We start from the raw sequence: 57,032 nt of genomic DNA on the forward strand, positions 1-57,032 counted from the left end.
GCGATTTGGCAAAATGGCGGGCGAACTGCGAAATCTGCAGCAGATAGCAATCCTGCGTATGCGGTGACAGATTGCGGATCTGCATGTCGTTTATCATACGTAACCGAAGCGGGGTCATTGAAGGCTCCTTGGCAAAACAACGAAAACTGCCCGAAGGCAGCAACGTCATTTTGCTCGAAGCCAAGCCTATGAACGCTGCAAATTACGTCTCACCATGGCACGCCAAAGCCGTTACAGTTGCTTCAGCCGCATTCCTCCATCTGACGATGGGCCACTCTTGCCGAGTGTTCTGCCGCGGAGCGGCTTCGTCCAATATGTGTTATCCCGAACTCGGGATAAGACATACTCGCGCGGCGTGATGTCCACGCGCACGTCGTTCCACTCCTCGGTCGGGATTTCGGCGAGCCGCCGCTCCATCAGCGCCTCGCCGGTCGACACGATCTGGATCACCGCGGCATGGCCCTCGGCCAAGTCCCGTTCGATGGAGCGGACCAGGGTCGGCGTCTTCATGCTGGTAAGCAGATGACCAAAGAAACGCTGCTTGGCCGATTCGAAGGCCGAGCGCGCGGCCGACTTCGCCTGACGATTGAGCGTGCCGGTCTCGCCAGTGATGTTGGCGGCCTGCATCGCCGCGTCGAGGTGATTGTGAATGACGCTGAAGGCACCGGCATAGGCGTCGTAGATGCGCCGCTGCTCGTCGGTGAGCTGGTGCTCGACCAGTTCGTATTCGACGCCGTCGTAGGAAAGCGAGCGAGCAGTGTAGAGGCCGAGCGAACGAAGATCGCGGGAGAGCACCTCCATCGCCGCGACTCCGCCCTCCTCGAGGGCCTCGACGAACTCGGCGCGCGTGGCAAAAGGAAAATCCTCGCCGCCCCAGAGCCCGAGGCGCTGGGCGTAGGCGAGATTGTGGACGGTGGTGGCGCCGGTCGCCGAGACATAGACGATGCGGGCATTGGGCAGCGCATGCTGCAGGCGCAAGCCGGCACGGCCCTGCTGCGAAGGCGCAACATCGCCGCGCTCGCCCTTGCCGCCACCGGCATTCTGCATGGCATGGCTCTCGTCGAAAATGATGACGCCGTCGAAGTCGGAGCCCAACCATTGAACAATCTGCCGGACGCGCGAAAGCTTCTCGCCGCGGTCGTCGGACCGCAGCGTAGCGTAGGTTAAAAATAGGACGCCTTCGGCCAAGCGGATCTCACGCCCTTGAGGGAAGCGCGAGAGCGGCGTGATTAGCAGACGCTCCATGCCGAGCGCCGACCAGTCGCGCTGCGCGTCCTCGAGCAGCTTGTCGGACTTCGAGATCCAGACCGCCTTGCGCCGGCCCTGCAGCCAGTTGTCGAGAATGATGCCGCCGGACTGGCGACCCTTGCCGGCGCCTGTCCCGTCGCCGAGCATGAAGCCTCGGCGGAAACGAACGGTGTTCGGCGCGTCGTCTCGGGCGGCCGCGACGAGGTCGAAGGTCTCGTCTACCGTCCAGGCGCCAGCGAGATAGTTACCATGCGCCTCGCCGGCATAGATGACCGTCTCAAGCTGGGCGTCGGACAGAATGCCATCGCTGACGAGGTTTGCCGGCAGCCGTGGCCGATAGCTCGGCTTCGGCGGCGCGACCGAGGCCATCGCGGCCGACTGCACCAGCTTGGTCGGATGCGCCTGCGCACCGTGGATCCGGATCGATTGGAGCCGGTATTCTTCGTAGATGGCGTCGCTGAGGCGCGCGCCCTCGGGCGGCGCCAAATCGGTCGTCTCATAAGCGAGGTCGACGGCTTCGGGATCGGCGACCGACGCCTTAACCGGCTGTGCAGCGGCGCTCGCGAGATAGCCGCGCACGGTGCGACGCGCCGGCGAGGCTGACACGGGAAGCACACCGGTCGATGCGACGCTCAGACGAGGTGGAACGTGCTCGCCGATCCAGCGGAGCAGTGTCGCAACGTCGGGCGCCATTCCCGGCGACGCCGGGAACGCGCTCGGATCCGCGGCCGGCACCTTGTCGATCACGGTGAGGCGTGTCTCGATCGTGGTGCCATGCTTGGCATAAACCGCCCCGGCGATCGCCGCGGTGAACACCACCCGACCGCGTTCCTGCAAACGGGCGAAGGCGTCGCGCCAGGCTGAGGCTTCGGGTGAGAAGCTTGCGCCAGTGATCGTGACCAGCCGGCCGCCATCGGCGAGACGCGCCAGAGCCGCGGCGACGTGACGGTACGCAGTGTCCGCCATGCGGCCCGAGACGTTCGCCATCGCCGAGAACGGCGGGTTCATCAGCACGACGCTCGGGACGATGGCGGGATCGAGGTGGTCGTCAATTTGGGCCGCGTCGAAGCGCGTGACGGAAATGGCCGGAAAGAGGGAAGAGAGCAACGTGGCCCGGGTCTCGGCCAGTTCGTTCAGCACCAGCCCGCTGCCGGCGATCTCGGCGAGGATGGCGAGCAGCCCCGTGCCTGCGGACGGCTCCAACACTCGATCCGCCGCTGTAATGGCAGCTGCGGTCAACGCAGCTAGGCCGACCGGGAACGGCGTCGAGAATTGCTGGAAAGTCTCGCTTTCGGCAGAGCGGCGAGTGTGGGTCGGCAGAAGCCCCGCGATCTTGTCCAAGGCGGAAAGTCGTGAAGCCGGAGAAGCGGCTTTGCGGAAGAGCGCCTTTCCGTATTTGCGCAGGAACAGGACGGTGGCGGCCTCACAGGCATCGTAGGCCGCTTTCCAATCCCATGCGCCCGTCGCATCGGATGCGCCGAAGGCCACTTCCATCGCGGCGCGCAGAATTTTGGCGTCGATGCGTCGACCATGCTCAAGATGTGCGAGAAGCTGCTCAGCCGCAGCGATGATCACGCTGGCGCCCTCGGGAGCGCGTGCAGGCGAGATCGGGGCGGCCTCGTCGGCCGCGGTCGAGAAAAGGTGGTTCATGAGGGGAGCCTCAAGGAGAGCGGGAGGAGCGAGCCGGCCGGCGCTCTCTCTCGGACCGAACCGGCTCAAATCCATCCCGGCCCCACTCTCACTCTCTGCCTGATGTCTTGAAACTTTGCGGGCAGGACATTACTTTTGCTGCGTCAGGGTCGCTGCGCGCCGCGCAGCAAGAACCGCTTGTGGCGCGAGCCTCAAGAGCTGAACGGCCTGGTTAACAGGCTGCCGCTGACCTGCCCCCGTGCTTTTTGCGCGGGGCGGGTCTCGGCATGCGGTTCACGAGCCCCGACACGACCATCGAACCGCTTCGTCCAATGAAGGAGGATTTGATGGCTCAAATTCTGAAGTTTCCCACCAAGAAGATTGAACCTGTCACCGTTCGCGGCGGGAGTAAGCACCGCATCAGCGTCGAGGTTCGCGACGATGTTCGACCGCGACGCACGCGGTGGAGGGTTCAGTTCGAGATCCAGGAAGCGGCAGGGTTCGCTGCTTTGAAAGGCTTTACCGATCGCGCCGTGGCCCAAGGCTATCGACATCGCTTCCAAGTCAGCAGCACGCGGGCGGTACGGCGGTTCGTGGCGGAAACCTCCGGCCTCGTGGCCGTCGGCCGGATCGCGATCTGGATCGACGGCCTGAAGGTGCAGTCACAGGTCGCTCGCAGCGCATAAAAATTGGCTGGGGCGAAGACCATCGCCCCAGCCAGTTTTTCTACTCAGCAGCGATCATGTGCGACTCGTCCGCTTGATCGGCCGGAGTTTCCTCGTCGTCGCCGGCGAGGAATTCCGGCAGCGCTTCGCTATCGCTTTCAGGCTCCGCGGCGTTGGCGGTCGCAGCCTGGTCGACGTCAACCATTCTGAGGGGTTCGGGCAACCAGCCGGTCTCGGCCAGCAGCCGTTCAGCCTCCTTGGCCATGTCGCCCTTCTTCAGATGGTCGATGAGCTGGGTGGACCGCTCGCCGGCACCCTCGCGCACCGCCTCGAGGATGCGGCGCTTCGGGACCCGGCCGAGATAGTTCTCGACGGTGGGGCGCCAACCGGACGCCACCATGTCGAGGTCGACGGCGAGGGCGATGCGATCGGCATCCGCGATCCGCTGCTCGACGGCGTGCGGGGTGGCGCCGCCGCCGTAGCGGTCGCCCTTCTCGTAGAGCGCGTTGACGCCGAATGAGGCGCAGTGCGCAAAGAGCGCCGCCTGCTCGTCGCCGGCCAATCCGGTGAGCCAATCCCAGAGACCGGCTTTGTCTTTGGGCAGGCGCTCCTCCCATGTCTTGTGGCGCGCGTCGATGGCCTTGGCCGCCCGCGTGTCCTTCAACCCTTGCGCCTGCACCGGGAAACTCGCGCTGCGCACGGAGACCTCCATCGCCGTTCCGTAGGAGGAATAGCGGGAGAACACGTCCAGGCAGAATTTGTGCAGCACCGCCTGGAAAGCGACCGAAGGCGTGGTCGCCAGCTTGTCGCGCAATGCCAAAGTCCGCTCCGCCGTGAGCTCGGTCAGAAGACGGTCCGGCAGCGGCTTCACCGCATCGTCATCCTCGTCCTCGGACTCTGCAACCTGGCCGCCGATGGTGACGACGGCGCGCTGGATAACCGGTGCTGATGGTTCGGCGCCGTCTAGGGCCGCGGCATCGGGTTCGCCGCCCCTGCCCTGCTCTGGCTCGGTCACGGGCACTTCGTCCTCGGGCCGGACGTAGCCGCGATCGACCAAGAGCTTGCCTTCGGCGTCGATGCCGACGAACACGCCTGCGCGGGCGATGTCGGCCTGCTGATAGATGACGGGTCGATCGTTGAAGGCGCCGAGAGCCGTCTCAATTTCGCCAAGGCGCTGGTCAATCTCATCGGGAAGCTCATCCACGCCGTCATGCTCGGCTTCGAGCTTGGCATATTCGGTCTCGAGCGCCTCGATGGTTGCCTGTTCTTCGGTGGTGAGATCGGCAAGTACGCCGTCCAGCTCGCGCAGGCCACGAGCATGGCCGTAGGGGAAGTCGATCGCGACCTCAATCCACTTCCAACCTTCGGCGGCGATCGTTTCCGCCTCCGCCTTCAGCTTCTCGGCGACCAGACGGTCGAGCAGAGCGACGTCCTCCAGCCAGCCGCCATCGTCGGACTGGAACAAGTCGCGCAGCACCACACCACCAGCAGCCTCGTAGGTGTCGAGACCGACAAACACGGCGCGCCGGTCGGAGGCGCGTGCCGTCTTCTCCGTCAGCATGCGGCGGATCTGATAGGGTTCCTTCTGCCAAGAGCCGGAGATGGCCTGCCAGACCTGGTCCTGACGAGCATGATCCGCGGTGACGGTGAAGGCCATCAACTGTTCGAGCGAGATGCCGTCCTCGCCATAGATGTCGAGCAGCGCCGGCGAGACTGCGGCCAGGCGCAAGCGCTGTTTCACCACGTTGATTGACGTGAAGAAAGCCGCGGCGATGTCCTCCTCGGACTGCCCCTTCTGGCGCAAAGCCAGGAATGCCCGGAACTGGTCGAGCGGATGCAGCGGCGCGCGCTGAATATTCTCCGCAAGCGAGTCGTCCTCGGCGAGAATGGTGGTTGCCGCATCGCGCACAACGCAAGGCACCGGCGCGGTCTTGGCCAGGCGCTTCTGCTTCACCAGCAGCTCCAGCGCACGGTAGCGCCGGCCGCCGGCCGGGATCTCGAACATGCCGGTCTCGGCGCCTTCGGCGTCGAGGACCGGCCGGACGTTGAGGCTCTGGAGCAAAGTACGCCGGGCGATGTCCTCGGCCAGCTCCTCGATGGAGACGCCGGCCTTCACACGCCGGACGTTCGACTGGCTCAGCACCAGCTTGTTGAAGGGAATGTCGCGCGAGGACGACAGGGTGATCTTTTGAACAGCAGCAGCCATAAGTGATACTCCGCGACGGGCGACCCAAAGTCTCTCTCTGGACCTCCAACCCGTCACGAAGCGCAGCGCCGCCCTCTTCCTCTCCAGGGCATTGCCACAAACCGACGATCAGGAAAAACGGAACAGCACGAAGCCTGAGACACGCCGTTCCGCGTTTCCGGCTTGCCGGGTATCAGGCCGCGCGGTCGAGCAGCTTCTTCGCGCGCGCCTCCATATCGAGTCGTGCGTCCTGATGGGTCTTGCCCCGCGCAACCGCTGTGATGCCTTGCACGAAATCGAACACGCTTTCGGGCTTGCGCCCTTCCTCGGACAGCACCCGTTCGATGATCTTCGCCGTGTCGGTCTTGGAGAAGCCGCGCTTGCGCAGGAACTCGCTGCGGTCGTCGTCCGTGCGGGCCACGATCTTTTCTCGCGCGGCCCTGATGCCATTGACGAAGGGCTTCGGTGAGGAATTGGCAAAGCTGGCCAGCGCCGGCGCCGCCTCGTGGGCAAACCGTGAGGCGGCGTATTTGGAGTGGCGGATGGTGATCTCCTCGAAATCCTCGACGCCCCACAGATTGCGGTTCTGACAGACGGCGCGAAGATAAAAGCTCGCCATCCGAGCGTCTTCGCACCCACCTCGGAATTCCAGCAGTAGAAGCCGCGGAAGTAGAGGTCCGGCGAACCGTCGGGAAGCCGGCCGGCCTCGATGGGGTTGAGGTCGTCGACCAGGAACAGGAAAACATCGCGATCGGACGCATAGAGCGTCGTCGTATCCTGGGTGATGTCGACGCTCGGGTTATAGACGCCCGTGGACCATTCCAGGACGCCCGGAATCTTCCAGCGCGTGTCGCCCGTACCATTGCCGGCGATACGCTGAACGGCCGCTACGAGTTCGTGGTCAAATATGCGCCCGTAGGTAGGACCGGTGACAGCGCGTAGCTCGACTCGACCGTCTTCGATCTCGAGCGTCTTCATCTGCTCGATGGAATGGGAGGTCAAGCCGTATTGCAGGTTGATGCCAGCGAGCGGCGCCGGAAGCTGACGGAGGTAGGCCGCCGGCGCTCCGACCAGGCTGGCAAGTTGGCCGAAGCTCCAGTGAGTTGGCGCGATCGGCGTGTCGGAATCGGGCAGCACCAGAGCCAGGCGCTCGGCATCGTCGCGGCTGGCCTCAACCCGGATCGCAGCGCTCTCGACCGTTCGGGTCCGGCTTCGCTCGCTCCGTCCACGCACCGCGGCATAGAGGTCCGACAGGGAGAGATAGCGCTCGTCTGCCGGCCGCGAGAACCACTCCGACGATACTCGGCCGACGCGCTCGCCGCGGGTCACGTCCACCTTGTAGCCGCCAACGTGGTTGCGGCCAGCGCTCAGAACTTCGACTTGGGTCATGGGTCATCTCCACGACAGGTGCCGGAGGCCTCTCCTCCGTTCTCCAACCCGTCATGGCGAAGCCCGTCCGCCCTCTTACTCTAAAGGGGGCGTTGCGGGGTGTCCCCGCGAGATGGGGTCGGCCGAGACCTTGGCTCGGCCGCAGGGGAAGGCTTTCCCCGCCTATGCTTCCAGATCGCGATTCAATAGCTTCCAATCGGCGGACTGTTGATTTCCAACTTGCCGAAGGTCGTTCAGCGGGGGCTTTGCTACAAAGTCCTAAGTCACGCAGGCTGCGCTGCCAGAGTTGTCGCGAACACGGTCATCAGCCCGATACCGAGAGCCACGCCGCCCGCAATTAACTGCAGCACGCGATTGGCCCAGGTCAGCGTGCGCGCCGATATCACCAGCGGTATCGCGATCGCGGTCGACAGCGCGGCCATCCCGATCATCGAGCCTACACCAAATAGCAGCATATAGAGCAGGCCCTCCCGACTGTTCGCGACCTGCGACACGGCGAGCACGAGCAATGCGGCCGAACCGGCCATGCCGTGCATAAGACCGACAATTAGCGTTCGCCAGCGGAAGCCATGTGCATGCTCGTGGGCGCCCAGGTTGTGTGGTCCAGTCTCGTTGGCGTGCGCATGAAGGTGCAGATGTGATGCGCCGTTCGGGTGTCGATGCTGGTGAAAGTGAACGCGATCGCACCACAGTCGCCATAGTACGTGACCTCCCAGGATCATCAACATGATCCCGACCGCGGTCTCTAGCCGGACCGAGAGATGCTGTGGGATCGCTTGGCCGAGCAGCAAGGCGGCACCTGCAAATAAGAACAGAGTGACCGTGTGACCGAGCCCCCATGTCAGTCCGTGCTTGACGATCTCTGCGGCATTGCTGCGGCGCGCCGCAATCGCTGATACGGCTGCGACATGATCGGCCTCCAGCGCGTGCTGCATACCCAGCAAGAACCCCAGCCCCAAGATGGCGATCATTGTACCAGCCTATCCGTTACGACGCGAAGACCCGCTCCTTGACGTGCTGGACCTGGTGCCTGATCCAGCCGTACCACGTATCGAGGCCCTCTCCGCTCCTGGCCGATACCTGCAATATTTCGATACTTGGGTTGACCTGCCGCGCATAGGCGACAGCCTTGTCGACGTCGAAATCGAGATGCGGCAACAAGTCAGTCTTGTTCAGGATCATGAGGTTCGCGGACTGGAACATATGCGGGTACTTAAGTGGCTTGTCCTCTCCCTCCGTCACGGAGAGAATGACCACCCTCGCGTGCTCGCCAAGGTCAAACATCGCCGGGCAAACGAGATTTCCGACGTTCTCGATCATCACGATCGCTCCTGCCGGCGGCTGCAATTCTGAAAGCCCGCGCGCGACCATGTCGGCTTCAAGATGACAGCCGGTTCCGGTGTTCACCTGCACGGCCGGCGCTCCCGCCCGCCGAATCCGTTCTCCGTCATTGGCTGTAGCTTGATCCCCCTCGATCACGAACAGATCGGTCTCGTGGTGCAAGTCGCGGATGGTCCGCTCCAAGAGCGTCGTCTTGCCCGCGCCCGGCGAACTCACCAGATTTAGGGCCAGAATCTCACGCCCAGCAAACCAGGCCCTGTTTCTTGCCGCGAGCGCCTCGTTCTTGGCGAGAACCCGTGCTTCTATTTCAACGACGGTGGCGCTGGCGTGTGGGCCGTGATCATGCGCATGCTGCTGATGATGATCGTGACCATGGTGATGGTGACCATGGTCGTGTTCATGGTGATGGGTGTGGTCGGCCTCATGGGCGTCCGGATGTCCATGGTCATGCGAATGCGCGTGAGCCACACCATCCGAATGGACGTGAAAATGTTCGTGCCCATGTTCGGCGGCCTCGGCCTGGTCAAGGCTGCTCGTCTGACCGGTCTGCATATTGAGAACCGTCGCGCCCGACTTGGCGCCACAACCACAATGCCCGCACATCAAGCAGCCTCCTCTTCGATTTCCATACTTCTGATACGCAGTTCCTCGCCCTGGAGACGAGTGAACTGCCGTGATCCGCAGGGACAGGGCGTAAACAGGCTTTCCTGATCGAATTCTGATCGGCAGGCCGCGCAATGGGCTCGTCCTGCAATTCGCCTGATATCAAGGACCGCGCCTTCAAGAGGCGAGCCCTTGGCCACCGTCTCGAAGCAAAACGCGACCGCCTCACCCATCACACCGGAGAGCTCGCCGATATCGACAGTGATGCGGCACACCCTCCGTCCCTTGGCGGCATCGCTGACGATGGCAACGATGTTGCGCGTAATACCGAGTTCGTGCATGGGCCCTCTCAGCAGATCCGGGGCAATTGTTCGCCGACAAGCATGTCGACAATCCGATGGCCTCCCAAAGTCGTTCGCATGGTGACGCGATTTTCTTTTTCCGCCCCGATTCGTCCGACTACAGCTGCATCGACGCCCAGCGGATGGCTACGCATCGCCGCGAGCGCCGCTTCGGTTTCGTTCGGCGGGACAACGACGACGATCTTGCCCTCATTGGCAAGGTAGAGCGGATCCAAGCCTAGGATTTCGCAGAAGGCCTTCACTTCCTCACGGATGGGCGTCACGCCTTCGTCGATCTCGATCGAGACCTGTGATCCCTCCGCAATCTCGTTAAGAACGGTTGCAATGCCGCCGCGGGTCGCATCCCGAATAAAGCGCGTACCTGGTGCTGCCGCCAGGATGGAGGCAATCAATTCGTGCAGACACGCGCAATCGCTTGCAATCGGCGTTTCGAGCGCCATGTCGCCGCGCGCGCACAGGATTGCGGCACCATGATCGCCAAGGAGCCCATTCACGAGCACGGCATCGCCTACGCATGCCTTGTCCACACCGAGTACGACTGAGGCAGGAATCGTCCCGACACCGCTCGTCGTGACGAACATCTTGTCACATGCGCCTCGCGGCACAACCTTTGTGTCGCCTGTAGCGATCCGCACACCGGCCTGCATCGCGGTTTGCGCCATGGAGCGCGCGACCTTCCTTAAGAGATCGATCGGAACTCCCTCCTCAATGATAACCGCACAGGACAGGAACATCGGCACTGCCCCCCCGACGGCGAGATCGTTCACTGTCCCGCAAACCGCAAGCTTGCCGATGTCCCCGCCGGGAAAGAACAACGGATCCACGACGAAAGAATCGGTCGTGAAGGCGAGCCGGTCGCCATATCCTTGCAACATCGCAAGCTCGAAACGCGCTTGGTCTTCGAGCGGCTCGGCGGAATGCTCGTCGAACGCTGCCAGAAACACGTCATCGATCAGGTCCTTCATTGCCTTGCCACCACCCCCATGGGCAAGCGTCACGGCACTGACGTTGACCTTCCCGCGCCTACGGGCCTTGACGAAGGGAATGATATTCATACGACCTCCGCCTGGTGTTTCTGACCGCCATATTGATAGTACGCTGCACAGGCGCCCTCCGAGGAAACCATCAGCGCTCCAAGTGGCGTTTCGGGGGTGCAGGATGTTCCGAATACCTTGCACTGCCACGGTTTAATGGCGCCCTTTAACACTTCGCCACACTGGCACGATTTCGGGTCGGCTATTCTGACGTTCGGAATCGCGAATTTCCGCTCCGCGTCGAAATGCGCGTAGGCCTCGCGCAGCCTGACGCCGGAATGGTCGATCGAGCCTAGTCCCCGCCATTCAAAGAATTCGCGCAGCTCGTAGACATGGGACACAGCATGCAACGCGGCATTGTTGCCCTCGTCCGGCACGATGCGAGCATACTGGTTCTCGACCTCAGCCCGGCCCTCCCTGATCTGCTTGAGGAGCATCCAGATCGACTGCAGGATGTCGAGCGGCTCGAAGCCGGCAACCACCATCGGCTTCCGGTAGAAGTTCGCGATGAATTCGTAAGGGGCGGTGCCGATCACCATCGATACGTGGCCTGGCCCCAGAAAGCCGTCAAGCTGCAGGCCGGGGCTGTCGAGGATGGCCTTGATGGTCGGAACGATCGTGATGTGATTGCAGAAGACCGAGAAGTTTCGGATGCCCTCGCTTTCGGCCTGCAGGATCGTCAACGCGGTCGAAGGCATCGTCGTCTCAAATCCGAGGCCAAAGAACACAATCTCGCGCTCCGGATTGCGCTGCGCCAATGCGAGCGCATCCATCGGCGAATAGACCATGCGCACATCGGCGCCATCGGCCTTGGCCTGCAGCAGGCTCTTCTTCGAGCCAGGGACACGCATGGCGTCCCCAAACGTGGTGAAAATCACGTTCGGACTCTCGGCGATCGCCACGCAATCGTCGACCCGTCCCATTGGCAGTACGCAGACCGGGCAACCGGGACCGTGGACCAACTCGATCTGTTTAGGCAGCATGCCCTCCAAGCCATAACGGAAGATGGAATGCGTGTGGCCGCCGCAAACCTCCATGAGGTAAAGCGGCCGATCCGGCGGAAGTGCCATGCTCGAGATCAACGCCTCGATCTCGCTGATCAGCACGCGCGCTTTCTCGCCGTCGCGAAACTCGTCCACGTACTTCATGCGGCGGCCCCCTTGGTTTGCGCGGATCCCCGGTCGTCCGCAAGCAGCGTATGAACGAGATCCCAGAGAATGTGATAGGCGGTCACATGGCACTCCTGCGTGCGATGGATCGAGGTCGTGGGAACCACCAGACAGTAGTCGACACTACCCGATGTTTTCATCTTGCCGCCGTCGCCGCCGGCAAGCCCGATGGTCACGATGCCCATTTCCCTGGCTTTCGCAAACGCAGCCATCAGGTTTGAGGAATTGCCACTGGTCGAGATACCGATCAGCGCGTCGCCGCCCCTTCCCTGCGCAAGGATCTGGCGGACGAAGACATGCTCGAAGCCAAGATCGTTGCCGACCGCCGAAATCATAGCGAGATCGGCGACGAGATTGGTTGCTGCGAGCGCGGGCCGTCCCGCCGTGATCGGATGGACGAACTCCACGGCCACATGAGATGCATCGCAGCTTGAGCCACCATTGCCCATGGAAAACAGCCGACCGCCGTTCCGATAGACATCAGCCACCGCTTTGGCTGCGGCCACCAGCATTTTGGCATTCTCGCCGAAGAAGCGTCCGTTGGTCTCCCGCGAGTCGCGGGCCTTCTCTTCGACTGAGAGCATCAGGGCGGCATCGAGCCGATCTGGGTCCTGCTGCCCGCCATGCAAGAACGGATAGAGCGCCTTGAGATCGCTATTTCCGGACATGACACTACCCTCCTGCTTGGGCTGCCGAGCGCTTCATCGCCTCGATTTCAGCCTGGGCCTCACCGAGTTCTGTAAGAATCTTCAAAGTTTGCGCGGCTTCTTCTTCGTCGATACGGCTCATCGCGAAACCGACATGCACGAGCACCCAGTCGCCGACGCAAGCCTTGACCGGATGGTCGTCGCTGACGATGCAGGCAATATTGACCTGACGCTTGACACCGCTGATATCGACGGTTGCAAGCTTCCGCGTCTCGTCGTCGATCCTTATGATCCGCCCGGGAATGCCGAGACACATGGTTTGTTTCCTTCCCTGGTGTTTTTGTTCGATTCGATCAGATGCGCGGCGGCGATGGCCGCTTGGCCGAGCGCAAGTCCTGCGTCGTTCGCGGGAACCTGAGCCTGCGACAGCACCCCGAAGTGGTCTCGCTCCAGCCGGCGCGCAACCTCTTCGAAGAGAATTCGGTTCTGGAAGCAGCCGCCGGTCAGCGCGGCCGTCGCGAACTTCCGCTCGGTCCCATCTGAACCGCCAGCAAGCTTGCGCGTCATGGCGACGATGGCTTTCGACAGGCCCTTGTGGAACCGTGTCGCGATCACCGAAGCTGGTGTCTTCAGGATCAAGTCGCCCAGCACCGCGTGCCACATCGCGAGCGGCTCGATATAAGGTGGACCCGAGCCGCGCAGATTCGGAATCGTCAGTGGATACGCCAGCGCCTCGTCTTCGTTCAAAAGCAGATCCTCATCGACCAGCGCTTCGAGCCGCGCGGCGGCCTCTCCTTCGTAAGATTGGATGTCGCGGCAAACGCCGATGGCCGCCGCCACCGCGTCGAACAACCGGCCGCAGGACGATGCAAGCGGCGCATTGATCCCGTTCCTGACCATCGCATCCAACATGTTACGCGGCTTGGCCTCCAGATACGCGTACACCTCAAGCTCTCTGAAATTCATCGTAAACTCGGACCAATTCATCTCAGCCATTAGATGAGCGTAGAGATTGCGCCATGGCTCGCGCGCAGCTTGAGCTCCCCCGAGCATTGCAACGGGCTTAAAGGTACCAAGGCGCTCGTATCCGCAGTAGTCCGCAAGCAGGAACTCACCACCCCAAAGGGCACCATCATCACCCCACCCCAAGCCATCAAGGACGATTCCCAGTACGGGCGGCGCACCAAGCGGATATCGATTTTCGGCGAGGCAGGAGGCGACGTGTGCGTGGTGATGTTGAATCTCGATCAAGGGTACTGCACTGTCGACTGCCGCCGCACGACCGAGCTTCGAGGACAGATATTCCGGGTGCATGTCGACAACCAGGGCCGTCGGAACATGCTGGAATAGCGAGGCGTAAAGCGAGAGATTTTTCACGTAATCGTCGGAGGTCGAAACATCTTCCAAGTCGCCCTGATGCTGCGAAGGAACAGCGGCTCCATCCTTTATCAGGCAGAATGTCGCCTTTAGCTCGCCCCCCAGTGCAAGCAGATCCGGCGCGGCTTCAAAACCCTGCGGTAGAGGCAGCGTCGCCGGCGCATAGCCTCTGGCCCGACGCAAGAGACGCGGCCTTCCCCTGACGATACGAACCACGGAATCGTCGACGCGATTGGCGATCCTTCGATCGTGCGTCAGGGCGAAGCTTGCTATTCCCCCGAGACGCTCGCGCAGTTCTTCGTCATCTGTCACCTGAGGCTCATTGGACAGATTACCACTGGTCATTACCATCGGGCGATCCATCCGCCGCAGCAGCAAGAGATGCAGCGGCGTGGTCGGCAGCATGAAGCCAAGAGTTTGCAGCCCAGGCGCGACTTCGTCAGGCAGCCGCTCCGACCCGTCCGCGCGCAAGAGCACAATTGGAGCGACCGCGCTCGTCAATTCAGCCGCTTCTTGTTCATCCAAACTGCAGTAACGACGGATGATTGCGGTATCCCGGGCCATCAGCGCGAAGGGCTTGCCATCGCGCCGCTTGAGCTTTCGTAGCTGCGCAACCGTATCGGAACGCGTGGCGTCGCAAGCGATCTGATACCCACCCAGCCCCTTGATCGCGACAATTTCTCCCTTCTGGATCAAGCTGCAGGCCGCGTCCACATCGTCGAGCATAGAAAATTGCTCGAACGTGAAAGGGCGCCCGTCCAGACGGATCAGCTTCGCCCTGGGTCCGCAGACATGACAAGCGACAGGTTCGGCATGGAACCGTCGGTCGGAAGGGTCGCGATATTCACGGGCGCACTCGGCGCACATCGTAAATGGCGCCATGGTGGTCTTTGCACGATCGTACGGAATGCCGTCAACGATGCTCAGGCGCGGCCCGCAATTTGTACAGTTGGTGAAGGGATAGCGGAAGCGACGCGCGAACGGGTCGGTGCTCTCACGCGCGCAGTCCGCGCAAACGGCCGCGTCGGGAGAGACCTCGGTATGCGCGGTACCCTGCTCGCTGTTAGCAATGACGAACTCATCGGGCAGAGCCCCAGCGTAGGGCTGCATTTGGATGGCGTCGATCCGACTCAATGGCGGAGGATCGCTCACGATGCGGTCGATCAGCATCTTGACCACGGCGTGTTCGCCTCTGGCGCGAACCAGCACCCCGTCGCCATCGTTCAAGACTTCGCCACCAAGCCCCAGCTGACGCGCATAGCGCCATACCGTAGGCCGAAAGCCGACCCCCTGGACGCGACCCCGTACCCGGATCTCGACCGCTTCCGCAAGCTCGTCCTGGACGATACGCTCGAGGCTGCTCATGGCCCCTTCTCCCAGAGCAGGATTCGATTGTTACCGCTATCGGCGATCGCGAGCGTTCGACCGGACGATGACGCATCGTAAGGCCAGCATAAGCTGTCGCGACTGGCGACACGCCAACGGTTGTCGCCCTTGTCAGCAAAGCCGTGCTGGGCCGCCAGGCCCGTTGCCGGTCCGTCCATTGCCAGCCCATCGAGGTCAAAGGCGAGCAATCGTGAATTCGCTGTGTCGCAGACCACAAGCTGATCGTCCCACACCGCGAGCCCATAAGGCATGCTCATTGCGCTGGACGAGGGGTCGTAGGTGGATCGATTGTGATCGACACCAAGAAAGTCGTCCTGGCCAAGCACAAGATCACAAGGTTTCCCGCTGCTGGCGGGGAAACGACGCCACACCATGACACGGTTGTTGCCGGCATCCGAAATTGCAAGCGTCCTTCCGTGGCACGCGATGCCGTGCGGCCATCGCATTCCCAGTGCGCTGGCCGCACTCCCTGCATTATCGTCGCGCGTGGTAAAATCCCTTTGACCTAGGACCAAATCGGCCGGCGCGCCATTGGCTGTCGGAATCTCGTTCCACACCAGAACACGGCGATTGCCGGTATCACAGACGATCAGCCTTCGCTGATTGATGGCAACCCCATAACACCAGTTCAGCGTATCATCGCGCGGCGAAGGGTAGCCGCGATTGGCAAGCCCGCCGCTGAAGTCCGCCTGACCGAGAACCACGTCAGCAGGCCGATTTGAGCACAAGGGCAAACCGTACCAGATCAGGATTCGATGATTCCAGGCATCGGCCACCGCCAAGACACCATCCGCGGCGGCAACGCCGGTGGGGAAATTGAGCGTATCGGGACCAACGTCACGCTTGGCGTTCCGGCCTTCGCGCGAGAACTCAGCTTGGCCAATCAAAAAATCGGCCGGCGCTTGGTCGTCGGACGGGCACTGGGTCCATATCAAAAGACGGTGGTGGCCGCTGTCGCAGACGAACAATGGCCCGTTCTCGCTGATAAGACAGACCCCACGCGGACCAAAAAGCGTATGGGCGGAGGGAACGATCGATTGCACAAGCCCGTCCGTAGTGACTTCACCGCCAAGGATCACTTTCGCGCCGCTTGCCGACAAGAATCGGTGCGGCACATGATTATCGTGCGGGATGGCGCGTCGCTGGTTCAGGCGTATGGTCGCGGCAGAGGTGACCATGGCTAAGCTGATATCCTTATCTCGACACTTGACCCAACAATTCTGACGGCGTGCGGTTGCAACTGCACCTCGGGCGCAGTCAGGCATTCGCCACTCGCGAGATCGTACCGGAAGCCATGATAGGGACATGTGATGATGCCGTTCTTCACCTCACCATCATGAATCGGAAATCCCAAGTGCGCACAGGCATTCTCGAAGCAGGTTAGCGACGCGCCGTTACGCGACAAAATGATCTTCCGTCCGCCCAGCTCCATCGAACGGATCGCGCCATCGGGAAAGTCCGACAGAGTCCCTGCTGATATCCAGTTCCCTTCGGCGTTCAGCGCAAAGGGGCTGATGAAGCGAACAGCGCCCTCGGAGACCGCGCCCGCTCCCTTGACTTGAACGACATCGGTAATCTCGGGACAGACGTCCTGAAGCGCCTTCTTCACTCCGGCATGGAAGGTCAAGGTAGAGGCAGGACAGCTGTCGCACGCCCCTTTGAACCGAACCTCGACGGTTGGCGGACGCACGTCGACCAGCTCCACGTCACCGCCATGTGATTTGAGCATCGGCCGGACACTTTCGAGCGCCTGCTCGACACGTTCGTTAAGGCTTGCCTTCAAGACATCGTAACTCCGCAGCACCGCATAGACGACTTCATCTGTAGCTGCGGTTTTCATTGCCGCGAGCGCAGCCGGATCGACCTTCAACGCGCGTATCAGTCGCCGAAAAGCTTCGGCGTTCAGCGCTTCGAGCGCCAGCTTGTAGGCGCCAACGACTGATCGCGGCCCGTCATCCCAGGTCGCAACGATCGACTCCAACCGTTCGATATCGCTGACAAAGCCAGCGAGATTGTTCCGGACTGTTGGTGTCAATTCAAGAGCGTTCATAGTATCTCGCGCGTGCGGCTCATCATTGATAACGCAGGTTCCGGAACAGATAAGGTTGCAATCCTCCGCCGATCGCCGCCGCGACGACGGACGCGCCCCAGATCGGAACACCAATCGTCGCGAGAGCAACGAGGAGGATCGCTGTTATGGCCACTCCAATCGCGATCTGCCGGTAAGCCTTGACCGGCTCGGCAAAGAGCTTTCCGCGAAAGAACAGCAAGATGGAATTCTGCGCCATTGCCCACATGTTCGCCCCCCTCACCCGACGATCGCGAGAACGACAAGACCGAGCAGGACCCCGGCGATCCCCGCCAGCGGCCCGTAGAACGCCCCAAGGAGCGCCGCCAGCTCTCGCCCGAGCACCTTTCCGCCCACAACAATGCCGCCGACAATACCGCCCGCGATTGAGGCGAACACACCCAGGCAAAGGCTCAAGGCAAAGATCACTGGAGATACGGATTCGGCCATTCCTGAAGACTCCTATGGTTGAAAGTTCTCATTGCAGAGGGGAAGCACGATCGAGGGACGCTCCAAGCTCCGTCAGCTCGCACTCGATCTGCATCATCGCTTCGTCAAGCATGCGCGCTCGTTCGAGATCACTATGCTCGGCAAAAATCTCACGCGCCTCCCTGTAGTAGACCAGCGCCATCGAAAGATTCATGCCGTTACCGGTCTCGGAGCTCTCGATATGGCCCGGCAAATTCCACAGGCAATTCGCCTTGTTGGAGATCGTGTTGGCATATTCGAGCGGGGTCGTTTCGCGCGTGCGGACCTTGAGCGCTTCGTCGTATGCCTCGATCGCGCGAAGATTATTTTCGAGCACGTGACTCGACGAGACATACTGCAGGGCATTGCCGAGATTGTTCTGCAGCATGGCGTATTCGACTGGATCATCGACCAGCGTCACGACCTTGAGAGCTTCCTCGAAAGCCTGCACCGCGAGCGCCTCCCGCATCTTGGCGCGCTCGTCGGTCATCGGCATCGAGAGAAAGGCGGTCGCAAGGTTGTTCTGCAGAATCGCATACTCCTTCGGATGAACGTTGCGCGTGAAGGTGCGAAGCGCGCGCTGATAGGCGGCAATCGCATCCGAGATTCGCGCCCGCCCAACACCGGCGAGAGTTTGGAGGCATAGCCCAAGATTCATCTCCGCCTCGGCAACCTCTTCGGCGACGCCGACATCAGCGAGCACGGGAATGACGTCTTCAAAGATGACGCGTGAGCTGTTGAGGGCCTCGGTCCCCTGCTCAGGCATCGCCTGCAGAGCAGTTGCCTTCCGCGCAAGGATACGCGCGCGTAGCAGGCGCCTATCCTGCGTACAAATCGTCAGAGCCTTGTCGTAGAGGGCGATCGCAGAGCCAATCGCATCTGGCGATTTGGGGCGTGACTGCAGCCCCATTGCGATTTCCATGAGCATTTCAGCCCGCTCGACCGGCGTGGCCTCGTCACTGTCCGCAGCTTCTAGAGCTGCACGAACCTGGTCGTCAGTCAGACCCGCGGCCACAGCGTCCCCTCCGGACACGCGCGCCGCTTTACTCAGGGCGCGTCATTGATGCGGATCAAATCTAACAACCAAATTTGGTGACTGTCTACTCCTTATGCGAAGTGTAAACTTCGTTTACACTTCAAACGCCCCAGCGATCATGAGCGCACCGTGCGTGCTCGACCACTCGGCTGCGAATTCGGTGCAAAGATTTTTAAGGGAGCCGCTCTCGCGAAAGAAGTCCGGCGCGTGAACGACCCGGTCGCCGGCCTTGTTGCGCATCTTGAGAAGGTAACCGCCGGCTGCGGAGTGCCGGACGGGGAGGATGCAAAGATCACGGTCCCGTCGCAGAAGAATGACGGATTCGAGACGATCGAAGAAGCGCGTGTAGACATCGCTCGAAAGATACACGGCCCCGTCTTTAATGATGACCGTAGAGGAAGACATCAGTTGCTCGATCCATTCGATAATCGTGTTCGGATGAGCTCCTCGATTCGATCAGCAACTTTTGATGCCGCGCCCGATGCCGGCTCGGACATCGTCAATCCGAGGTCGATGCTTTGCGCCTCGATCAGGAAAACCACGACATCGTCCGGAAACGCGTCGCGAAAAATCGCCTTTCCGGCAAAGAGCGCATGATCCCAGCGAAAGTCATGAAGGTTGAGGCCCGGCGCATAACGCTGCGTCAATTCGCTTCCCGGCACCTCAAAAATGGCCCCGGGCTCTGATCCAGATTGACAGGCATCGATGACGATCAGCGCGCGACATCCACGGGCTGCGAACATCGTCGCCATTCCATCCGTCCCGGCATCGAGCAGGCGCACGGCGCCATCATGATCGAGACCTCGGCGCTTGAGCAACTGCAGAACGGCAAGGCCAGCTCCGTCATCCGAGCGGTTTGGATTTCCACAGGCGACGACAGCTATCATAGCGGAGCCTCGGTGGGATCATCGCCCTTCGTTTCAGGATTGCTCGGTGCGGACAGTCCGTTGCGGGACCTTCAAGCGAAGGTGCGCCATGGTGTTCAGCATGACAGCTTCACGCACGCATGGCGATAGTGTTGATCCAGCCGATCAGATCCGCCAAAGCCTGCAGGACCAGTGGGGTTCGACTGGTACATCCAATTCCGGCAGTTCGCAGTAGCGCCGATGGACCTTGTAGTACATACAGGTCTCGCAAAGTTGGCACACGCCACCGTGTTCGACCGGATAGGGGGTAAACCCGGCGATCAGAAGCTTCGAATTCAGATCGTTTCCGGCCAGCTGAAGCTCGTTCACGAGCTTATGAACGTCCTCATGGCTGTCTGCCCGCGGAAAGATATCCGTCACAAGACCCGAATTGAGCAGGGTGCTGATTTGGGTGCGCAACTCGTGATCGCTTACGGCGGTCATTGGCGCTCGCTTCTGAAAGGGTTCAGTTCAGATTCGCCACAGTCGGCACCACCAGTCCGGTTCGACCGGCACTGAGAGTTCAGGCAAGTCGCACCATTTGCGATGAACAAGGTAGTACATACACTCCAGACAACGCTGCCTGTCCGGTCCATAGGGCTGATCGAGGAAACCACTGATTACCAGCTTTGATTTCAGATCCTTCGGGTCAAGCTGACGCAGCTGCAGCAAGACCTCAGCGAATTCCTTATCGGTCTCGGGAAACGGCTCAACCTGCGTCTTGAGCCCGTTTTCGAGCATATCCGCTATAGCCTTCAGGACAGCCCCGTTGTCGGACGCCATGCGCAACCCGCCTTTCGACGTAATGGTTCATCCAGCTCCGTTCGGCCTGTGACTTGCCGAACGAAGCCCATCGACGCAATCCAGCACTCGGTGAGTATATTCAGGCCGTTCTAAAACGCGCCAGCTCCTCGCCGGTCTTGGCATCATGTGCATGCACGGTGCAGACCAGGCAAGAGTCATACGAACGGCAGACGTGGCCGACCTCGACGGGATCGTGCGGATCCTTGATTGGCGAGCCGATCAGCGCCTGCTCCATTGGTCCTCGCGTCCCATCAGCTGCCCTCGGCCCAACATTCCAGGTCGTCGGCGCGATGATCTGGTAGTTCTTGATCTTGCCGTCCTTGACCTCGATCCAGTGGCAAAGAGCCCCGCGGATGGCCTCGGTCGCCCCCCAACCCCGTCCGTCCCGCTCGGACGGCTTGATGTACCAGGGATCATTCAGGCGAAACTCCCGCAGCGCATGTTCGGCCTGCCGATACAGCTTGACCCCTTCATGCATGCGAGCGAAATGCCTCAACATCACGCTGGCTCCGCCCAGCTTCTTGTACATGTCGAGCACCAGCGGGTCGTAGTGCTGCCAGGACTCACCGTGCTTGCCGCCCGCGATCAACTGGCGCGACAGCGGCCCCGCTTCAAGACGCCCGCTTTCATCGTGCCGCACCGCGGTGGACCAGGAATACTTACCACCCATATCAACCGTATTCTTTTGCGTCGGCACGGTCTTCCGATCGAACGGATGCAGGCCGCCGGGTTCGTCGTACCATGCATGAGCGGTATCTTCGCGGGTGAATTTCTGATCCATCAGCTTGAACGTGTCGCTCTGCCCGTCGTACACGCCGCTCTTCATGATGACGGCAGCGTTGCGGCCATCGATCGTTGGCTTCTGGTACTTGTCCTCGTGCGGCAGGTATCCCCAGGACACGAAACGTCCGTGGCCCTGACCGTACTTGTCCATGCCGCAATCGATGCTCATCCGCCAGAACATGCCGAGGTCTGAATTGGCATGTTGCGGCCTTTCATCGAGCCAAGCCATGAAGTCATCGTAGGTCTTGATCTGTTCGTACCGTTCCAGCGAACAACCGAGCCAGACCTTTTCCATCCATTCGCGACGGAAATACTCAAGGATCGACCACGCCCGGGTCACGTCGGTGAGCGTAGGCGCGCACATCACCCCGCCCGGAACCATGTAGCTGGAGTGGGGCCACTGCCCGCCCAAAAGCGCATAGATCTCGACAGGTTTACCGGAAATGGTGACGCCGATCTCGTAGTTGCTACCTGTGAACGGCGCCCATCGCTTCACCGCCTCTTCATAAAATTTGGAACCCGAATAGTTCTTGTGGGTATAGTCGATCATGAAGAGCCCGTAGTGATGCCGCGGAAGGCTCTGCAAGCTCTCGACCAGTTGGCCAAGATTTCGCGCCAGGATCGCATTGCGCGGCACCTCGGTCTGCCAGGCCGTGTCCAGCGCCCAGGCGGCGCACGTCAGGTGCGAGGCACCACAGATGCCGCAGGCGCGGGGCGTAACGACGAGGCCGGCTTGCGGATCCTTGTCGCGCAGGATGATTTCGAACCCGCGAAACAATTCGGCCTGCGTCCAGGCGTCGACAACGACGCCATCTTGAATGTTGACGCGAACGTCGAGGTCGCCTTCGACGCGACCGACCGGCGAAATATCAAGAGTTTGTACTGCACTGGGCATGAGAGTCCGTCCCTAACAACTGAAAAAGGAAAGCAAAGAGCTCGCGGGCAACCGAAGACATTCTCCGCGTCAAACGACGAAGATGTCTTCCTCGGCCCACGCAGGAGAGGCGGCCTTCGCCGCGGCGGTCAGCTTGATATAGCCGGACTTGTCGACGCCTTTCGGAAGATCCTTGGGCACGCCCATCAGCGTCTGTGTTTTGAACACCGTGCCGGGCGCAAGCTCGAAGAACGGAAACTCCGGCTCGGTGCAGCCCATGCAGGGCATTCCTGCACGCGTTTTGGAGGATTGACGATTCCAGAGGATTCGATTGCACGGGGAGTGCGTCATCGGACCCCGGCAGCCGAGATCATAGAACAGGCACCCCTTTCGTTGCCCATACTCCGTGGCCGATACTTTGTAGGCAAAATGCATGTTACGGGTACAGCCGGTCTGCGTGAAGCTCGTGAAGAAGGTCTTCGGGCGCTGAAACTCGTCAAGCGACAGATCGCCGCCTCGCCCCGTTGCCACCGCGACAACAATTTGGGTGATCCAGTCCGGATGCGCCGGACATCCCGGCACATTAATGACGGGGAGGCCCGCCTTTGATTTGTAGTTCGCGCCGAGATATCCGCCGTGCTGGCGCTTGAGAAACTGTAAGCCCTGGCTCTCCGAGGGGTTTGGCGCCGTTGCAGGAATGCCGCCCCACGTCGCGCAGTCACCGATGGCGACCGTATAGCCGGCCACCCTTGCAAGGTCGCTCACCCAATCCTTCATGGGGCGGCCGGCAAAGCGATTCCACTCGCCTGTGCCATTTGGCGCGTTAACAACAGAGCCTTCAAATACGAATATATCGAGGGGCATTTGCCCCGATGTCAGCGCGTTCAAAAGCTTCCGAAGATTGTCGCCGAGCTCGAGGCCGAGCGAGGGATGCCATAACACGTTGATGCCGAAGTCGGTCACGAGATCGCAGGCGCTTGGCTCCTCGGCATTGAGAAACGACATCGTGTTTCCGGAGCACGCTCCCCCCTGGAGCCAAAGAAGATTAGCCATCATTTCCTCCACCAAATAAGACGCACTCATGCGGCATCTTGAATGGAAGGATAGCAAGTCCCGTGCCGAACCGCTGATAGGGTAAAATTGCGCGGCAATTCAGTAATTTCAGGGTTCAACCGCGCGCGCGGAGCAATTGCTCCTCTCGATTTTGTGCATACTAACTTTGCTGTGCATAGATGGTTTTCAGAATGAGGATCCGAAGCAATCTGGCATTCGCGCTGCACCATCTTGCACTCGAACGTCACGCTAGAATCTTTTTGGGCTGCGCGCAGCTTGATGGACTTGTCACAGTTTATTTGGATTCCTGTCATGACGAAATGTTTCCCGTCTACACTGACACGACACGACGTTGGCAAGTCCTCCTTCGAGGCGATACGAAGCCAATGACGGCGCGATCGCACGAAATCGCGAGGCATTGCAAACCATCCTCAGCGCGGTCGCGAAGATCGAACTCGTCATCAGCATGATCGCGAAGATAGCGACCCAGACGGATCCGATTGCGCTCAACGCGCGTATAGAAGCGGCGCAGGCCGGCGAAGTGGGCAAAGGCTTCGCGGTGATTGCCACCTAGGTGAAGCTGCTTGTCGTTCAAACCGCCAAGGAGACCTCAGAGATCACGACGCAGATCTGAGCAATCCAACGGGCATCGGCGCTGTCCGCCGAAAACCTCGACCAAGGCCGCCGAACGATCGATGAAATCGCAGTGTTCAGCCAATCCATGACGAGCGCCGTTGACGAGCAGGAGAACGCGACTCGCCGCACCAACCGAAACATCTCGGATGCTGCGCGTTTCGCGCACGCCGCAACCTAGTCGATTACGTCGATGGCAGGCCTGAATGGTCGAACGAAGGCGTTGTCGGAGGAGCCTCACTGCCTTATCCAGGTCGGTGCCCGCTGCGATGGACGAGATCCGCGGTGAAGCAACCAAGCTACGGGCGCAAATGGTGCTCGCTGAATCTGTTTGACTAGGTCCTACTTCACCCGTGGCGATTTCCGCAGGCGGGGCAATTTACCTCGAGCAGATAGCCATACCAGATGCCTTGGCAGCGACTGCACCAGTGCCCCGTCGTCTGTCGCTCGGGCAGACCAAGCCTCTTCGACAGCTCACTTAATCCAAGATTCTTGAAAGGTGTGTGGGCCCCGGAAGGCGAAACCCGGGACTGTGGAAATCGCACCAAGTTCGTCGGCGGGTTCGGCTCAGAAGAATCCTGGCTCTCGACCATTGTCGCCTCTCAGCCTGTCTCATCAAGACTGTATCGCTTGATCTTGTTGGCGAGCCCAACGCGCGACAACCCCAATTCGTTCGCCGCCCTGCTTTGGTTCCAGCGGTGCCGCGACAGAACTTCATTCACGACCTGCTTCTCCAAGGATTCGACCTTTTCTTTCAATGTGGTTCCCTGCACGGCGTAGCCACCGGCAGAACTGAGGCGACGCGGGGGGGCCGCGAGAATGGCCGGCGACATGTGCTTGGTGGTCAGGTATTCTCCCTCCTCCGTAAGCGAGACCATACGACGGATCTCATTCTCGAGTTCCCGAACGTTGCCAGGAAAGTCGTAACTGACCAGCTTCTCGAGGACGGCAGCGGAAATGCCGAGAATCTTCCGCCCGATCGCATCGCTATGTTTCGCTGCAAAAAATTCGGCGAGCGCCGGAATATCGTCGGGTCGATCCTGCAGCGGAGGCACCTCGAGCTCGAATCCTCGAAGACGGAAATAGAGGTCCTGCCGAAATCCTCCGGCAGCGACCAGCGCCCGCAGCGAACGGTTAGAGGCGGCCAAAATCCGCACATCGCTGGTCACGATCTTATCTGAACCGAGCGGCTTGACCTCGCCTTCCTGCAAGAAGCGGAGAAGGCTTACCTGAAACGAGGGCGAAACTTCAGATATTTCGTCGAGAAACACTGTCCCCCTGTCCGCGGCGCGAAACAAGCCGAGCCGGTCTGATACGGCGCCTGTGAACGCGCCACGCTTGTGGCCAAACAGCTCCGACTGGAGCAACTCGTCTGACATCCCGCCGCAGTTCTGGACCAGAAGCGGACTGTCGCGCCGGCTTGAGTGGTAATGAATGGCACGGGCGAGAAGCTCCTTACCAGTACCGGTCGCGCCCTGGATCAGGATCGGCAATTCGGTCTTTGCCGCCTTTCGCGCGACCTCGCATAGATCATGCAGCTTTTCGCTGACATAAACGAGCTTCTCGAACCGGCGGCTCTCGGGCGGCAACGGCAGACTGTGGCGCGCATGAATGTTCGCCGGATCAGCTGGAATTTTGAACTCTCGCGTCAGCAAGCGGTGACGCCGTGCCAGTTCGCGCGACTCCAGCCCACGTTCGACCATCAGACCGATCTGTTTGGCATCCAGCGGCTTGCGGATCAGCTGATAGATACCCGCCGGCGCCATCTCGCGCTGACCGAGCTCCGCTTTTGCGTCGAGGGCCAAAATCCGGAGCACATCCGGATGCGAGATTCGCAAATCAACCAGGAATTTCAGGCCCTTGCCCTCAGAGCCATATTCCACGAGGGCAATATCCACGTGGGCACCGGACAACGCAGTCAACGCGCTATCCACCGCATCAGCCGTCAGGACGCGATAGTCATATTCATCGGACAAAGTCTCAGCGATCGCGGCCCATTCCGGGCCGCTCCGCCCGACGATCAGCACTGTCCCTAGTTCGCGCATGCAACATTCTTTTCAAATTGGAAAGTAGGTTAGCGGCACCTGTGGCACAAATCAATCGCGGCTCTTTAGTCGCCGCCCCAATGCTGTGATATGCCCTTCGAGCACCGGCTTGCGTAAACCCGCAATTAACCGCGAACGGCGAATTGACCGGCTTCGGCAACCTCATTGAAAAGGCCTGCCCTTAGACTTCTGCGCTCACTGTGGGGGCAGTGCACATGGACCATTCTCGACTCAGCACCATCGCCACGGCGATCACCGGCCCTGTCAGACGGGCACGAAACTGGCTCATGGGTTCGCGCGGTCGCACCACAACGGACGCCTCTCTCAGACAAGGCGAGCGACCCGAGCAGCTCAAGCAGGAGAATGATCGCTTGAGGCGCGAGCTCAAGCGCCTGAGCGACTTCCTCGACACTTCCTCAGACGTCGTCTGGGAAACCGATGATCGGCTGACGATCACAAGCAGCGATTCGGAACTGCAATTGCCGGCCAACCACATCGGCCTCAAGCTGGCCGAAGCCCTCGGCGTGAACCCCCTCTCGAGCCAGCGCTGGATGGACTACCTGCAGAACCTCGCGAGCCGGCGACCTTTTCGCGCCTTCGAGCTTTCGGTACGTCAAGCGGATGGCTGCGAGGCCTGGCTGGAAATCAACGGCAATCCGACCTTTGCAAGAGGTCGATTCCAGGGCTATCGCGGCACATACCGAAATGTGACGCAGCGCAAACTCTACGAAGCGCAGATTGCCTTCTTGGCCAGTCACGACCCGCTCACAAAACTCGCCAACCGGGCACAGTTTCATGACCTGGCCGCGCGTTCGCTGGTCAGCTCGGGCCGACATGATGGCATCGCTGTTCTTTGCCTGGACCTCGACGGCTTCAAAGGTGTCAACGACACGCTGGGGCATGGCCTCGGAGACTTGCTGCTGCTCTCGGTCGCCGACCGACTGCGATCATGCGCGGATCCGACGGATGTCGTCGCGCGCCTTGGCGGTGACGAATTTGCGATACTGCGCGCCGACACGACCGGTCCTGACGACGTTTGCCGGCTGGCGGAAAGGATTCTCGCCTCCATCAGCGAGCCCTACGTGCTGGATGACCATCGGGTCGTCATCGGCATCAGCATAGGCATCAATGTAGCGTCACGGTCCAAAACAAAGATTGACAGCCTGATCAAGAACGCTGACGTCGCTCTTTATCAATCAAAGGCCGATGGTCGGGGCACCTATCGCGTCTTCCACAACGAAATGAACACACGTCTGCAGGAACGGCGTGCCATCGAGGCGGACCTGCGGGCGGCACTGCAGCTGCGTCAGTTCGAGCTCTACTACCAGCCGATCGTGAACATAGCCTCGAAGCAAATTGTCGCCTTCGAGGCGTTGCTTCGCTGGAATCACCCGCAGAAGGGCGTGGTTTCGCCTGCGACGTTCATTCCGGTGGCCGAAGAGACCGGCCTCATTGTGCCGATTGGCGACTGGGTCTTGCAGCAGGCCTGCCGCGACGCGGCCTCATGGTCACACCATATCAAGGTTGCGGTAAATCTCTCACCGGTGCAATTCAAATGCGGGTCGCTGGAAATGTCAGTGACGCGCGCGCTTGCAGGTGCATCTCTGCACGGCTCTCGCCTGGAATTGGAGATTACAGAGAGTATTCTGTTGCAAGATGAGGAAATCACGCGCGGCATTCTGAACAAGTTACGCGTCCTTGGCGTTCAGATCGCCATTGATGATTTCGGAACAGGGTACTCTGCACTAAGCTATCTGAGAAACTTCCCATTGGACAAGATCAAGATCGATCAATCGTTCGTTCAAGATCTGAACCAGAGCGCAAGTGCTGCTGCGATCGTGAAGGCGATCTCAGAGCTGGGCAAGGCCCTCGACATGACAATTGTCGCGGAGGGCGTGGAGACGGCTGAACAACTCACTATTCTTGGGGATCAACGCTGCACGGAAGCGCAGGGATACTATATAGCTCGTCCGCAGCCTGCCGGGAAACTCATGCAAATGCTCAATGATCTGAGCGCGGTCGCTTGACGATAGGGCTTGGGTAGGAATCGCGTCTTCAGAATTGCCCGGTTATCGTCACCCGAAACATCAGTGGCTCGACCGGATGCAGGACATAGTCCATGACGCCGTTCCGACACATGGCGGCGGGCGCGATCTGAGCGGGATAGCAGAGACTATAGAGGGAGTCGGTCTTCAGGAGCGAACCATAGGCATAGGTGATCTGGTTTGTTTTGCTGTTGAAAAGGTTGAGCACGTCGAGCTGGATACGCCAGCCGTTGTCGACGCGGTAGCCGAGGCGCCCGTTGAAAATGCTGGTCGGCTGTGAGCGGAACGCGTTGTCCTCCGTCAGCGGGCTCGAGGTGAGATAGCGCCAGCGCAGGCCGCCGAACCACCCGGTCTTCTCGCCGAGCGTGATGCCGGCGGACGCCACCATAGCCGGCGCGTTCGGAATATAGTTGCCGGGGGCGTTGCCTATCTGCGCTTCGGGAACGCCTGCAAGCGACGCATAGACCGCGGCCTGGTCGCTGTCGTAGCCGAGAAAGCGCGCGTGCGTCACCGCGAGATCGGCATCGATGTCGATCCAGGATCTTGGACGGTAATGGTTGGTCCACTCAAAACCGTAGCGACGACTCGGCCGGCTCGCCGAGGTATCCCCGGCATCACCATTGAAGACGATCTCCGAATCCTGGTCGAGAATGAAGATGCTGAGCGAAGTGTCGAGACCGGGGATGATCCTGCTGCGGAGGCCGACCTCGGCGCCCTTGGTGCGCACCAGGAGTGGCGACGGCGTGAGCTTCGTCGTCGGATCGACCGGATCCTCGGTCGTCGTCGCGCCGCGCGCGTCATTAGAGTGCATGCCGTAGCCTGCGCCCAGGAAAAACTCGGTCTTATTGAACGGGCCAAGCGCAAGCGTGAATTTGGGGCTACCGATCGCGGCGTTGGCATGCCCGGAATTGTTCGCGTTGAACAACGACGTGACATCGGCCGCATAGTAATCGCCGCGCCAGCCGACAGTCGTCCTGAGCCAATCGGTCCAGTGGACCATGGCCTGGGCGTAGAGGCCGACACTACCCTCGCCGACCTTGTCGCTGCGGATGTTGGCGAGGAAGCTGCGCTGGAAGGTGTCGGTCAGCGCGAGATCGATGGCGTCGTAACGCGATTGTAGGCCGAAAGTAGTCTGCATCGGCAGCCCCGCGAACGAGCCGTTCAGCGTCCGCGCGATGTTGGCGCCCGCCATCAGCCGGTCGTCGTGCTGGTGAAACTGGTCGCCGAGCACGGGATTGCTGAGGAAATAGGTGAAATTGTTGAAGAGGTCGAGCTCGCTCTTCACGACATAGGCATTTGCCTTCCAGGATCCCCTGTCATCGCTCTGCGCCACACGTGCCGAGAGCGCAAAGCGGTTCGTATTGCCGCCGTCGCTTGGGTCTTCTGCACTAAACCGGCCGAGCGCTCCGCTCGTGATCGCGCGCTGCGGCACCTGGTCGGTCGAATTCCATTTGTTGGCATAGGCCATCCCGGTCACCGAGACGCCGTCAGTCGCCGTACCCTGGCTATAGCGCACGAGCCCGTTCAGTTTCCGCGCATTGTCCGGATTGTCCCAGGGGCCATTGTAGGTGCCGGCCTCGCCGGCAATGAGCAGCGATCCATCGCCAAGCTTCACCGAATCCATGCCCAGCAAGCGACGATAGCCGAAGCTGCCGGCGGTCATCTGCGCGAGCCCCTTCACGGTGCGGTCGGTCAGGCCGAGATGCACGCTGCCGACTGATGAGAAGTCGCCTTCATCGGCAAAGTAAGGCCCCTTGCGCACGTCCATCGCGCTGATGGTTTCCGGGATCAGCCAGTTGAGATCGGCGTAGCCCTGGCCATGCGCATGCGTGCGCATGTTGACGGGAACGTCGTCGACATAGATCGCAAGATCGGTGCCGTGATCGAGATTATAACCGCGCAGAAAATACTGGTTGGCTTTACCCTCGCCGGAGTGCTGGGTCACGATCAGTCCCGGCACCACTTCGAGCACTTCACCGGCGCGCGTTACGGGGCGCGCGTTGAGGTCTTCGCCCGACACGGTAATCTGGCTCGCCATGCTCGGCGCCGTGGCCGGGCCGGAGGCGATGTCGCGCGTATGAGATCCCGTGCCAACGCCCGGATGCAGCACAATTTGGGTGTGCGTGGGCGCCGGTTTCTTCGCGCGGTGCGGCCTGACCTGATGCTTTTGCTGCACCCTCTCGTTGCGAGTCACTTGGATTGCCGGCAGCTCATGAACACCTTGAGCCGATTCGGCAACGGCGCCGTCCGGGTCCGCAAAGACAATGCAAGCGCCCAGCAGCGCAGGAACGCAACGCCCGCAAGGGCAGACGATTCGGCCAAGTCGCGCGGACCGCTGGAGCGGCCTGCGCTGTTGCCTCTCCCGAACCTCGATGTAGGCTCGCCTATACACCGATCCCGCCCAGTCACGTTTCAAATTACGACGTCAATACCGATACAGTGCAAAGCAAGTAAGCAGCCATGTTGCCCGGCCACCGCTCTTCGCTGTGTTCTATCAGCTGATACAGCCGGTGTGAGAATGTCAATAACTCCTCATACTGAGAACGGACACGCCTATCCAGCATTGCAAACTCAGTTTGCAACTTGAAGAAACAGCTTGATCCAGTAGCGGTCTGGTTTATCTCGCGGCTTCTTAAAGCGACCGGCGTTGCAAACCTACATAGCAAGATCAATCCCTATTCCGATCCTCGGCGAACGCTGATACGGAAGACGACCACGTCAAATGGATTTGATCGGTGAGCGAAACCATTGTTGAGGCACCTTTGGTCGAGACAATCTGCCCATTACACCCCCTCCGGTCTGCAATCCTAAACGAATTGCACGCTCGGCCATTTGCGGCCATCTCAGTGCCCAGTCGGATCCTTCACTTCGGTTTTCTCACGAACGAGGTTGAGGCGAAGTTGGATCGCCAGCGGCTCTCGGAATTCTTCCTATCACGCGGCTTGTCTGTTCCCACGGCTTCTGAACGGCACTTCAGGGTTATGCTTGATGACGTTGTGCTACGCTGGGAGCAACACTCTGAATTCACCACATACACCTGGGAAATCCCGCACCACACGACAGGCACGCCGTTTCAGACTGGCGCGTCATGTCTTCCGTTGTCTGTTCGTCTCGTACCATCAGCAGGAGAGCTTTTGGTTGCCGTCGATCTCGAAGTGGTGAATTCGGCGGACGGCTTGCCATGGGAAAGGTTGTTTGACCGCTCAAGTCTTGCCGGCGCTGCCACTGAGGACGGAACGGCCATTTACGCGACGGACTTCAGAGTCACCGCCCAAGGATTTGTGCGAATTTTGGTGTTGGACCAAGGCCTCGACGGCGACAGCGCCGGCGCGCTCGTGCAAAGGCTGCTCGAAATCGAGACCTATCGCACTCTTGCACTACTTGGGTTGCCGACAGCGCAGCGAATATTGCCTTCGATGAGCGCAATCGAGCGGCGTCTCGTCGAGGTAACGACTGCGATGAGAGACAGGCACGATTTGGACAGCAATCGCCGTTTGCTGGAGGAGTTGACGGCGCTTGCCGCGGACCTCGAAGCAGATGCTGCGGCGAGCGTCTTTCGTTTTGGAGCGACGCGCGCTTACTACAAGATTGTCGAGCAGAGACTACGGACTGTTGGGGAAACGCGTCTTCCTGGTGTGCCGCCTTGGTCATCTTTCCTGGCGAGGCGAATGGGGCCTGCGGTACGGACTTGTGCTGCGACAGAGTTGAGGCAAAGTACCTTATCATTAAAGCTCTCTCGCGCAGCCGACTTATTGAGAACGCGCGTCGACGTCGAGCTACAAAAGCAGAACCAGGACCTGCTAAAATCAATGAATGCACGCACACGCATGCAGTTGCGGTTGCAGACCACCGTAGAGGGGCTATCAGTCGCTGCCATTACGTATTATGTGGTCGGCCTTTTTGGATATTTTGTGAAGGCCGCGCACGAGATCGGCCAAGTTTGGCTTGAGCCGACTTATGCTACGGCGGGTTTCATTCCGGTCGCAAGCCTGCTGATATGGCTGACCGTCCGACGCATTCGAAAGCATCACGTCCAGGAAGAGTAACAATGTCCGCGCGCGACGCCGCCTATCTTCCAAAATCCGGGCCTGACGCGGTGTTCATGCTTATTGAACTGATCGGCCTCACGGACGTCTTTGTAGCAAGATGCCGAAGCACCGGTCTCGTGGCGAAAAACAGCCGTCGATCGGGCAGGACTTAGGAGCTGAAACGGCTGATTTGGCTCGCGCAACGATCCAATCATTTGCTCTCAAACGTCGCACCAGCTTCGCTAACTTTCGATACATCGTGAACCTGGGGCCGAGAGGCGCAAGTATTTTTGCTACGATCCGTCACGCCATCTTGCGACTATCAACGAAGGTCGACGCGCTAACTCGTCCGCGTTTGACGCGAGCTATGTGGGGTCATCGAGAATATCGTTTTCTTCCGTCATTCTGGCTGTCAACATCTCTACCGTGACGTCTCGTGCGGCGGAGTGATGGAGAAGAAGAATGACTGACGCCAAATTCCTTACCGCCGAGGAAGTGTCTGCACGATACCGTGGCGAGGTCACAGTGGGCACGCTGCGGAATTGGCGCGCGATGCGAACAGGGCCTGCATACATCAAGATCGGAAAAGCCGTCTTATACCCATTGGACGAGCTTGACGCGTGGGATAGAAAAAACCTTGTAGCTTGTAGTGCATCAAAAAGGCTGGGTGTGAGCTAGCGTTTAGGACAATTCCCGAGCATACGATCCAGGATAAGCTTGCGCCCAAATTGCTGGACGATCCGTGCGATAGCATTAATCTTCAGGTTTTGTTTTGAAAGCCGAGCGCAGGGGCCGACCTGCGCTGCCCATATGTACGACGTGCACGTTGCTTAGTTCGATTGAGGAATGTGACTTTTCAGCTCTCGATACTTAAGATTCTCGCCGGTCAACCGCATGGTCGAGCCACTCTCGCTGTCCTGAAGGATTACCTAGCGGTGCTCTTCACCAGCGGTCCGGAGTGGACGGCTCGTATGAAGCGCTTGGCAAAGCGGGCGCCAGATCTCGATATTTTCGGACAGAAGCTGATCACGCGTGAATCCGGCGAGTGGATCATAACGGAAGAGGGCCGAGCCTATCTTGCTTTGCTGGAAGAGGAAGCCGTACTGGGCCGCTCAGGAGAGAGCGCTCGAAAAGACTATTGAGAAGCTTCTTGTAAATAAGCTTCCAGAGCTTCCCGCGGCGCCGCAATGGTAGTCGTGGACATGGCCGCCGAAAGCTACCGAGGTCGCGCAAAGGTTGGCCAGCCTAATCGTTCTGCGAAGCTGGATCCGTGCTGCAACGTGATCGTCGCATCTCGTGAGGACCGCTGCGTGACATCTCGGGTTTATCACGATCAGCAACTAGGAACGAACCCCAATCACATACCCCTCTCCAACTTAGGATATCGCTAAAGGTTTGCTTCTAAAAGAGTTTCTTCCTCCAGGTATGTTGATCCACAATCACCCGAGCGGCGATCCCTCGCCCTCGCAGGCCGACATCCAGATGACCAAGGCCATCATCGAGATCGCAAAACCACTCGGCATTGCCGTGCACGATCACATTATTGTTGGCAAGAACGGGCATGCGAGCCTGCGCGGGATGCGGCTGATTTAGCTGTGAGCCTTCAGGGGGCCTCCACTCGGACCTGACCCGTCGCGCCCGGTGCGACGCAGGTCCCGTGCAGGATCACGGACCGAGCTCGCCCAGCAGGTCGTTGACGAGGTCGAGCATTCGGCGTTCGTCGACCGGCCACGGCCATTGCTCGATGCGGATGCCCTGAACGCCCAGGCGATTCAGCTCTCCGGTGGTGAAATCGCGCGGCTTCACGGCGATGAAGCGTGTCCCGAAACCCGACGACGTTGCCGAAGGGACGCCACCAACGACGTTGGGAGGGAGGTAGCGGGTCTTCGTCACCTGGCCCGACGTGGTCCTTTCCACGTCCATCCCTTCGCCGAGGGCGCGATAGATGTCCCACAAATGCTGACCGAAATCAGCGCCCTTGTGCTCCACAAGGTCCTTCGTGTTGGAGATCGACTTGGACTCGACGATCGCCATGATCCAGATGCGCCCATCCGGATGCTGGCTCACGATCATCCAGTCGGCAAGTTCCCTGCCATTGGGTGTCCTCACGCCGCTGACGATCTCCGGCTTCTGCCATCCCTTCGTCTTTGCCGCGAGGACTGCCATCTCGTCGTACAGCTTTGCGAACTCATCCATGCCCTGCACGAAACGTTCGACGATCACGCCCCGGATCGCCTTGACGTCCTCCTTGTTGCCCCGGTTGATCAGCCGGGCGATAGCTTCGTTCCATTCCTGCCGGCTCAGTTTGCCGATGAACGGGTACTTCTTGATGAACTTTACGTAGAGCTCGCCCGCACGCTCATCGATCGCACTCATGACGCGAATGACTTCGCCGTCGAGTTCCAGCGCCGTCTTGACGGCCAGCTTGGCCACGCGAACCCAGCGCCGGCGGATGATCTTGCCGTATCGCATCAGCAGCACTTCGACCTCGGACCGGGCCGCGCGTGTTCTGACAGCACGGCGGGCGATCTTCCAATCGAATGTCACGGGTGATCTCCGCTCAGGGGGCGACGCCGGCCAGATCCTTGATCTGGCTGGCGCTGAGCTCGAGATTTGCAGCGAGCTCGGCGAGACTAAGCTCGGGCGGCTCGATGATCCCCCGCGCGAACTCGATCAATGCTTCCCCGACGAACGTCCCGAGAAGCTGGCCTTGCTCCGGGAGCGGCGCCAGCAGAAACTTCTGCATCCAGCCGGATGCGTCGTCCAACACGGAGATCATGAGGTCTTCCGCCAGCAGTCCCAGCAGGTCGGTGAAATGCTCAGCCGCGGCTGCCGTATTGATGGCGTCCAGCATCATCATCGGCGCGGCCAGGCCGTGGATCAGGTCCAGGCGTTCGAGAGCGTCCCGGACCTGCAGCGAAAGACCGGCTGGCGTCTTTGGCTCGAACGGCCCGCGGAAGAATTCATACAGACTGATGCCACCGGCCAGGGCCAGCTGCACGGCGCCATCGGCCTTGATGAAGGCGACCAGGCTCGTGAGCACGTTCTGCAGGTCGTCGCGCCATACCCTCAGGCGCGCGCCGCAGCCATCAAGAAAGCCACCGCAGAATCGAACTACGAAGCCGGCCGCCGCCGCGGGGTCCGCCAACGCATCGACCAGACGCCGGGCCATCACATCGTTGGGATTCTCCTCGAGCAGAATGGTCGCGAAGCGCCGCAGCTGAAAGGAAAGACGGCCCTCGCCGTACCATGGCAGCATCTGTGGGGTCGACACCCGCCTTCCTCCGGTCAGGTTTGCGGATCGCTGGACTTGTCCATCAGCCACATCTGGAGGCTGGTCGTCACAGTCCCCGCGCCGGCGGCGTTGACCGTGTTGCGGAGCGCATTGTCCACCTTCTGACGCTCGATCTCTTGGGCACGCAGCGCCGTGGCGTCGTCGAGCCGCTGACGCGAGTCGTCGTCGGCCGCAATCGTCGTGGACTGCAACACTTCGATATGCGTGCCATCGGTCGGAACCGTTTCCTCCCACGAGCCCATGCAAACGAAGGGCTGACTTGTCGTCGGGCATTCGCCCTCCGTGCTGGAGGGCGTTATCACGACCTCGGTAGCGCTCCCGAAGGACGTTTGGCGGTATTGGTTCAGCTGGCCCGTGACATCGTCGATATATTTTGCGAGCGCGGCGTTCGGAGCGTTGCCCTGGCTAACCTGATAGATCGCCTTGATCGCCTCGGCCTCGGAGCCGACCCGAACCGGCAGAAAGAGTCGCGCCCAGCTGGCGTTGACGAAATGGGTCGGGTCCAGCGAGGGTTCGCGCAGGCCGGTGCCGTTCCACCACGCCGGATAAAGCTTGAGGCTGGCCTGCGACCAGTCGAAAAGGCGCTCCCATCTATCGATCTCGTCGATATGGTCGCGGGTCGTCGAGGGAAACATCTGGGTGATGACAACACCGAAGGCTTCGTAGACCGGGTTGAGCCGTGCAAGCTCCGACTGCCTGATCGCATCCCAGTCGCTCTGCGCCTTGGCCAAAGCAGCGGCCTTGATCTGGGAATCCTGCGACTGCCAGGCGTCGTCCGCGGTCTTCCACGCAGCGAGTTTCTGGTTGTAGTCGTCGGCGGCTTGGACGTTGCTGGGTATGAAGCGCGCGGAGACCTGGAACGACGCCGTGCCAGTCGCGTCGAGATGGGGCGTCGGAGGGAACGTGCTGAAATCGACCCAGAGACGGTCGACCGCACCGACATGGACGATGCATTTCATACCCGTACCGTCGTTGCTGGGCATCCGGACTTCTGCAGCGGCCGGCCGCGATCCGCTGAACGCCAACACGACGCTGGAGCTCACGAAAGCCGCATCGCCATCCCAGACGTAGCCCGCCGGCGCAGCGATGGTGACGTCGTAGTCGTAACTCTGGCTGCCGTTGAACCAATCGAAGTGGTTGGCGTCCATCACCGTCGAGGCGACGACGGGGGGTGCGGCTGCCGGCGGGTCGGGCGGCACAGGTCGGGGGCCGGCCGAGGCCTTGCTGGCTGCGGCGAACAGCGCGTCCCTCATTGCCAGAATCCGCGCCCAGAACGGCCCAGCCGGGTCGCGGATGGCCGGTGCCCAGCAGAGCCTGACGCCATAGCGCTCCTGGCTGAGCCGCAGGCGCTTGAGGATCTTGAAATACATCAGGTCGATGGGCGTATACGCGTTGGGATTGCGAATGACGCGCTTGGACGACGTCTCGAATTTGTTGACGGTGGAAACGGTGAAGGTGATCTTGTGCTGGGTTCGATATTTCGCTGCGACCTTGGTGCTGGCCGAGTAGGTGTTCTTGACCGATGTTGTGCTCGTGATGCGATCGCCATTGTCGACTGAATTGGAGTTGTTGGGCCCCATGGACACATTGACCCCGTCGATGTCCGCACCGACATGCGCGGCATTGGACTCGCTGTCCTTGGCCAGCCGCGACAGCTCCTGGTTGAGGCTTTGGGAGAGTTCTCCGGTCAAAGTCGAGGACAATTCGAGGTCAAGAGTCGCTTCCTGGTCCTGCAAATCCTCCAGGCTCGTCTGGCGCTCCGAGTAGGTCTTCTGCTCGAGAGTCACCTCCTCGCCAGGCGCAAGGCTAAGGGAGTAGAGAAACTCGCCCACGGCAAAACCGATCGGCCGTATCCTCGTACGGTCGAGATAGAGAAAACCGATCTCGTTGGAGAGCAGCATCGCCAGCTGCTGCTCGGGCGTTACCAGGCTCGGCCGCTTCGGTGCGACAGGGCCAGTGCTTCCGGCCGCCGGGCCGGTGGACAGCAGCAGCTGCTGGCTGGCCTCTTGGATGCGCTGCAGGCCCGGCAGCAACGCTGCATTCTCACCGCCTTGATCGTGCCGCCGCAGCTGCTGGGTCAGGGCCTCAATTTCGCGATTGACCTGTAGCGCTGCACTCCGTTGAGCCGCGGGCAATCCCCCGCCCGGCTGCGATGGCTTAGCGACAATCGCTGCCACGGCAGTGGCATAGTCCAGCGTTTCCTTGTGATCCTTCAGCACCGTCTGGCGCACGATTTCCGGCATGAGCGCAGCGGCCATTCCCACATAGGTCGACCGGTAACCGGGCAGCAGCACGGCGGGCCCTTCGGGCGCATACGCGACAAAGTGGTTCATCCGGACGAAGCGATCGGCGGGCGCGGCGCTGGTGTCGAGTACGGACGAGGCAATATTGAAGGGCTTGGGCGATTGAATGGACATGAATCGCTCCTGCGGCCGCCCAATCGATGCGCGGACTGATTATGAGCCAGAGAAAATCATCATCATCGCCTAGCGATCTTCGGGGCTTTCGAGGCCTCCCTTTTCCACGGCTCTCATTTCCGAGGAAAGGACCAATGGATTAGCGCTAAAGCGGCACCTCATCTTAAACATCTTAAGATGGCATGCAATACATTTATCAACCATCGGCCGAGGCACCTCGTGAGGGGAGATTTGCGTGGCGCAGATCAGATGTCTCCATTGGGGAGCCGTTCATACTGCGGGCGCAACAGCGGTCCGGCCTGCGGAAACTTTCCTGGAAACAATTCGATGGACCGATTGACGTGTTTCTGCACAATCCGACATCCAGATGACCAGGGCCATGATCGACATCGCCAAGCCGCTCGGCATTGCCGTGCACGACCACATCATCGTGGGCAAGAGCGGGCATGCGAGCCTGCGCGGTATGAAGCTGGTCTAATGCGCGATGAGATTGGGATGAAGCGTCGCGCTTCAGGAAATTGCCGTGATCTCACGCAGCTGCGGAGCAAGCGCGGGCGTGGAGCAGAGGATTGGGTTTCCTTTGCTGATGCCGTCGCCGGCGAAGAAATCGCTGATTGAGGCGCCCGCCTCACCGGCGATGACGATGCCGGCCGCGACGTCCCAGGCATTGATGTGCAACTCGGCATAGGCGTCGGTGCGCCCGTTCGCGACATGGCAGAGCCCGAGCGTGCCCGAGCCGGAGCGCTTCACCGAGCAGCCAGCGGCGTAGCTGCGCTGCAGGATGGCAAGGTAGCGCTCATAGGGAATGCGGGTCGACCAGCCGAGCTCGATCGTGGCGCGCGTGAGGTCCTCGGTGCCCGAGACGGCGATCGGCCGCCCGTTCAGCGTCGCGCCCTGTCCGCGCCGGGCGACATAGAGCTCGTCCAGCGCGGGTGCGGCCACGATCCCGATCGTGGGGATGCGGTTCAGCAGGAATCCGATCGAGATGCACCAGTTGCGGTCGGCGCGGGCGAAGTTCGAGGTGCCATCGATCGGATCGATGATCCAGACCGCATCGCTCGCTGCACCGCCGCCCTCCTCGCCGATCACCGTGTCGGTCGGGAAGAGCACGGCCAGCCGCTGGCGCAGGAAGTCCTCGACGGCTCCGTCGGCAACGGTCAGCCAGTCCTGGGCGCCTTTCATGCTGACGCCGAGGCTTTCCTGCTTGCCGAAATAGTCGAGCGCCATGCGTCCGGCCTCGGCGACAAGGCCCTGGACGGCATGGCGTCGCAATTCGAGTTCTGCCGGCGTCATCGGCCGACAGCCCCGAGGGCGGCAGGCTTGCGGATGCGGGCGAAGTCGGCGTCGGCAGGCATGGTTTCACAAATCTGTTGCATGAGCACGCTACGGATCGTTACGTTTATTCCAAGCCGGTCGCGGAATGGAAGAGCAAATCCATTCTGGCAAAATCAGAGCGGCATGGAGGGACGGATCGTGCAGGCGGAAACGCAGGGCGTGTCGTGCGCCGGCGCGGCTATCCAGGTGCGCGACCTGCATGTCGCCTATGGCGGCACCCCAGTCCTGCACGGCGTCAGCCTAGACTTTGCTCCCGGCACCTTCACCGCCCTCCTGGGCTCTTCCGGCTGCGGCAAGACCACCCTTCTGCGCTCGTTGTGCGGCTTCGTGCCGGTGCGCTCCGGCTCGATCGTGGTCGGAGACCGCGACGTCGCTCTGCTGCCACCGGAGAAGCGCGGCATGGCGATGGTGTTTCAGTCCTACGCGCTGTGGCCGCACATGACCGTGCTGCAGAACATCGGCTATGGGCTGAAGCTGCGGGGCACCGCCAAGACCGAGATCACCGCCAAGGTGGCTTCGCTGCTCGCGATGCTGGGCCTCAGCGGCTACGAGGAGCGCAAGGTCACGGCGCTGTCCGGCGGGCAGCGCCAGCGCGTCGCGCTCGGCCGGGCGCTGGCGGTCGACCCCGGCATCCTGCTGCTCGACGAGCCGCTGTCCAATCTCGACGCCAAGATCCGGATGACGATGCGCCACGAGATCCGCGCGATCCAGCAGCGGCTCGGCGTCACCGCCATCCATGTCACGCATGATCGCGAGGAAGCCATGACCATGGCGGACCGGCTCGTCATCATGCAGGCGGGGCGAATCGCCCAGATCGGCACGCCCGAGGAGGTCTACGACCGGCCGGCGAGCGCCTTCGTCGCCAATTTCATGGGTGCGGAGAACGTCCTGCCCGTACATGTCGCGCGCAGCGCGGACGGAACGGCCGTCAGCGCCGGCGCCGCGGTCGCCCGGCTCGCGGACCACGATGCCACCGCGCTGCCCGCGGGCGAGGCCGTAGCCTATTTCCGCGACGATGCCGCAAGTCTCGACGCGCCCGACGCGGCGCCGCAGGGCGATCTCCTCGTGCCCGGACGCATCGCCGCGCGCAGCTATCCCGGCGGCCTCTATCGCTATCGCGTCGAGGCGGCCGGCCGGCAGATCACGATCGACGACACGGCACGACATGAACCGGGCGCTGCCGTCGGCCTGCGCATCCCGGTGCGACGCCTTCACATTTTCCCGGCAACTGAAGCCGCCACCGCTGCCTGACACGGAGCCAGACCCATGCGCATTTTCCCGATAGCCTTTTCCCTCGCGGCGCTGCTCGCAGCCTCGCCTCTCGCCGCACAGACCCTCAATGTCGCCTCGGCCGGCGACCAGAACATGGTCGACTACGTCAAGGACTATCTCGGCCCGTTGTTCGAGAAGAGCCATCCCGGCGTGAAGGTGATCTCCGTCGGCACCGGCCCCGGCGATGCCGGCTCCCAGAAGATCTACGAGAAGCTCGACGCCCAGAAGGCCGCCGCGACCACCGACTTCGACGTCGTGGTGATCCACCAGAAGGCCGCCGGGACGATGGTGAAGGAAGGGCTGCTCGCGAAATACACGGACAAGGTCGACACGGCAAAGCTGGTTTCCAGCGAGACCGCCAAGAACGCGCTCGGCGCCGACGTCTCGGGCTACGTCATCCCGATGTTCCAGTCGCAGACGGCGCTCGCCTACAATGCCGACATGCTCAAGAACCCGCCGGACAACTTCGCCGAGCTGAAGGAGTGGGCGAAGAAGAACCCGAAGCAGTTCGGCTACAATGGCATCAAGGGTGGCATGTCCGGCGTGGCTTTCGTCGCCGGCTGGGTCTATGCCTTCGGCGGCGACGCCGGCAAGCTGATCCAGGGACCGTATGATCCGGCCGAGAAGGCCAAGTGGGACACAGCTTTCAGCGAGCTGAAGGACTTCAACAAGAACGTCGTCATCACGCCCGGCAATGCCGGCACGCTCGACATGCTCAACCGCGGCGAGATCGCGATGGGACCGGTCTGGGTCGACATGTTCTATTCCTGGCAGGCTGACGGCAAGCTGCCGCCCAACATGAAGCTCAAGCTCGCCTCGCCCGGCATGCTCGGCCAGCCGATGTACTACGCCGTGCCGGAGAAGGCGACGCAGCGGAAGCTGGCGGAGGAGTTCATCGCGCTCGCCACCAGCCCGCAGGTCCAGGCAGACGGCATCGTCAAGAAGTTCAACTGGTATCCGGGCATCGACGCCAAGAACCTCGAAGGCAAGCTCGACAAGGCGGCCTGGGACAAGCTCTTCACCGACATCACCCCGACCGACCTGTCCAAGAACGCAAAACCCTTCCCGATCGCGCCCTACTTCAACGACATCCTCGAGGGCTACGAGAAGAAGGTCGCGAACTGAGGGCCATGAGCCTGTCGCAACGCCAGCTCGCCTTGCTGCTGATCGCGCCGGGCCTCGCGCTCGTCGCGGCGCTGTTCCTCTATCCGCTTCTCTTCTCTCTCGCCTCGGCCTTCACCGACCCTAAGGGCGGGTTCTCCTTGCAGGCCTTCGGCAAGGCCTTCGAGCTCTATTCCGGCGACATCCTCTTCACGATTGTCATCGTGGTGAGCTCCTGTGCGCTGACGGCGCTGGCGGCGATCGCCATCGCCGGCACGCTGACGCTCGGCGAGAATCCGTGGATCGTCGGAACGCTGCGCGCCCTCTATCGCTGGCCCCTGTTCATTCCCTTCATCGTGGCCGCGCAGTGCATGCGCACCTTCCTCGCCAAGAACGGGCTGATGAACAACAGCTTCGTCTCGCTCGGACTGATGGAGCCGCTGCAGGCGGTGAGCTATCTCGACTGGCGCGGGATCATCATCACCTTCGTGTGGAAGCAGACCCCGTTCGTCGCGCTGCTGCTGGCCGGCGCGCTGGCTGCGCTCGACCGGGCAACGCTGGAGGCCGGGCGCAATCTCGGCGCTTCGCGGCTCAGGGTTCTGCTCGAGCTGGCGCTACCGCAGGTGATGCCGACGCTGCTCGTTGCACTCGTCCTCTCCTTCGTGACGATGCTCTCGGTGCTGTCGGTGCCGATGATGGTGGCCGGCTCGCAGCCGACTATGCTGACCGTCGACATGGCCTTCCGCATCAACGCCTATGGCGACTATGCCACGGCCAATGCGCTCGGCGTCATCACCTACCTGATCAGCGCCGGTGCTGCGATCCTCTACCTCCGGCACGGCATGGCGAAGGAGAGCGCGCCGTGAGCCGCATCGCCTCCTTGCTGCGCGCCTCGCTGGCGGGCATCGTTCTCGCCGCCTTCGCCTTCGCGTTGATCGGCCCGCTCGCCAATCTGGTGCTGTGGTCGGTGGCCGAGCGTTGGTACACGCCCTACAAGCTGCCGGTCACCTACGGCACCCGGTACTGGGAGCAGGTCTTTCGCCCGACCGGCGATGCCATGGCCTCGCTCGGGACCTCGGTCTCGATTGCGGTGCTGACGGTCGTCGTCGCGCTCGCGCTCTCCGTCCCGGCGGGCTACGCGCTGGCGCGCCTGAAGCTGCCGGTGCGCGCGCTGTTCATGATCGTGTTTCTGCTGCCCCAGGCCTTTCCCTCGGTGGCGATCTACATCAACGTGGCGCGGATCTTCTATAATCTCGGCATCAACGGCACGGTGCTCGGCGTCGTCCTGGTCCACGCCGCCCATGGCCTGGTCTATTCCGTGTGGATCGCGGCCGCGGCCTTCGCGGCGGTCGACAGGGATCTCGAACTCGCGGCCCGCAACATCGGCGCCTCGCCGCTGCGCACCTTCTTCACGGTGACGCTCCCCCTGGCTGCGCCCGGTGTCATCGCGAGCGGCATCTTCGTCTTCCTGGAATCACTGGATGAGTTCACCGGCACGTTCTTCGTCGGCGTTCCGCAAGTCACGACGCTGCCGCTTCTGCTCTACAATGCGGCGATGGGCGGAAACTACCAGGTCGCCTCGATCACAGCGCTGATCCTCCTGGTACCATCCGTGCTCTTTATGTTGTTCATCGAGCGCTTTCTGCGCGCAGACGTTCTGGCGAAGGTCGGGGCATAGCGCGCTCGCGTGCGGATCGAAGCTAGAGCATGATCCGGAAAAGTGCGAAGCGGTTTTCCGCAAAGATCATGCTCAAACAACAATCCAAAGCGCGATGACGATTCATCCCAATCTCATCGCGCTTTAGTCAGGAACGGACTCGTCGAACGTGAGCTAAGACCACTCCTGTTTACCATTTGTTAACTCTCCGCTTCGTGCTGCGGGGTATGTGTGTCACACTCATTCATCATCGAAGAGAGGGGATCGATGGTGAATCAGACAATCGAGCGCATGTGGAGCACGGGCCTGTCGTTGCTGAGCCCGGGTTACATGATCGACCGGCTTCTGGACCAGATCGAGAAAATGAGCCCAATGATGTTGCCTGCTCCGGTCGACATGCAGGCATACCGGCAGAGACGCGTCGAAACGCGCTTCGACTAAAGCGCGATGAGATTGGGATGAATCGTCATCGCGCTTTAGGTTGTTGTTTGCGCATGATCTTTCCGGAAAACCGCTTCACACTTTTCCGGATCATGCTCTAGCGACGCCGGCATCGGATCGAACCAGGTCGCAGTTCAGTAGCAGTATCTGGGATCCACGCGCACATAGGCGCCATCGGGGCGCTGCATGTAGCAGCCGCGCTGATAGGCGTAGTAGCCGGAGCGGCGGCGCTCGCCTTCGGCGGCGATGGCCGCGCCCGTACCGGCGCCGACGATCGCACCAACCGCGGCACCGCGGCTGCCGCCGACCGCACCGCCGAGGATCGCGCCGCCGACGCCGCCGATGATGGCGCCGCCAATGGCATCCTGCGCCGTCGCCTCATGTACCGGGGCCAGCATCGCAACCGCCAGGCAGGCCATTCCAAGTCCTCGAAGCATCTCAATCCTCCAGTGTGACGTGGCCCTTCATATCGTTGGCGGCGGATTCGGGCCAGCGCAATCACGCACTTTCAGGCGTGAGGCGCCACGCGATGTCGCCATGGTCTCAGATTTGGCGGGCGTCGGTCATACCGGCTGTGGCGAGGTCATTTGGTCAGGCGCACCCGCCCGCCGTCACGGCGCGATCCGGCGCTGGCGCATACCCGTCAACCGACCGCGTCCCGCTCGATCTTTCGCAGTCGCACAAAGGCCGCCCGTGCCTTCGGATATTCCTTATCCTTGGGATCGATCGTCAGCAGCGTGCGGCACGCCTGATGCGGGATCCCGCCCTCAAGGCTCGATCCATCGTTGCACGGCTTCCGCCGTATCCGCCGGATTGGTGTTGAAGCAGATCGCAGTGTTCGGCGCGAGCTGGTGCACGAGATTGAGCACCTTCTCGAACAGTAGCAGGCGCTCCTTCGGCTCGCGCAGGCCGGCGCCGATCACCACACAGTCAAAGCTCGCCTCGCGCAGGGCTGACGCGACCACGGCCTCCGCGGTCTCGTCGAGATCGATCAGGCAGCTCGTGACGTCATAGCCGAGATCGGTGAGGCGGAGGAGCTGCGCGTCGATATGGCTGCGCACGAGCTCGGGTGCGAGCTGCGGGAACGCGCTGTAATCCGCGCTGCCTGGCTCGATGCCGATCGCGAGCACACGTTTGGCCATCGCAAAATCCCATCGCAATCGTGACCGTTGTGGCAACGGCGATTCCGCCCGGCTTGTTCCCGGAGTCCGAACGGCCGGCGGGATCGGTCCACGTGCTTGACAGGCCGAAGTCACACTACCTATAGTGTTATGTTTTTATTTCTACTACCTTTTCCACTTCGTATTTTCGAAAACATTTTTGGAGAAAGCACATGGTCATCAGAGCCGCTGCATTCAATCAGGGACAATTCCCGACGATCGCCTTCGTCAATCTGGCCAAGACCCCGCTGGGCGTCGATCTCACCAAGCTGGTCGCAGCCCTGGCCAAGCAGCTCCAGCGCGACTTCGTTCCGATCTGGGGATATCCGGCCAAGCTCTATGTCGCCAAGAAGGCGAAGGCCGGCGAATGGCAGGTCGTCTTTCTCGACGACGCCGACGAAGCAGATGCGCTGGGCTATCACGACCTCACCAAGAACGGTCAGCCGGTCTCGAAAGTGTTCGTCAAGACCACGATCGCCGCGGGCGAGAAGGTCAGCGTGACGGCCTCGCACGAGCTGCTGGAGATGCTGATCGATCCCGGCGCCCAGCTCTGGGCCCAGAGCGACGACGGCAAGTTCTACGCCTACGAGATGTGCGACGCGGTCGAGGAGGAGATCTATTCGATCGACGGAATCGAAGTCAGCGATTTCGTGCATCCGGCCTTCTTCGAATCCTGGCACAAGCCGGGACCGGCGCAGTTCGACCATCTCAAGATGGTCAAGCGTCCGTTCCAGACCCTGAAGAACGGCTATCAGATCGTGAGCAACGGGACATCCGCCCACGAGATCTACGGCTCACGTGCGAAGGAACGCCACTTCCAACATTTCGAGGTGCGGACGATGCACCGGAGCGAGTACCGCAAGGACATCATGGCAAAAGCAGCGCGCCGGCCCAAAGCCGCTGCGTAGCCGCGTTCGACGCCGGATCTATTGCCGCAGCATGATGAGGGGATCGGCGGTGTCGGGCACGCGCCGCCATTGCGCGTTGTCGTCGGCCTCGAACTGCCAGGCTTCGCCGGCCTTCGACATCAGGATGATCTGGCCGCGCTCGAGCCGCCATTGCGTCGGGTTGAACTGCGTGATCGCCGCGTCGCATTTCGACTTGAGGAAGACCTGGAAATTGTCGGGGCCGGCTTCGGTGTTGGTCAGCACGAGCGTGCAGACCGGCTCGCCGTTGCCGCGCACCATGGCCCAGTCGCCGATCATCTGGTCCATCGACTTGGCCATCGAGCGGGCGGCGGCGAGATTTTGCAGGATGTAGACGCCCTCACCCTGCCGCAAGCCCTCGAAGATGCCGGCCTCGACCTCGGTGAAGTCGATCACGGATTCGCCGGTCGCATCCTGGAGCCGCACGATGTCGAGGCCCTTGACGCTCCAGGCCGTGATGTCCTTGGTGAAGGGCAGTGCGGTCTTGCAGGCCGGCTCCAGCTCGAGCTTGGAGGCATGGCCAGCCGCGTCGCCCTTCAGCGTCACCACGCAGGTCTTGCTGCGCTCGGTGGTGGACAGCTCCCACTGCCCGACCATGTCCTTCTTCAGGGTCGTCGCATCCTGCGCCTGCGCAGGCGCCGTCACGGCGACGAGCGCCGCGACGATTGTCCACGCACCGACCCGAAGATGTGTCATCCGCGACTCTTCACCGGGGTTTCCGCGACCGGCGTGATCGGAGGCTTGCCGGCAAACCAGGTCTTGAGATTGTCGACCACGAGCTGGTCCATCGCGTTCCGCGTTACCACGGATGCCGAACCGATATGTGGCAGCAAGACGACATTTTGCATGGTCTTGAGCTCGTCCGGCACGTTCGGCTCGGCTGCGAACACGTCGAGACCGGCGGCGAGGATGGTGCCGGATTTCAGCGCCTGGATCAGCGCAGGCTCGTCGACGACGGAGCCGCGCGCCACGTTGACCAGCACACCGCGGGGACCGAGCGCCTTCAAGACCTCCGCATTGATCATCTTGTTGGTGCTGGCGCCGCCGGGGACGATCACCATCAGTGTATCGACCGCCTTCGCCATCTCGATCAGGTCGGGATAGTGCTTGTAGGACACGTCCTTGGACGGATTGCGCGAATGGTAGACCACCGGCACCAGCGAGGCATCGAGCCGGCGCGCGATCGCCTGGCCGATCCGACCCATGCCGACGATGCCGACCTTGCGGTCGCGCAGCGAGCCGACGCTCAGGGGATAGTTCTGGGTCTGCCACAGGCCGGAGCGCACATAGCGATCGGCCTTGATGAACTCGCGCAGCGTGGCGAGCAGAAGACCCATCGCGACGTCGGCGACCTCCTCGGTCAGCACGTCAGGCGTATTGGTGACGACGATATTGTGCTCACTCGCATACTTGGCATCGACGTGGTCGTAGCCGACGCCGAAGCTCGCCACGATCTCGAGCTTCGGGAAGTGCGATAATGAATCCTTGTCGGCCCGCACCGTGTGATAAGTCACGGCCACGCCGCGGATTTTTTCGCGGACGGCGGGCGTCAGGCGCTCGAGGTCGGCCCGCGTCTCCGCCTTGTGCACGACGAAATGGTCGGAGAAGCCATTTTCGAGAATCGGCCGCACCGGCCCATAGATCAGAAGATCGATCTTCTCGGACGAAATCGGAGCGGCCGTCATCAGTTTTCCTTTCCAAGGGCGCTTTCATGCCAGCGCCGTAAAACGAGGTGCGAAATTAGCGCCAGCACCCCATAGATGACAATCCCGGCAAGCGACAGCAAAAGCAGCGCTGCGAACATGCGAGGTATGTTGAGACGATAGCCGGATTCGGCGATCCGGTAGGCAAGACCCGATCCGGCCCCGGCCGTTCCCGCCGCGATCTCGGCGACCACGGCGCCGATCAGCGACAGGCCGCCGGCAATGCGCAGGCCGCCGAAGATGTAGGGCAAGGCCGCCGGCAATTTCAGCAAACGCAGGGTTTGCAGCTTCGAGGCGCCATAGAGCTGGAACAGGCCGGCGAGGTTGCGGTCGACCGAATTCAGCCCGAGCGTGGTGTTGGACAGCACCGGGAAGAACGCGACGATGAAGGCGCAGACCACGACGGCGGTTTCCTGGTCGAGATAGATCAGGAGCAGCGGCGCGATCGCGATCACCGGCGTCACCTGCAGGATGACCGCATACGGGAACAGCGAATATTCCACCCATTTCGACTGGTTGAACAGCAGCGCCAGCGCGATGCCGCCGAGGCTGGCTGCGATAAAACCCTCGAGCGTGGTGAGCAAGGTGGTGGCCAGCGATTGCGACAGCACCGCCCAGTCCTTGATCAGCGTCAGCAACACGGCTGAGGGCGCCGGCAGCACATAAGGCGGGATCTGCTTGATGCGGACCACGAATTCCCAGGCGATGAGGCCTGCCGCAAAGACGACGACCGGAAACGCGAAGCGCGCGACGCGCCAAGCGCCATTCTCGGGCTTTGCCGGAGCGACGGGCTCTGCGCTCATAGCACCGACTGCCCGGAATAGGACGGCGCGAGCGCGCTCGACACCTTGCGGCAATAATCGGCATAGCCGGCGGAGGTGCGAAACTCTTCCCCGCGCGGCTCGACGGTCTCGATACGGATGTCGGCGCCGATCCTGCCCGGCCGCGCCGTCATCACCACGACGCGCTGGGAGAGATAGACGGATTCGAACACCGAATGGGTGACGAAGATGACGGTCTTGCGCAGGCGCCGCCATAGCGCGAGCAGGTCGTTGTTGAGACGAAAGCGCGTGATCTCGTCGAGCGCCGCAAACGGCTCGTCCATCAAGAGGATGTCGGGATCGGTGACGAGCGCACGCGCCAGCGAGACCCGCATCTTCATGCCACCGGAGAGCTCGCGCGGAAAGGCGCCGGCAAAATCGGCAAGGCCCACGCTGGCAAGCGCCTCATCCACGCGCGCGTTCGCCTCGGCCTTGCCGGCGCCTGCAAGCTTCAGCGGCAGCCGCACGTTCTCGCGCACGCTGGTCCAGGGCATCAGCGTCGGCTCCTGGAACACGAAGCCGATGGCATGCCCCGGCCGCGTCACACCCTCATGGCGCGAGACCCGCACAGTTCCCGTGCTCGGCGCGCTCAAGCCCGCAATCAACCGCAGCACCGTCGACTTGCCGCAACCGGACGGCCCGAGCAGCGAGATGAACTCGCCCTTGCGCACGGCAAGGTCGAACGGCCCGAGCGCCATCACACCGTTGTCATAGGCTTTCGTCACGCCGCGCAGACTGACGGCCAGCGCCGTCAGCCCGACATCGCCCCCGGACGAAGCTCTGACGTCCGCCATCGGCTCGCTTTTACGGCTTGCCCGGACGCAGCTCGACGCCGACGCCTTTGTTGACGAAGCGCAGCGTATAGGACTTGCGATAGTCGATGTCGGAGCGCACCACGCCGGCCTTGACCATCTTGTCGAAGAAGGAGGTGTAGCGCTCGTCGCTCATGGCGCCGATGCCGTTCTTCAACGATTCGCCGGAATCGACGATGCCGTACTCCTTCATCTTGGCGACCGAATAGGCGAGCAGATCGTCGCTCATTTCCGGGTTGAGCTTCTTGATCATGGCGTTGCCGGCGGAATTGTCGCGATAGATGTAGTTGTACCAGCCGACGATCGAGGCATCGACGAAGCGCTGCACGAGGTCGGGCTTCTTCTCGACGATCTCGCGGCGGGTCTCGATCAGCGTGGAATAGGTGTTGAAGCCGGAATCGGCGAGCAGCAGCACGTTGGGCTTGAAGCCCGCGGCCTTCTCCACCGCAAAGGGTTCCGACGTCACATAGCCCTGCATCGCGCTCTTGGGGTTGGCGATGAAGGGCTGCGGGTTGAAATTGTAGGGCCGGACGTTCTTCTCGCTGAAGCCGTATTCGGACTTCAGCCACTGGAAATAGCTGGTCATGCCCTCCTTGGAGACGAACAGCGTCAGGGGCTTCAGATCCTCGATCTTGCCGACCTTGGCATCCGGCTGCGTCAGCATCACCTGCGGATCCTTCTGGAAGATCGCGGCGATCGTCACGACGGGCACGTTGTTGGTGACGGCGTCGAACGACATCAGCGTATTGGCGGCCATGAAGAAATCGATCTTGCCCGCGATCAGCAGCATCCGGTTGTTCTCGTTGGGCCCGCCCGGCACGATGGTGACGTCGAGCCCGTAGCGCTTGTAGGTGCCGTCGGCGACCGCCTGGAAGAAGCCGCCATGCTCGGCCTCGGCGACCCAGTTGGTGCCGAAGGAGACCTTGTCCAGGGTCTCGGCCCGCGCCGGCAGGACCGACACGCATGCGGCGATCAAGCCTGCCGTTAACGCTCGCCGCAGATGAAGGGGACGCATGATTGGACTCCGTCGATCGTTCTGGACCATGATAAACCACAAGAATTTCGGGGACGCGGCCGGCCGGCCCGCGTCCCCTCGAGACCTGCAAACTACGTTACAAATTCGCGCAAAGAAACCACGATGAGACCATCCCGCGACTGGACCGACATCCGCTGGAGCGAGATTGACCCCGCGGAACCGGCGCGCTGGATCGCGGTCTTGCCACTGGCGGCGACCGAGCAGCATGGGCCGCACCTGCCGCTCGAGACGGATGTGCTGATCGCCGAGGCGTATCTTGCGCGGGTGCGCGAGCTCGCGCCCGAAAACCTTCCTGTTACGTTTCTGGGGGTTGAGCGGATCGGAATCTCCACCGAGCATATCGACTATCCGGGCACGCAGACGCTGCCGACCGAGGCGGCGCTGAAGAGATGGACCGCGATCGGCGAGGAGGTCGCACGCGCGGGCCTGCGAAAGCTCGTCATCGTCACCAGCCATGGCGGCAACAGCGCGGCGATGATGCTGGTGGCGCAGGATCTGCGCGCGCATCAAAAGCTGCTCGTGGTGACGACGTCGTGGTCACGTCTCTCCGGCGCGGAGCATTTGTTTCCCGCCGACGAAGTGCGCCATGGCATCCATGGCGGAGCAGTCGAAACCTCGATCATGCTGGCGCGCTATCCGTCAGAGGTGCGCAAGGATGCGATCGCGGATTTTGCTTCGAGCAGCATCGCGATGGAGCAGCAATATCGCTGGCTGTCGACGCAGCGGCCCGCACCATTCGCCTGGCAGGCGCAGGACCTGCATCCGAGCGGCGCCGTCGGCAACGCGACACTTGCCTCTGCCGAGAAAGGCGAGCAGCTCGTCGACCGGGGGGCGCGGGCCTTCTGCGAGCTGCTGGCCGAGGTCGATAACTTCGACGTGAACAGGCTCGCGTCAGGCCCCCTTTCTTAGCTCATATCTCATTGAGATTCCTGGATTATCGGTCGGACGTGGAGACCAACTTTTCGCGCTTCGAACCCGAACGCACAAGCCTCCGTCCAACTGGGCACGCGGGCCACAACGGACCGCCTCACCCCGGATGGAGTTGAACATGTCGATCAAGACCAAGATTGCCGCTGCTGCTCTCGCGGCCCTGACCATCACCGCAAGCGTTGCGTCCACCACCTCGAGCGCCGAGGCCAAGCCGCTCGGCTGGGGCTGGGGCGTCGGCGCCGGCATCGCCACCGCCGCCATCGTCGGCACGGCGATCGCCGCCAGCAACGATCCCTATTACTACGGCTATCACCGCTGCGGCTGGGTCGCCCAGTATGACGCCTTCGGCCACTACCTCGGCCGCGTCCGCACTTGCTACTGATCTTACGTAATTGAGGCCAAATCCCTGAGTGGATCCTGCGTCCGACACGGGCGCCTCATCCACCCCGTGTCGTGCCCCCGACCCCGTCCGGTTGTCCCCCCGGACGGGGTCATCTTTTTCGCGCTGGGCGATGTTGCAGTCCCGTCACACAAGGATGCGAACCATCGCCTGCGACATTCTGCGCTTGTTGCTATTGAGAATTATTCGCAATAAGGTTCGCAACAAGCGCAGGGACTTGGGAAGAAATCACGTCCATTCGGGATCATCTGATCCGATCGGCTGGATGACCCAGACCTGATGACAGGATGGCCGCGAATCGGCAGGGATATCGCGGCGGGGCAATTCGCGTTTGGGGGCGTGCGTTTTGACGTTGAGAGTTCACCGACATCGTCTTTTGCAGACGGCCGCCGCGATCACCTGCGGCATGCTGGCGCTCCCCGCTGCCAGTCGCGCGGCCGATCTGCCACTGAAGGCGCCGGCGCTGCAAGCTGTCTATGACTGGACCGGTCTCTACATCGGCGCCCATGTCGGTTTCACGCGCGGCACGTCGTCTGCGACGTTGACCGACCCGACGATCGCAACCGACAACAACGTCTTCGACGGCATGACCGGCGGCGTGCAGGCCGGCTACAACTACCGGCTCAATTCGGGCCTGCTCCTCGGCGTCGAAGGCGACATTTCTTTTCCGAACTATCTGCCGTCCAACCACGTCGTGTCGGCGACGGCGACCGCACTGTCGAGCGCGGAAGAGCGCTGGGACTATGTCGCGAGCTTGCGCGCACGTCTCGGCTACACCACCGGCGCCTGGCTGTTCTATGCGACCGGCGGTCTTGCCTTTGCGGGTGAGCGCTTCCTTTCGACGCCCACCAACGACGTCGAGGACCGACGGTTGCACACCCGTCTCGGCTGGGCTGCGGGTGCCGGCGTCGAATATGCCTTTGCCCCGCACTGGACCGCGCGCCTTGAATATCTCTATCGCAAGTTCGACGACGCCAATGTCAGCTTCCCGTCGGGGGTGAACTACGCCTCGGCAATGGACCTCCACACCATCCGCATCGGCCTCAATCGCAAGATCGATTGGCCGGGCATGCCGAGCTACAATCCGAAATCAGGCATCACCGACACCGAATCCGATCGCTGGGAAATTCATGGCCAGTCGACCTTCTTGGCGCAGGGCTACCCGGCCTTTCATGCGCCCTATAGCGGGCCCAACAGCCTGACCCCGGCGCCGCAATATCAGGAGACCTGGAGCAACTCGCTCTATCTCAACGCACGTCTCTGGGACGGCGGCGAGGTCTACTACAATCCCGAGCTGCTGCAGGGCTTCGGCTTCAACAACACGACGGGCGCCGCGGGCTTTCCCAATGGCGAGGCGCAGAAATCCGGCTTCCCCTACCCGCACTACAACACCTCGCGCCTGTTCCTGCGCCAGACCTTCGGCTTCGGCGGGGAGCAGGAAGAGCTCAGTAGCGGCCAGCTTCAGCTCGCCGGCAAGGCCGACGTCTCGCGCCTGACCGTGCAGGTCGGCAAATTCTCCGTCGTCGACGTGTTCGACGGCAATTCCTACGCGCACGACCCGCGCAAGGATTTCATGAACTGGTCGATCTGGGCCTCGGGCGCCTTCGATTATGCCGCCGACAAGCTCGGCCTCGGCTATGGCGCCACCGCCGAATTGAACCAGAAGCAATGGGCGCTGCGCGGCGGCTATTTCCTGATGGATGCCGAGTCGAACTCGAACAATTTCGACATGAACATCCCGCGGCGGGGCGAATATGTCGTGGAGCTGGAGACGCGCTATTCGCTGTTCGGCCAGCCCGGCAAGCTGCGCACTCTCGGCTTCGTCAACAGCACCTTCTCCGGCAGCTATCGCGAGACGCTGGACGATCCGGCGCTCAATCTCGACATCGCCCAGACCCGCCGTGGCCGCATCAAATATGGCTACGCCCTCAATCTCGAGCAGGCCATCACCGACGACATCGGCCTGTTCGGCCGCTGGAGCTGGAATGATGGCCATAACGAGATCATGGCGTTTACCGACATCGACCGCAGCCTGTCGTTCGGCACCTCGATCAAGGGCACGAAATGGGGCCGGGCCGACGACGTCGTCGGCATCGCCGGCGCCATCAACGGCCTCTCGCAGGATCACCGCGACTTCATCGCCGCTGGCGGGCTTGGTCCACTGATCGGCGACGGCCAGCTCAACTACCGCAAGGAGCGCGTGCTGGAGACCTACTATGCGCTGGCGCTGAACAAGGCGCTGACCTTCACCGCCGACTACCAGCTCATCGTAAACCCCGCCTACAACGCCGACCGCGGGCCGGTGTCGGTGTTTTCAGGACGACTGCACGGCGAGTTCTGACGCGTCATCGGGAAAGCTCGACGTAGAGTCGCTGTTCGTCGGGCAGCGCGGAAACAGGTAGTAGCTGAGTAGCTGTCGGAAAGCGTTGCGGTCCCGGCGCCGTCCGGCAAGGCAACTCGCTTCAATTTTCCTGGCTGCGTTTAGCCTTCGTTAATGATGCCGCTCGATCCGGCAATGGCGGATTTTTCGCGGCCCGTGTTCGCCCGATCCGCGTAAGCTTTACTTAACAGGCCATCTTCAAAGTTCCGCTCTGCCGAGAGGTCGGCAGAGGTCGCCCGGTCGCGTTCCCCGGTCCTCGATCCTTGATAAGCCAGAGAGATTGCCTCTGCCGGGACCCACGGCGATTAGGATGAAGATCATGCTCCGCGCTTGGTTGTATCGTTTTGCCAGAGATCGCAAGGCCAACGTCGCCGTGATCTTTGCGCTTGTGATGGTTCCGACCGTCTTTCTGCTGGGCATGGCGCTGGACTACACTCATACGCAGCACATGAAGGTGGACCTCGACGCCGCCACCGACGCTGCCGCCGTCGCCACCGTCACCTCGGCGATGATGCAGCAGAGCCCGACGGCGGCCCAGACCGCAGCGAAGAACGTCTTCAACATCACCGCGACTTCCCTGGTAAACAACAACAACCTGGCGGGGCAACCAACTCTCACGGTCGCGGTCAATTGCAGCAGCCCCAACTCTACAACAGGCTACTGTACCTACGGCTCCTGCCCTAACTCGGACACCGTCTATTCTGACCCTGTCAATTCAAACAACCAGGTCGTTCGCAACGTCCAGGTTTGCTACAACGCGACTGCGACCAATGCCTTTCCGAGCCTGCTCAAGCAGGCGAGCTGGCCGTTCAATGGTCAGTCAATGGCACGCAACCAGGGCGCACCCAACATCAATTTCTATCTCTTGCTGGACGACTCGCCTTCCATGGCGATCGGCGCAACATCGACCGACATCAACACGCTGATCGCCAACACGCAAAAGCAGGTCGATTCAAACGGGACCAAAGGGTGCGGGTTCGCATGCCACGAAACCAATCCTGCCGCGGACAATCTGGGCAATACAGGCGGGATTGATAACTACCAGCTTGCTCGCAATCTCGGCCTCACGTTACGCATTGATCGTGTAACGCAGGCAGTCCAAGCCCTGATGAATACCGCCTACCAGATATCGAACATCAATCGAAACACCTATGGGGTCGCGATCTATACGTTCGATTATCAGTTGAACAGCAGCACGCCGATCTTCGCGCCTAGCGGAAAGCCTGGGGTGGTGCAAACCCCCGTGACGCCGGCATCGACGACCAGCTACACGGTATCGTTCATCCAGAATGCAGCCAACAGCATTGCGGTCCTGCCAGTCTACAAAAACAACTACCTGACATCGACGAACAATAACAGCGACGCCGACACCAGCATCGCGGGCGCATTGAACGCTCTCAACAACATCATGCCGGCGCCGGGGAACGGCACCAACGTCGGTACCGATACGCCCCAGGAAGTGGTCTTCCTCGTGACCGATGGCGTTGAAGACGTGATGACTACGACCGACTCGTACACAAAGACCTGCAACAAGACGCTCAGTGGTAAGCGCTGCCAGCAGCCGCTCGACCCCGCGATCTGCACCACCATCAAGAACAAGAAGATCCGCATCGCGGTGCTTTACACCGAATACGACGACTCGGCGCTCCATAAAAGCAACGCCTGGTACGACAAGTGGATCTACCCCTTCAACGGCACGTCCACCGGCGCGACCAGCGAGATCGAGACAAACCTGAAAGCCTGCGCCTCATCGGCCGATTTGTACACCAAGGTGTCGACCAACGGCGACATCACGAGCGCACTCCAGGCTCTGTTCCTCAAGGTCGCGTCCAACCCCCGCCTGACCCAGTAGAGTAAGCAGTCATGACCGCCACGCACCCCGCACCCATAACCAAACGCCGCCGCTGGCGCGCGTTCTTTGCGGACCGGAAGGGCGCAACCGCGGTCGAGTTCGCATTGATCGGCGCACCGTTCATCGCTTTGCTGCTCGCGATCATCCAGACCTTCCTTGTTTTCTTCGCCCAGCAACTCCTGGAACAGGTGGTGAACCAAGCCAGCCGGGCGATCCTGACGGGGCAGGCGCAGGCCCAGAGCATGACCAAGGCCCAGTTTGCCAATGCGGTCTGCTCCAACGTTGTGATCCTATTCGACTGCCAAGGCCTGATGATCGACGTCCAGGTTGCCAGCGCATGGAGTTCGGCGAACACAGGCATGCCAACCCTGACCTACGACGCCCAAGGAAACGTGTCGAACACCTGGCAATACAGCCCCGGCAATCAGGGCGACATCGTTGTCGTGCGGGTGATGTATCTGTGGCCGGTTTACTTGGGTCCACTCGGCTTCAATCTGGCGAACCAATCGAATGGCAGCCGCCTGATCATGGCGTCCACGGCTTTCATGAACGAGGCCTTTGTCAACTCATGAGCCGGAGGCTTCACCGCATGCGGAACTTATGGGTCGACACTCGCGCCGTCGCCGCGGTGGAATTCGCCATTGTGGTGCCGTTCATGCTGCTGCTCTATGTGGGCGGCGTCGAACTCGGGAACGCGATGGCGATCGGTGTCAAGGTCAGCGAAACCGCCCACACGGTCGCGGACCTGGTGTCACGAAACGCTTGCGTCACCGACTCATCGCTGAGCACCATGCTTGGCGCGTCGGCGGCGACGATCGCTCCTTATACCTCCTCTCCCTATTCCTCGACGAGTCTCACGGTAATCGTGTCGGAAGTGTCCACGGACGCCAAGGGCAATGCGACCGTGACCTGGAGCAAGGCGCTCAACGGGACTCCGCTGAGCGGCTCGGTAACCTTGCCAGCGTCCCTCGGCACTCCCTCGCCCGCCAACGTGTCGTTGATACTTGGCCAGGTCACGTACCAATACACGCCCAACCTTGGCTATACGATCAGCGGGACCATCCCGATCAGCGAGAGTTATTACCTGTATCCGCGCGTTTCCTCCACCGTGCAGTATCCGTGCAGCTAAGAGAGCGCCAGCCGCGGCGGTCGACACAAACACGCGCCAGCATTGCCGCCTGACCCGGACCGTGCGGCAATTTGATCGGAACCGGGCGAACCGCGCAGTGATTGCCTATATTGGGGTACGGCCCGGCGTTCGCCTGGCCGCGTTTCAACCCATTGCCGCCAAATATGCTCTCGCTCGAACTCGTCATCGTCGTCCTGCTGATCGTCATTAACGGCCTGTTGTCCATGTCGGAGCTGGCCGTCGTCTCCTCGCGCCCGGCCCGGCTCTCGATGCTGGCGGCCAGGGGGGTGCGCGGCGCCGAGCGCGCACTGGCGCTGGCGTCCGATCCCGGAAAGTTTCTCTCGACGGTGCAGATCGGCATCACGCTGGTCGGCGTGCTGTCAGGCGCGTTCTCGGGCGCAACGCTCGGGCAGCGGCTGGCGCAATGGCTGCTCGGGCTTGGCCTCTCGTCAGGGGCCGCCGACATCGTCGGCGTCGGCATCGTGGTGACGCTCATCACCTACGCGACGCTGATCGTCGGCGAACTCGTGCCCAAGCAGGTGGCGCTGCGCGACCCCGAAAGCATCGCGGTCAAGGTCGCGCCGGTGA

53 protein-coding genes and 4 pseudogenes (1 of these 57 running past the window's edge) are annotated in these 57,032 nt (G+C 61.4%); 22 read left to right on the forward strand and 35 right to left on the reverse strand.

The genetic code is table 11. From position 1 onward, the window contains the following. Positions 1-336 precede the first annotated feature (336 nt). Positions 337-2,898: pseudogene (locus QQL28_RS02275) on the reverse strand (strawberry notch-like NTP hydrolase domain-containing protein); the annotation flags it as partial. 326 nt (positions 2,899-3,224) lie between these two features. On the opposite strand from QQL28_RS02275, the gene QQL28_RS02280 reads away from it, so the two are divergent. Further along, positions 3,225-3,563 (forward strand): hypothetical protein, encoded by a 339-nt coding sequence (locus QQL28_RS02280; protein WP_284260575.1) that lies wholly within the window; start codon positions 3,225-3,227, stop codon positions 3,561-3,563. Between the two features lie 40 nt (positions 3,564-3,603). Here QQL28_RS02280 and QQL28_RS02285 read toward each other — a convergent pair whose 3' ends face one another. From QQL28_RS02285 to QQL28_RS02365, 17 genes and pseudogenes are all read right to left on the reverse strand, one after another. Then, complete coding sequence (locus tag QQL28_RS02285; RefSeq protein WP_284260577.1) at positions 3,604-5,748, reverse strand: ParB/RepB/Spo0J family partition protein; 2,145 nt, start codon at positions 5,746-5,748, stop codon at positions 3,604-3,606. Positions 5,749-5,920: 172 nt separating this feature from the next. Next, positions 5,921-7,116: pseudogene (locus QQL28_RS02290) on the reverse strand (DUF932 domain-containing protein). A gap of 263 nt (positions 7,117-7,379) precedes the next feature. Continuing rightward, the gene (locus QQL28_RS02295; RefSeq protein WP_284260578.1) at positions 7,380-8,087 is read right to left on the reverse strand and encodes a HoxN/HupN/NixA family nickel/cobalt transporter; all 708 of its coding nucleotides are present in this window, start codon (positions 8,085-8,087) and stop codon (positions 7,380-7,382) included. Positions 8,088-8,103: 16 nt separating this feature from the next. After that, positions 8,104-9,060 (reverse strand): hydrogenase nickel incorporation protein HypB, encoded by a 957-nt coding sequence (gene hypB / locus QQL28_RS02300; protein ID WP_284260579.1) that lies wholly within the window; start codon positions 9,058-9,060, stop codon positions 8,104-8,106. Further along, a complete protein-coding gene (locus QQL28_RS02305) occupies positions 9,060-9,401 on the reverse strand; it encodes a hydrogenase maturation nickel metallochaperone HypA/HybF (protein WP_284260580.1) in 342 nt (113 codons plus the stop codon). Before QQL28_RS02305 ends, hypB begins: the two co-directional genes overlap by 1 nt. A gap of 8 nt (positions 9,402-9,409) precedes the next feature. Further along, a complete protein-coding gene (gene hypE, locus QQL28_RS02310; RefSeq protein ID WP_284260581.1) occupies positions 9,410-10,477 on the reverse strand; it encodes a hydrogenase expression/formation protein HypE in 1,068 nt (355 codons plus the stop codon). Beyond that, positions 10,474-11,604, reverse strand: a complete 1,131-nt coding sequence (hypD, locus tag QQL28_RS02315) for a hydrogenase formation protein HypD (RefSeq protein ID WP_284260582.1) — start codon at positions 11,602-11,604, stop codon at positions 10,474-10,476. The genes hypE and hypD overlap by 4 nt, the downstream gene beginning before the upstream one ends. Next, on the reverse strand, positions 11,601-12,293 hold the full coding sequence (locus QQL28_RS02320; RefSeq protein ID WP_284260583.1) for a D-sedoheptulose-7-phosphate isomerase: 693 nt from the start codon (positions 12,291-12,293) through the stop codon (positions 11,601-11,603). The genes hypD and QQL28_RS02320 overlap by 4 nt, the downstream gene beginning before the upstream one ends. Before the next feature lie 4 nt (positions 12,294-12,297). Then, positions 12,298-12,588 carry a HypC/HybG/HupF family hydrogenase formation chaperone gene (locus QQL28_RS02325; protein WP_284260585.1) on the reverse strand — a complete coding sequence of 97 codons (291 nt, stop codon included), beginning with the start codon at positions 12,586-12,588 and terminating at the stop codon, positions 12,298-12,300. Continuing rightward, positions 12,558-15,014 carry a carbamoyltransferase HypF gene (hypF, locus tag QQL28_RS02330; RefSeq protein ID WP_284260587.1) on the reverse strand — a complete coding sequence of 819 codons (2,457 nt, stop codon included), beginning with the start codon at positions 15,012-15,014 and terminating at the stop codon, positions 12,558-12,560. The genes QQL28_RS02325 and hypF overlap by 31 nt, the downstream gene beginning before the upstream one ends. Beyond that, the gene (locus QQL28_RS02335) at positions 15,011-16,213 is read right to left on the reverse strand and encodes an NHL repeat-containing protein (protein WP_284260589.1); all 1,203 of its coding nucleotides are present in this window, start codon (positions 16,211-16,213) and stop codon (positions 15,011-15,013) included. The genes hypF and QQL28_RS02335 overlap by 4 nt, the downstream gene beginning before the upstream one ends. Before the next feature lie 2 nt (positions 16,214-16,215). Beyond that, entirely contained in the window at positions 16,216-17,085 is an 870-nt protein-coding gene (locus QQL28_RS02340) for a NifU family protein (protein WP_284260591.1), read from the reverse strand. 22 nt (positions 17,086-17,107) lie between these two features. After that, a complete protein-coding gene (locus QQL28_RS02345; protein WP_284260593.1) occupies positions 17,108-17,323 on the reverse strand; it encodes a hypothetical protein in 216 nt (71 codons plus the stop codon). A gap of 20 nt (positions 17,324-17,343) precedes the next feature. Next, positions 17,344-17,553 (reverse strand): hypothetical protein, encoded by a 210-nt coding sequence (locus QQL28_RS02350; protein ID WP_284260595.1) that lies wholly within the window; start codon positions 17,551-17,553, stop codon positions 17,344-17,346. 28 nt (positions 17,554-17,581) lie between these two features. Further along, positions 17,582-18,481, reverse strand: a complete 900-nt coding sequence (locus tag QQL28_RS02355; RefSeq protein WP_284260596.1) for a tetratricopeptide repeat protein — start codon at positions 18,479-18,481, stop codon at positions 17,582-17,584. A gap of 219 nt (positions 18,482-18,700) precedes the next feature. Further along, complete coding sequence (locus QQL28_RS02360; protein ID WP_284260598.1) at positions 18,701-19,012, reverse strand: hypothetical protein; 312 nt, start codon at positions 19,010-19,012, stop codon at positions 18,701-18,703. Next, entirely contained in the window at positions 19,012-19,494 is a 483-nt protein-coding gene (locus QQL28_RS02365) for a hydrogenase maturation protease (protein WP_284260600.1), read from the reverse strand. Before QQL28_RS02365 ends, QQL28_RS02360 begins: the two co-directional genes overlap by 1 nt. Here QQL28_RS02365 and QQL28_RS02370 point away from each other — a divergent pair. After that, positions 19,399-19,623, forward strand: a complete 225-nt coding sequence (locus tag QQL28_RS02370) for a hypothetical protein (protein ID WP_284261564.1) — start codon at positions 19,399-19,401, stop codon at positions 19,621-19,623. The two genes, QQL28_RS02365 and QQL28_RS02370, sit on opposite strands and share 96 nt — an antisense overlap. Before the next feature lie 15 nt (positions 19,624-19,638). Here the strand turns inward: QQL28_RS02370 and QQL28_RS02375 are convergent, their stop codons facing one another. The 4 genes from QQL28_RS02375 to QQL28_RS02390 all read right to left on the reverse strand — a co-directional run bounded on the left by QQL28_RS02375 (position 19,639) and on the right by QQL28_RS02390 (position 23,056). Continuing rightward, entirely contained in the window at positions 19,639-19,956 is a 318-nt protein-coding gene (locus QQL28_RS02375; RefSeq protein ID WP_284260602.1) for a hypothetical protein, read from the reverse strand. Between the two features lie 27 nt (positions 19,957-19,983). Further along, a complete protein-coding gene (locus QQL28_RS02380; RefSeq protein WP_284260608.1) occupies positions 19,984-20,295 on the reverse strand; it encodes a hypothetical protein in 312 nt (103 codons plus the stop codon). A gap of 100 nt (positions 20,296-20,395) precedes the next feature. Continuing rightward, positions 20,396-21,877 (reverse strand): nickel-dependent hydrogenase large subunit, encoded by a 1,482-nt coding sequence (locus QQL28_RS02385; protein ID WP_284260610.1) that lies wholly within the window; start codon positions 21,875-21,877, stop codon positions 20,396-20,398. 186 nt (positions 21,878-22,063) lie between these two features. Beyond that, positions 22,064-23,056 (reverse strand): NADH-quinone oxidoreductase subunit B family protein, encoded by a 993-nt coding sequence (locus tag QQL28_RS02390; protein WP_348522474.1) that lies wholly within the window; start codon positions 23,054-23,056, stop codon positions 22,064-22,066. Between the two features lie 322 nt (positions 23,057-23,378). On the opposite strand from QQL28_RS02390, the gene QQL28_RS02395 reads away from it, so the two are divergent. Continuing rightward, positions 23,379-23,600, forward strand: coding sequence for a methyl-accepting chemotaxis protein (locus QQL28_RS02395; RefSeq protein ID WP_284260614.1), 222 nt, complete (start codon positions 23,379-23,381; stop codon positions 23,598-23,600). 661 nt (positions 23,601-24,261) lie between these two features. Here the strand turns inward: QQL28_RS02395 and QQL28_RS02400 are convergent. Further along, positions 24,262-25,704, reverse strand: coding sequence for a sigma-54 dependent transcriptional regulator (locus QQL28_RS02400; RefSeq protein WP_284260615.1), 1,443 nt, complete (start codon positions 25,702-25,704; stop codon positions 24,262-24,264). 215 nt (positions 25,705-25,919) lie between these two features. Here QQL28_RS02400 and QQL28_RS02405 point away from each other — a divergent pair, with 215 nt between their 5' ends. After that, positions 25,920-27,731 (forward strand): putative bifunctional diguanylate cyclase/phosphodiesterase, encoded by a 1,812-nt coding sequence (locus QQL28_RS02405; protein WP_284260617.1) that lies wholly within the window; start codon positions 25,920-25,922, stop codon positions 27,729-27,731. Between the two features lie 28 nt (positions 27,732-27,759). Here the strand turns inward: QQL28_RS02405 and QQL28_RS02410 are convergent, their stop codons facing one another. Further along, on the reverse strand, positions 27,760-29,787 hold the full coding sequence (locus QQL28_RS02410; protein ID WP_284260619.1) for a TonB-dependent receptor: 2,028 nt from the start codon (positions 29,785-29,787) through the stop codon (positions 27,760-27,762). A gap of 697 nt (positions 29,788-30,484) precedes the next feature. Here QQL28_RS02410 and QQL28_RS02415 point away from each other — a divergent pair. The 4 genes and pseudogenes from QQL28_RS02415 to QQL28_RS02430 form a co-directional block, all read left to right on the forward strand. Then, a complete protein-coding gene (locus QQL28_RS02415) occupies positions 30,485-31,795 on the forward strand; it encodes a DUF3422 family protein (RefSeq protein WP_284260621.1) in 1,311 nt (436 codons plus the stop codon). 444 nt (positions 31,796-32,239) lie between these two features. After that, entirely contained in the window at positions 32,240-32,455 is a 216-nt protein-coding gene (locus tag QQL28_RS02420; protein ID WP_284260623.1) for a helix-turn-helix transcriptional regulator, read from the forward strand. A 170-nt stretch (positions 32,456-32,625) separates the two neighbouring features. After that, on the forward strand, positions 32,626-32,919 hold the full coding sequence (locus tag QQL28_RS02425) for a hypothetical protein (RefSeq protein ID WP_284260625.1): 294 nt from the start codon (positions 32,626-32,628) through the stop codon (positions 32,917-32,919). A gap of 283 nt (positions 32,920-33,202) precedes the next feature. Beyond that, positions 33,203-33,370: pseudogene (locus QQL28_RS02430) on the forward strand (JAB domain-containing protein); the annotation flags it as partial. A gap of 72 nt (positions 33,371-33,442) precedes the next feature. Here the strand turns inward: QQL28_RS02430 and QQL28_RS02435 are convergent. From QQL28_RS02435 to QQL28_RS02445, 3 genes are read right to left on the reverse strand one after another with little or no spacing between them, the layout of a single operon-like run. Further along, positions 33,443-34,324, reverse strand: coding sequence for a hypothetical protein (locus QQL28_RS02435; RefSeq protein WP_284260627.1), 882 nt, complete (start codon positions 34,322-34,324; stop codon positions 33,443-33,445). Positions 34,325-34,337: 13 nt separating this feature from the next. Beyond that, positions 34,338-35,051 (reverse strand): hypothetical protein, encoded by a 714-nt coding sequence (locus tag QQL28_RS02440; protein ID WP_284260628.1) that lies wholly within the window; start codon positions 35,049-35,051, stop codon positions 34,338-34,340. Positions 35,052-35,065: 14 nt separating this feature from the next. After that, on the reverse strand, positions 35,066-37,489 hold the full coding sequence (locus tag QQL28_RS02445; protein WP_284260630.1) for a hypothetical protein: 2,424 nt from the start codon (positions 37,487-37,489) through the stop codon (positions 35,066-35,068). A 349-nt stretch (positions 37,490-37,838) separates the two neighbouring features. Here QQL28_RS02445 and QQL28_RS02450 point away from each other — a divergent pair. Beyond that, positions 37,839-37,967, forward strand: a pseudogene (locus QQL28_RS02450) (JAB domain-containing protein); the annotation flags it as partial. 32 nt (positions 37,968-37,999) lie between these two features. Here QQL28_RS02450 and QQL28_RS02455 read toward each other — a convergent pair. Beyond that, positions 38,000-38,782, reverse strand: coding sequence for an inositol monophosphatase family protein (locus tag QQL28_RS02455; RefSeq protein WP_284260632.1), 783 nt, complete (start codon positions 38,780-38,782; stop codon positions 38,000-38,002). 165 nt (positions 38,783-38,947) lie between these two features. Between QQL28_RS02455 and QQL28_RS02460 the strand changes: the two genes are divergently transcribed. The 5 genes from QQL28_RS02460 to QQL28_RS02480 all read left to right on the forward strand — a co-directional run bounded on the left by QQL28_RS02460 (position 38,948) and on the right by QQL28_RS02480 (position 43,295). Beyond that, positions 38,948-40,075 carry an ABC transporter ATP-binding protein gene (locus QQL28_RS02460; RefSeq protein ID WP_284260634.1) on the forward strand — a complete coding sequence of 376 codons (1,128 nt, stop codon included), beginning with the start codon at positions 38,948-38,950 and terminating at the stop codon, positions 40,073-40,075. A gap of 15 nt (positions 40,076-40,090) precedes the next feature. Further along, the gene (locus QQL28_RS02465; RefSeq protein ID WP_284260636.1) at positions 40,091-41,221 is read left to right on the forward strand and encodes an ABC transporter substrate-binding protein; all 1,131 of its coding nucleotides are present in this window, start codon (positions 40,091-40,093) and stop codon (positions 41,219-41,221) included. Between the two features lie 11 nt (positions 41,222-41,232). Beyond that, the gene (locus QQL28_RS02470; protein ID WP_431309573.1) at positions 41,233-42,063 is read left to right on the forward strand and encodes an ABC transporter permease; all 831 of its coding nucleotides are present in this window, start codon (positions 41,233-41,235) and stop codon (positions 42,061-42,063) included. After that, positions 42,060-42,875, forward strand: a complete 816-nt coding sequence (locus tag QQL28_RS02475; protein WP_431309566.1) for an ABC transporter permease — start codon at positions 42,060-42,062, stop codon at positions 42,873-42,875. The genes QQL28_RS02470 and QQL28_RS02475 overlap by 4 nt, the downstream gene beginning before the upstream one ends. Positions 42,876-43,121: 246 nt before the next feature. Beyond that, positions 43,122-43,295, forward strand: coding sequence for a hypothetical protein (locus tag QQL28_RS02480; RefSeq protein ID WP_284260640.1), 174 nt, complete (start codon positions 43,122-43,124; stop codon positions 43,293-43,295). A gap of 134 nt (positions 43,296-43,429) precedes the next feature. Here the strand turns inward: QQL28_RS02480 and QQL28_RS02485 are convergent, their stop codons facing one another. After that, complete coding sequence (locus tag QQL28_RS02485; protein ID WP_284260642.1) at positions 43,430-43,732, reverse strand: YMGG-like glycine zipper-containing protein; 303 nt, start codon at positions 43,730-43,732, stop codon at positions 43,430-43,432. A gap of 330 nt (positions 43,733-44,062) precedes the next feature. Then, positions 44,063-44,437, reverse strand: a complete 375-nt coding sequence (locus QQL28_RS02490; protein WP_284260644.1) for a caspase family protein — start codon at positions 44,435-44,437, stop codon at positions 44,063-44,065. A 191-nt stretch (positions 44,438-44,628) separates the two neighbouring features. Between QQL28_RS02490 and QQL28_RS02495 the strand changes: the two genes are divergently transcribed. Further along, positions 44,629-45,363 carry a hypothetical protein gene (locus tag QQL28_RS02495; protein WP_284260646.1) on the forward strand — a complete coding sequence of 245 codons (735 nt, stop codon included), beginning with the start codon at positions 44,629-44,631 and terminating at the stop codon, positions 45,361-45,363. A gap of 18 nt (positions 45,364-45,381) precedes the next feature. On the opposite strand, the gene QQL28_RS02500 is transcribed toward QQL28_RS02495, so the two are convergent. From QQL28_RS02500 to QQL28_RS02520, 5 genes are read right to left on the reverse strand one after another with little or no spacing between them, the layout of a single operon-like run. Then, the gene (locus QQL28_RS02500) at positions 45,382-46,077 is read right to left on the reverse strand and encodes an AprI/Inh family metalloprotease inhibitor (RefSeq protein ID WP_284260649.1); all 696 of its coding nucleotides are present in this window, start codon (positions 46,075-46,077) and stop codon (positions 45,382-45,384) included. Then, a complete protein-coding gene (locus QQL28_RS02505; RefSeq protein ID WP_284260651.1) occupies positions 46,074-47,066 on the reverse strand; it encodes a 2-hydroxyacid dehydrogenase in 993 nt (330 codons plus the stop codon). The genes QQL28_RS02500 and QQL28_RS02505 overlap by 4 nt, the downstream gene beginning before the upstream one ends. Continuing rightward, positions 47,066-47,887, reverse strand: a complete 822-nt coding sequence (locus QQL28_RS02510) for an ABC transporter permease (protein ID WP_284260654.1) — start codon at positions 47,885-47,887, stop codon at positions 47,066-47,068. Before QQL28_RS02510 ends, QQL28_RS02505 begins: the two co-directional genes overlap by 1 nt. Continuing rightward, positions 47,884-48,699: an ABC transporter ATP-binding protein gene (locus QQL28_RS02515; RefSeq protein WP_284260655.1), complete on the reverse strand. Its 816-nt coding sequence runs from the start codon at positions 48,697-48,699 to the stop codon at positions 47,884-47,886. Before QQL28_RS02515 ends, QQL28_RS02510 begins: the two co-directional genes overlap by 4 nt. A 10-nt stretch (positions 48,700-48,709) precedes the next feature. Further along, positions 48,710-49,732 carry an ABC transporter substrate-binding protein gene (locus QQL28_RS02520; RefSeq protein ID WP_284260657.1) on the reverse strand — a complete coding sequence of 341 codons (1,023 nt, stop codon included), beginning with the start codon at positions 49,730-49,732 and terminating at the stop codon, positions 48,710-48,712. Between the two features lie 123 nt (positions 49,733-49,855). Between QQL28_RS02520 and QQL28_RS02525 the strand changes: the two genes are divergently transcribed. The 7 genes from QQL28_RS02525 to QQL28_RS02555 all read left to right on the forward strand — a co-directional run. Then, positions 49,856-50,662: a creatininase family protein gene (locus tag QQL28_RS02525; RefSeq protein ID WP_284260660.1), complete on the forward strand. Its 807-nt coding sequence runs from the start codon at positions 49,856-49,858 to the stop codon at positions 50,660-50,662. A 139-nt stretch (positions 50,663-50,801) separates the two neighbouring features. Then, positions 50,802-51,065, forward strand: coding sequence for a hypothetical protein (locus tag QQL28_RS02530; RefSeq protein ID WP_284260662.1), 264 nt, complete (start codon positions 50,802-50,804; stop codon positions 51,063-51,065). A gap of 394 nt (positions 51,066-51,459) precedes the next feature. Further along, positions 51,460-53,424 (forward strand): carbohydrate porin, encoded by a 1,965-nt coding sequence (locus tag QQL28_RS02535; protein WP_284260665.1) that lies wholly within the window; start codon positions 51,460-51,462, stop codon positions 53,422-53,424. 349 nt (positions 53,425-53,773) lie between these two features. Continuing rightward, positions 53,774-55,315 (forward strand): TadE/TadG family type IV pilus assembly protein, encoded by a 1,542-nt coding sequence (locus QQL28_RS02540; protein ID WP_348522475.1) that lies wholly within the window; start codon positions 53,774-53,776, stop codon positions 55,313-55,315. 11 nt (positions 55,316-55,326) lie between these two features. Continuing rightward, positions 55,327-55,887: a TadE/TadG family type IV pilus assembly protein gene (locus QQL28_RS02545; RefSeq protein WP_284260668.1), complete on the forward strand. Its 561-nt coding sequence runs from the start codon at positions 55,327-55,329 to the stop codon at positions 55,885-55,887. A gap of 17 nt (positions 55,888-55,904) precedes the next feature. Next, positions 55,905-56,444 carry a TadE/TadG family type IV pilus assembly protein gene (locus QQL28_RS02550; protein ID WP_284260671.1) on the forward strand — a complete coding sequence of 180 codons (540 nt, stop codon included), beginning with the start codon at positions 55,905-55,907 and terminating at the stop codon, positions 56,442-56,444. A gap of 164 nt (positions 56,445-56,608) precedes the next feature. Continuing rightward, positions 56,609-57,032, forward strand: partial view of a hemolysin family protein gene (locus tag QQL28_RS02555; RefSeq protein ID WP_284260674.1) — the 5' portion only. 875 nt of this gene lie beyond the right edge of the window; the window shows 424 of its 1,299 coding nt (coding positions 1-424); it begins with the start codon at positions 56,609-56,611; its stop codon lies beyond the right edge, outside the window.

The sequence above is a fragment of the Bradyrhizobium iriomotense genome, assembly GCF_030160715.1.
Taxonomy (GTDB): Bacteria; Pseudomonadota; Alphaproteobacteria; order Rhizobiales; family Xanthobacteraceae; genus Bradyrhizobium; species Bradyrhizobium iriomotense.

Excerpts from the sequence above, each read along its gene's own strand:
- QQL28_RS02280 (WP_284260575.1), top strand. The coding sequence starts at position 3,225 with ATGGCTCAAATTCTGAAGTTTCCCACCAAGAAGATTGAACCTGTCACC.
- QQL28_RS02285 (WP_284260577.1), bottom strand. The coding sequence starts at position 5,748 with ATGGCTGCTGCTGTTCAAAAGATCACCCTGTCGTCCTCGCGCGACATT.
- QQL28_RS02295 (WP_284260578.1), bottom strand. The coding sequence starts at position 8,087 with ATGATCGCCATCTTGGGGCTGGGGTTCTTGCTGGGTATGCAGCACGCG.
- hypB (WP_284260579.1), bottom strand. The coding sequence starts at position 9,060 with ATGTGCGGGCATTGTGGTTGTGGCGCCAAGTCGGGCGCGACGGTTCTC.
- QQL28_RS02305 (WP_284260580.1), bottom strand. The coding sequence starts at position 9,401 with ATGCACGAACTCGGTATTACGCGCAACATCGTTGCCATCGTCAGCGAT.
- hypE (WP_284260581.1), bottom strand. The coding sequence starts at position 10,477 with ATGAATATCATTCCCTTCGTCAAGGCCCGTAGGCGCGGGAAGGTCAAC.
- hypD (WP_284260582.1), bottom strand. The coding sequence starts at position 11,604 with ATGAAGTACGTGGACGAGTTTCGCGACGGCGAGAAAGCGCGCGTGCTG.
- QQL28_RS02320 (WP_284260583.1), bottom strand. The coding sequence starts at position 12,293 with ATGTCCGGAAATAGCGATCTCAAGGCGCTCTATCCGTTCTTGCATGGC.
- QQL28_RS02325 (WP_284260585.1), bottom strand. The coding sequence starts at position 12,588 with ATGTGTCTCGGCATTCCCGGGCGGATCATAAGGATCGACGACGAGACG.
- hypF (WP_284260587.1), bottom strand. The coding sequence starts at position 15,014 with ATGAGCAGCCTCGAGCGTATCGTCCAGGACGAGCTTGCGGAAGCGGTC.
- QQL28_RS02335 (WP_284260589.1), bottom strand. The coding sequence starts at position 16,213 with ATGGTCACCTCTGCCGCGACCATACGCCTGAACCAGCGACGCGCCATC.
- QQL28_RS02340 (WP_284260591.1), bottom strand. The coding sequence starts at position 17,085 with ATGAACGCTCTTGAATTGACACCAACAGTCCGGAACAATCTCGCTGGC.
- QQL28_RS02345 (WP_284260593.1), bottom strand. The coding sequence starts at position 17,323 with ATGGCGCAGAATTCCATCTTGCTGTTCTTTCGCGGAAAGCTCTTTGCC.
- QQL28_RS02350 (WP_284260595.1), bottom strand. The coding sequence starts at position 17,553 with ATGGCCGAATCCGTATCTCCAGTGATCTTTGCCTTGAGCCTTTGCCTG.
- QQL28_RS02355 (WP_284260596.1), bottom strand. The coding sequence starts at position 18,481 with ATGGGGCTGCAGTCACGCCCCAAATCGCCAGATGCGATTGGCTCTGCG.
- QQL28_RS02360 (WP_284260598.1), bottom strand. The coding sequence starts at position 19,012 with ATGTCTTCCTCTACGGTCATCATTAAAGACGGGGCCGTGTATCTTTCG.
- QQL28_RS02370 (WP_284261564.1), top strand. The coding sequence starts at position 19,399 with ATGATCGAGACCTCGGCGCTTGAGCAACTGCAGAACGGCAAGGCCAGC.
- QQL28_RS02365 (WP_284260600.1), bottom strand. The coding sequence starts at position 19,494 with ATGATAGCTGTCGTCGCCTGTGGAAATCCAAACCGCTCGGATGACGGA.
- QQL28_RS02375 (WP_284260602.1), bottom strand. The coding sequence starts at position 19,956 with ATGACCGCCGTAAGCGATCACGAGTTGCGCACCCAAATCAGCACCCTG.
- QQL28_RS02380 (WP_284260608.1), bottom strand. The coding sequence starts at position 20,295 with ATGGCGTCCGACAACGGGGCTGTCCTGAAGGCTATAGCGGATATGCTC.
- QQL28_RS02390 (WP_348522474.1), bottom strand. The coding sequence starts at position 23,056 with ATGAGTGCGTCTTATTTGGTGGAGGAAATGATGGCTAATCTTCTTTGG.
- QQL28_RS02400 (WP_284260615.1), bottom strand. The coding sequence starts at position 25,704 with ATGCGCGAACTAGGGACAGTGCTGATCGTCGGGCGGAGCGGCCCGGAA.
- QQL28_RS02405 (WP_284260617.1), top strand. The coding sequence starts at position 25,920 with ATGGACCATTCTCGACTCAGCACCATCGCCACGGCGATCACCGGCCCT.
- QQL28_RS02410 (WP_284260619.1), bottom strand. The coding sequence starts at position 29,787 with ATGGCGAGCCAGATTACCGTGTCGGGCGAAGACCTCAACGCGCGCCCC.
- QQL28_RS02420 (WP_284260623.1), top strand. The coding sequence starts at position 32,240 with ATGACTGACGCCAAATTCCTTACCGCCGAGGAAGTGTCTGCACGATAC.
- QQL28_RS02445 (WP_284260630.1), bottom strand. The coding sequence starts at position 37,489 with ATGTCCATTCAATCGCCCAAGCCCTTCAATATTGCCTCGTCCGTACTC.
- QQL28_RS02455 (WP_284260632.1), bottom strand. The coding sequence starts at position 38,782 with ATGACGCCGGCAGAACTCGAATTGCGACGCCATGCCGTCCAGGGCCTT.
- QQL28_RS02460 (WP_284260634.1), top strand. The coding sequence starts at position 38,948 with ATGGAGGGACGGATCGTGCAGGCGGAAACGCAGGGCGTGTCGTGCGCC.
- QQL28_RS02465 (WP_284260636.1), top strand. The coding sequence starts at position 40,091 with ATGCGCATTTTCCCGATAGCCTTTTCCCTCGCGGCGCTGCTCGCAGCC.
- QQL28_RS02480 (WP_284260640.1), top strand. The coding sequence starts at position 43,122 with ATGGTGAATCAGACAATCGAGCGCATGTGGAGCACGGGCCTGTCGTTG.
- QQL28_RS02485 (WP_284260642.1), bottom strand. The coding sequence starts at position 43,732 with ATGCTTCGAGGACTTGGAATGGCCTGCCTGGCGGTTGCGATGCTGGCC.
- QQL28_RS02490 (WP_284260644.1), bottom strand. The coding sequence starts at position 44,437 with ATGGCCAAACGTGTGCTCGCGATCGGCATCGAGCCAGGCAGCGCGGAT.
- QQL28_RS02495 (WP_284260646.1), top strand. The coding sequence starts at position 44,629 with ATGGTCATCAGAGCCGCTGCATTCAATCAGGGACAATTCCCGACGATC.
- QQL28_RS02500 (WP_284260649.1), bottom strand. The coding sequence starts at position 46,077 with ATGACACATCTTCGGGTCGGTGCGTGGACAATCGTCGCGGCGCTCGTC.
- QQL28_RS02505 (WP_284260651.1), bottom strand. The coding sequence starts at position 47,066 with ATGACGGCCGCTCCGATTTCGTCCGAGAAGATCGATCTTCTGATCTAT.
- QQL28_RS02510 (WP_284260654.1), bottom strand. The coding sequence starts at position 47,887 with ATGAGCGCAGAGCCCGTCGCTCCGGCAAAGCCCGAGAATGGCGCTTGG.
- QQL28_RS02515 (WP_284260655.1), bottom strand. The coding sequence starts at position 48,699 with ATGGCGGACGTCAGAGCTTCGTCCGGGGGCGATGTCGGGCTGACGGCG.
- QQL28_RS02520 (WP_284260657.1), bottom strand. The coding sequence starts at position 49,732 with ATGCGTCCCCTTCATCTGCGGCGAGCGTTAACGGCAGGCTTGATCGCC.
- QQL28_RS02525 (WP_284260660.1), top strand. The coding sequence starts at position 49,856 with ATGAGACCATCCCGCGACTGGACCGACATCCGCTGGAGCGAGATTGAC.
- QQL28_RS02530 (WP_284260662.1), top strand. The coding sequence starts at position 50,802 with ATGTCGATCAAGACCAAGATTGCCGCTGCTGCTCTCGCGGCCCTGACC.
- QQL28_RS02540 (WP_348522475.1), top strand. The coding sequence starts at position 53,774 with ATGAAGATCATGCTCCGCGCTTGGTTGTATCGTTTTGCCAGAGATCGC.
- QQL28_RS02545 (WP_284260668.1), top strand. The coding sequence starts at position 55,327 with ATGACCGCCACGCACCCCGCACCCATAACCAAACGCCGCCGCTGGCGC.
- QQL28_RS02550 (WP_284260671.1), top strand. The coding sequence starts at position 55,905 with ATGCGGAACTTATGGGTCGACACTCGCGCCGTCGCCGCGGTGGAATTC.